This window comes from Streptomyces flavochromogenes (assembly GCF_000717595.1).
Taxonomy (GTDB): domain Bacteria; phylum Actinomycetota; class Actinomycetes; order Streptomycetales; family Streptomycetaceae; genus Streptomyces; species Streptomyces flavochromogenes.
In genome coordinates this window covers 168300-222012 of record NZ_JNZO01000027.1, presented here as the reverse complement: position 1 = coordinate 222012, position 53713 = coordinate 168300, and the positions used below count along the sequence as shown (strand labels likewise).

The following is a 53713-nucleotide window of genomic DNA, read 5'->3' as shown; positions in this document are numbered from 1 at the left end:
GCTAGGCAGCCGCAACTTCTCGGTGCAATAAGATCTTTGCTCTCGGTGCAATCGTCGGATGGAGGCGCGGGGGCCGCATGGAGGAGTACCGGAGGATCGCCGACCGGGTCGAGGCCGCCGTACGGGCCGGGCGGCTGCGCCCCGGTGACCGGCTGCCGCCGCAGCGCGTCTTCGCCCGCCGGCACGCCATCGCGAACTCGACGGCGATCCGCGTGTACGGCGAGCTCGCCCGGCGCGGCCTCGTCGTCGGGGAGGTCGGGCGCGGCACCTTCGTCCGGGCCGCACCCCCGCTCCCGGGACCCGCGCTCGCCGAGGCGACCGGCGCCGCGCCCGTCGACCTCCAGCTCAACTACCCCGTCGCCGAAGGGCAGTCGGAACTGATGGCCCGGGCCCTCGCGTCCCTCGCCCGGTCCGACGTCCTGGCCGAGGCCGTCTCCCGGCCGGCCGCCGCCACCGGCACCCCGGAAGCCCGTGACGCGGCGGCGGCCGTGCTCGCCCGGCCCGGCTGGGCGCCCGACCCCGAGAGCGTGCTCTTCGCCGGGAACGGCCGGCAGGCCATCGCCGCAGCCCTCTCCGCCCTCGTCGCGCCCGGCGGCCGCCTGGGCGTCGAAGCCCTCACGTATCCCCTGGTCAAAGCGGTCGCCGAGACGCTCGGCATTCGGCTCGTACCGCTCGCCCTCGACGAGGAGGGGGTACGGCCCGAGGCGCTCGCGGCGGCCCACCGGGCGGCGCCGCTGGCCGCCGTCTACCTCCAGCCCACCCTGCACAACCCGCTCTCCTCGACCGCGGGGGAGGGACGCCGGGCCGAACTGGCCGAACTGCTGCGGAACATGGACCTGACGGCGGTCGAGGACACCACCTGGGCCTTCCTCGTGCCGGACGCGCCCGCGCCGCTCGCCGCGCACGCCCCCGAGCGGGTCCTCCTCGTCGACAGCCTCTCCAAGCGCCTCGCCCCCGGTCTGACCGTCGGCTATCTCGTCGTCCCGGGACCGTTCCGGGCGGCGGTGGCGGCGGCCCTGCGCTCCGGCGCCTGGACGGCGGGCGGGCTCGCCCTCGCGGCCGCCACCCGGTGGACGGCGGACGGGACGGTCGCCGAGGTGGTCGCGGCCAAGCGGGCGGACACGCGGGCCCGGCACGCCCTGGTCCGACGACGGCTTGCCGGGCAGGTCGTCCGGACCTCGCCGTCCGCGTACTACTGCTGGTGGGAACTGCCCGCGCCCTGGCGGGCGGAGACCTTCACGGCGGCGGCCGCGGCACGCGCGGGCGTGGCGGTCACCCCGGGCGGCGCCTTCGCGGTGGGCGGCCGGGACGGTACGGGGACGGCGCCGGACGCGATCCGGATCGGGCTCGCGTCGCCGCCGCGAGCGGTCCTCGACGGGGCGCTGGGGCGACTGGCGGCGCTGGCGGCGGAGGGGGCCTGAGCGGTCCTGGTCGGGCCCTGGGCCGGAGCGGGTCGGGGTGGGCGACTCGGCCATCGCCGGCGCCGGCCTGCTGCTCCTCTGAGGGCTCGCCTACGGCGGGGTCTCGGTCGCGCTCCAGTCCTGGTTCATGGCCGCCGCCCCCGACGACGTCGAGACGGCCACCGGCCTCAACGTCAGCGTCTTCTGCCTCGCGATCGCGAGGCGGCGCCCTCCTCGGCGGGCTCCTGGCCGACGCGTTCTCCCTCGGTACGGTGCTCCTCGCGGGCGCCGCAGTCACCCTGGCCGCGTTCCCCGTGGCCGCGCTCTCCGGAAGGAACGATCACTCATGACCGCCGTCCAGCCCTCCACCACCGCTCGTACCTCCGCCGACCAGCGGGTCATCACCAACCCCGACACCCTCCACGACCCGACCCCCTTCGGCTACAGCCACGCCGTGTCCGCGCCCGGCGAGCTCGTCTTCATCGGCGGCCAGTACGCCTCCGACGCGTCCGGCTCGCCCGTCCCCGGCGACTTCGCCGCCCAGGTCGAGCTCTCCCTCACCCACCTGCGGCTCGCCCTCGAAGGCGTCGGCCTCGGCCTGGAGAACGTCGTCCGCCTGGGCTCGTACATCGTCGACCACGACATGGCCAAGCTGGAGGCCCTCGGCAAGGGGCTGCACGCCCACTTCGGCGAGCGGCTCCCGGCCCAGACCCTCAGCGGCGTCGCGGCCCTCGCCCTGCCCGGCATGCTCTTCGAGATCGACGCGGTCGCCGTGCGCCCGGCCCCCTGAGCCGGCCGCCCGGCCCGCCGCCTGATCCACTTGCGGGGTGCCCGGCGCGGGTGTGCCCTTGAGGGTGCGGGACGCAGCAGGGGGGCGAGAGACAAGGAGCTCCTGCCATGGCCGCACACGCAGCGATACCCGTCGGGCGGCAGTTCAGCACCCACGGCTGGGGAGTACCGGGCACCCTCGGCGTCCTGTACGGCCTCTGGGCGCCCACCATCGCGCGCGACGGCGGCCCCCTCACCCTGGGGCAGCTGTGGCTCGGACTCATCTCGGCCATCGTCCTCGCCGCGGGGATCCACCTGCTCCGGCGCCACGGCCACGTCCTCCCCCGCGAGGTGCGGGCCGCCGCCTGGGGCGCCTTCTCGGGCATCGCCGTGGGCTTCCTCTTCAGCCTGTCCGATGCCAGCATCCTGTCGTCGACCGGGCTCGGACTCGCCTTCGGCGCGGTCACCGCCACCGCCGCGTACTACCTCTTCTACACCCACGAGGACGCCGCCGGGCGGCCTGCGCCGTACTGACGCCCGCCGCCCCGACGCTCCTCGCCGCGGCGGCGCCGGTGGTAGGCGACCGCCACGGCGGCGAGCAGCACCGGCCAGGCCAGGAGCGGCGCGTAGCAGACGACCAGCAGGGCGTCCTGCGCCGGTGTGGCGGGGATGCCGGGCCCCAGGTCCGCGTACGAGGCGTACGCGCCCCAGGCGGCGATCGCGCACAGCCCCGCCACCCCGGCCAGGGCCGCGCCGGTCGCGGCGGCCGGGTTCACCCGCCGCCCGCCGAGGAACGGCATCCAGCGCGGGAAGACCTCGCCCCAGGAGCGGACGAGCCCCAGGGTGAGAAAGGCGAGCAGCTCGGACACGACGCTGAGGGAGACGACGTACACGGACTCCCCCGCGCTCATGCCGGCACCCCAGTCGGCGTCCTGCGTGACCGGCAGCCCGGCGACGAGCGCGAGCCTCCACAGCCCTGACGGGAGGGTGACGAGCGGGACGGCATGGGCGGCGAGGACGGCCCAACGGGGCACGTCGGGAAGGGCCTTGATTCTCATCATGGGATCAGCGTCCCGCCGGACCCGGCCCCCCGCCGTCGCCCCGAAGACCGTTCCGCCTCCGCCGGGCGGGGGAGACGCGATCCTCCGGGAGACGGGGTCCACCGGGGGCCGACCGCGCCCGTCTCGCGGGAGACCGGCGGACCGGGAGACCGGCGGACCGGGAGACCGGCGGACCGGGACGCCGGCCGCGGAAGACCCGCCTCCGCCGCTCTGGCGATCCGGCGGTGGCCGACGGAGACTGGGAGGAGCGCTCTCTTTCGCGCGCGTCTGCTCCGCGCCCTCTTCTCCCGGAGGATTCACGGTATGACCGACCTCGCCATCGAGACCGAGGGCCTGGTCAAGGTCTTCGGCAGCAACCGCGCCGTCGACGGCATCGACCTCCGCGTGCCCGCCGGGACCGTGTACGGGGTCCTCGGGCCGAACGGCGCCGGCAAGACCACCGCCGTCAAGATGCTCGCCACCCTGCTCCGTCCCGACGGCGGCCGGGCCCGCGTCTTCGGCAAGGACGTCGTCGAGGACGCCGACACCGTACGGGGCCGGGTGAGCCTCACCGGGCAGTACGCCTCCGTCGACGAGGACCTGACCGGCACCGAGAACCTCGTCCTGCTCGGCCGGCTCCTCGGCCACACCCGGCCCGCCGCTCGCGAGCGCTCCGCGCAGCTGCTCGCCGCGTTCGGGCTCGCGGAGGCCGCCGACAAGCAGGTCAAGCACTACTCGGGAGGCATGCGGCGCCGTATCGACATCGCCGCGTCCATCCTCAACACCCCCGACCTGCTGTTCCTCGACGAGCCGACCACCGGCCTCGACCCGCGCAGCCGCAACCAGGTCTGGGACATCGTCCGCGCGGTGGTCGCCCAGGGCACCACCGTCCTGCTGACCACCCAGTACCTGGACGAGGCCGACCAGCTGGCCTCACGGATCGCCGTCATCGACCACGGCAAGGTGATCGCGGAGGGGACGAAGGGCGAGCTGAAGGCCTCCGTCGGCTCCGGTTCCGTGCACGTACGCCTCCGGGACCCCGAGCAGCGGCCCGAGGCCGAGCGGATCATCGTGGGCGCCCTGAACGCCACCGTCCAGCTGGACGCCGACCCGGTCGCGCTCACCGCCACCGTCGACGGCCACGGCACGGACCTCGGCGCCGCCGAGCAGGCCGCGCGGGCACTGGCGGAGCTGACGCGGGCCGGGATCACCGTCGACAACTTCGCGCTGGGCCAGCCCAGCCTCGACGAGGTCTTCCTGGCGCTGACGGACAGGAAAGGAACGACGGCATGACCGTCACCACCGGCAAGGACACGCAGACGACCGACACGCTGGACTTCGTCGCCCCGAAGGCCGACGAACTCGCGGCGCTGCTCGTGGGTCACTCCCGCCCGCCGCGCCCCAGCGCGCTCTCCGCCTCGATGACCTTCGGCTGGCGGGCCATGCTGAAGATCAAGCACGTGCCGGAGCAGCTGTTCGACGTGACGGCTTTCCCGATCATGATGGTGCTGATGTACACGTACCTCTTCGGAGGTGCGCTGGCCGGCTCCGTCTCGTCGTACATCCAGTTCCTGCTGCCCGGCATCCTCGTGATGAGCGTCGTGATGATCACGATGTACACGGGGATCTCGGTCAACACCGACATCGAGAAGGGCGTCTTCGACCGCTTCCGCACCCTGCCGATCTGGCGGCCGGCGCCGATGGTCGGCTATCTCCTCGGCGACGTCGTCCGCTATCTGATCGCCTCGGCCGTGATGCTGACCGTGGGCATGCTCATCGGCTACCGGCCGGACGGCGGGATCGTGGGCGTGCTGCTCGGGGTCGCGCTGCTCGTGGTCTTCTCGTTCGCGTTCTCATGGATCTGGACCATGTTCGGTCTGCTGCTGCGCAGCGAGAAGTCCGTCATGGGCGTCTCGATGATGGTGATCTTCCCGCTGACGTTCCTGTCGAACGTCTTCGTCGACCCGAAGACGATGCCGGGCTGGCTCCAGGCCTTCGTCAACAACAGCCCGGTGACCCATCTGGCGACGGCGGTGCGGGATCTGATGGCGGGCAACTGGCCGGCCGCGGACATCGCCTGGACGCTGGGCTGGTCGGCGGTGCTCGTGGTCGTCTTCGGGGCGGTCACCATGCGGCTCTACAACCGCAAGTGATCATGCGTTCCGCGGGGCGGTCTGCTGGACCGCCCAGCGGTTGCCGTCGGGGTCGGCGAAGTAGACGAAGGAGCCCCAGGGCTGGTCGTCGATGCCGCTGACCTCGACCCCGCGGGCCTTCAGCTCGCGGTGCGCCTCCTCGATGTCCGTGACCACGACCTGCATGTTGTCGAGGGAGCCCGGGGCCATCTCGGTGATGCCCTTGCCGAAGGCGATCGAGCAGGCCGAGCCGGGCGGGGTCATCTGGACGAAGCGGATGTCCTCGCTGACCGGGATGTCGTGGTCGGCGTGGAACCCCACCCGCTCGTAGAAGGCCTTGGCCCGGTCGATGTCGGTGACGGGCACGCCGATCAGTTCCAGCTTGATGTCCATGAGGGCATCATGCGCCGGGCGGCGGCCCGCCGCACGGCGTGCGCCGCCTCGCGGTTGACCTTCCCCCGCGGGGAGGGCCCAGCATCGGGCGTGCCGGGCGGAAGGCCCGGCACAGGGAGGAGAATCGAGCCGTGCGCGACGAAGAGCCCATGCCTGTGCCCGTGTCAGGGCCGATGCTGACCATCGGGGAATTCGCACGTGCCTCCCGGCTCTCCGCCAAGGTGCTGCGCCGCTACGACGAGCTCGGCCTGCTGCCGCCCGCCCGCGTCGACCCGTTCACCGGCTACCGCTACTACGCCGTGGAGCAGCTCGAACGGGCCCGGCTGATCGCCTGGCTGCGGCGGATCGGCATGCCGCTCGCCGAGGTCGGACGGGTCTGCGCGCTGTACGCGTCGGACGCGGCGGGCGCTGCCCGTGCGATCCGCGGCTACTGGGCGCGGGTCGAGTCGGAGACCGCGGCGCGGCGAGACCTGGCGACCTCCCTGGTGGACCGGCTGAAGGGACCCGACGAGATGACCGACGAGATGACCGACGAGATGACCGGCGAGACGACCGGCGAGACGACCCGCGAGGTGGGCTCAGCGAAGGCCGTGACGATCGCCGGGGCGGCCGGCCGGCCCTCCTTCGTCCTGCGGACCGCCGTGCGTCTGGACCGCGGCCTGGTCCGCGCCTCCCAGCAGGACGCGGCCCACGCGGGCCGGCACCTGCTGGCCGTCGCCGACGGGTACGGCCCCGAGGGCGAGCGGGCCGCGCTGGCCGCCGTCGGAGCACTGGAGGCCGTACAGGCACCGGCCCCCTCGGCACGCGCCGGGGACGTGCTCAACGCCCTTGAGGACGCGGTGCGCACGGCCGACGGCGCGGTCTCCGGACTGACCGATTCGGGCACGACCCTGACCGCGGCCGTGTGGACGGGCGGCCGCCTGGCCCTCGCTCACGTGGGCGACTCGCGGGCGTACCTGCTGCGGGACGGCGCGCTCGTACGCCTCACCCGCGACCACACCGTCGTCCAGGCCCTCGTCGACGCGGGCGAACTGGACCCGGCCGAGGCGGCGGACCGCCCCGACCGGGCGCTGCTCCTGAAGGCCCTGGACGGCGGGGACGTGCCGCCCGAGCCGGAGCTCGGAGTGCACGAGACGCGGCCCGGCGACCGCTATCTGCTGTGCACGGACGGGCTTTCGGCGGTCGCGCCGGCCGAGGACGTGCGCCGCGCGCTCGCCGCGGGCGTCGGTCCGGACGAGGCGGCGGAGGCCCTGGTCGCGCTGGCGCGGGACCTGGGCGGGCCGGACAACGTGGCGTGCGTGGTGGCGGACGTGGTGCCCGCCTGAGGACGCCCCGTCAGTCCCCCGTGCCCCGTACGACCACCACCGGGCACGGGGCGTGCTGGGTCACCCTGCTGGAGACGGAGCCCAGGACCGCCGCCTTGAAGCCGGTGTGGCCGCGGTCGCCGACGACCAGCAGGGACGCGCCCGCGGCCTGGTCGATCAGGGCCTGGGCCGGGTTGCCGCTGACGACCGTACGGGTCACGCCGGCGGCGACGGCCGGGTCGAGGACCTTGGCCAGGGACTCGTCCAGGGACTGCTCGGCGAGGTGCTGGGGGTCGAAGTCCGGCGGTACTCCGGGTGCCGCCGCCCAGGACGCCGGGTACTCCCATCCGATGACCGCCTGGAGGGAGTCCCCGGTGAGGGCGGCCTGCCCGGCCGCCCACCGCAGCGCTTTCAGGGACGGTTCCGAGCCGTCCACGCCCACCACGATCCTGCCGGCCATCGCCGACCTCCGTTCGTTGTCGGGAACCCTCCCCCACAACGTAACAAAAGGATCAATCCAGGCGCAGATCGGCCAACTGCTTCTCGAACGGGACGACCTCGTCGTCTTCGAGCCGCCGGGACGGCCGGCCGGCGACCGTGTCCGCGAACTCGTTCCCGGCCCGGGTGATCCGGGTGGGCAGCCCCTCCCCCCATCCCGTCGGGGAGGCCTCGTCGCCGCCGGTGCCCCAGTCCTCCGACGCCGCGTAGACGGCGGTCGGGACGACGAGGGCCCGCAGATAGGCGAAGAGCGGCCGCAGGGCGTGGTCCAGGACGAGCGAGTGCCGGGCGGTGCCGCCGGTCGCCCCGATGAGGACCGGGGTGCCGGCCAGCGCGGCCGGGTCGATCAGGTCGAAGAACGACTTGAACAGACCGCTGTACGAGGCGGTGAAGACCGGGGTCACGGCGATGACCCCGTCGGCGCCGGTCACCGCGTCGATCGCCTCCTGGAGCCGCCCGGAGGGAAAGCCGGTCACGAAGTTGTTCGCGATGTCCACGGCGAGGTCGCGCAGTTCGACGACCTGGACGTCGACGGCGTACTCCTGCTCGGCCAGTCGGTACCGCGCGGCCTGGAGGAGCCGGTCGGTGAGCAGCCGGGTGGAGGAGGGGGAGCCGAGGCCGGCGGAGACCGCGACCAGCTTCAGGGTCTGCATGGCTTACGACTCCTTCTCGGTACGGGTCTTGAGGACGGCGGGGTGGAGCGGCGCCGACTCCGGGACGCCGGTCGGGCGCAGGCCGGCGAACTCCTTGCGCAGCACCGGCACGACCTCCTCGCCGAGGATGTCGAGCTGCTCCAGGACGGTCTTGAGCGGCAGTCCCGCGTGGTCGACCAGGAACAGCTGGCGCTGGTAGTCGCCCACGTAGTCGCGGAAGGACAGGGTGCGCTCGATGACCTCCTGCGGCGAGCCGACGGTCAGCGGGGTCTCCCGGGAGAACTCCTCCAGGGAGGGGCCGTGGCCGTAGACCGGCGCGTTGTCGAAGTACGGGCGGAACTCCCGTACCGCGTCCTGCGAGTTCTTGCGCAGGAACACCTGGCCGCCGAGGCCGACGATCGCCTGCTCGGGGGTGCCGTGGCCGTAGTGGGCGTACCGCTGGCGGTAGAGGCGGACCATCTTCTCGGTGTGCTGCTTGGGCCAGAAGATGTGGTTCGCGAAGAACCCGTCGCCGTAGTAGGCGGCCTGCTCGGCGATCTCGGGGGAGCGGATGGAGCCGTGCCAGACGAACGGCGGGACGCCGTCGAGCGGGCGCGGGGTGGACGTGAAGCCCTGGAGGGCGCTGCGGAACTTGCCCTCCCAGTCGACCACGTCCTCCCTCCACAGCTTGTGGAGGAGCGCGTAGTGCTCGATGGCGAGCGGGATGCCCTGCCGGATGTCCTGGCCGAACCACGGGTAGACCGGGCCGGTGTTGCCGCGGCCCATCATCAGGTCCACGCGGCCGTCGGCGAGGTGCTGGAGCGTCGCGTAGTCCTCGGCGATCTTCACCGGGTCGTTGGTGGTGATCAGCGTGGTGGAGGTGGAGAGGATCAGGTTCTCCGTGCGGGCGGCGATGTGCCCGAGGAGGGTGGTGGGGGAGGACGGCACGAACGGCGGGTTGTGGTGTTCACCGGTCGCGAAGACGTCCAGCCCGACCTCCTCGGCCTTGAGCGCGATGGCGACGGTGTTCTTGATCCGCTCGTGCTCGGTGGGGGTGCGGCCGGTGGTGGGGTCGGTCGTCACGTCGCCGACGGTGAAGATCCCGAACTGCATCGTGCTCACCTCTCGCGTTCCTGGTGCCTGGCGGCTAATGGTTGAAGCTTAAACTACTCCGCTCAACGGTGCCACCCCGCCGTCTATTCCGGCCCGTACCCTGGAGCGCATGACCGATCTGGAGCGCTGGAAGGAACGCGGAGTGATGCTCCGCGTCTTCGTCTACGTCTTCGCGACGCACGCGTTCGCCGGCTTCGTCTGGATCCTGTTCTACGTGGGGCAGAACGCCCGGAAGTAGGCGCCGCCCGAGCGGACCGGGCGAGGGCCCGAGCGCGTCCCGGGCAGAGCCCGAGTGGGGCCCGCCACGTACCGCCGGAAAACGGCCCTCACGTAGAGTCGCCGACGTGAACGGTGCGATAGCGGTCGTCGGAATCGGCGCGGACGGCTGGGACGGGCTCCCCGAGAGCTCCCGCCGTGTCCTGCGGACCGCCGAGGTCCTGATCGGCGCCCCCCGCCAGCTCGCCCTCCTCCCCGGCGACGACTGCACCGGCGAGCGCCTCACCTGGCCCTCTCCGCTCCGCCCCGCCGTCCCCGGACTGCTCGCCGCCCACGAGGGCCGGGCGATCGCCGTCCTCGCCAGCGGCGACCCCTCCTTCCACGGCATCGGCCGCACCCTCGCCGAGACCGTCGGCGCCGACCGGCTCCGGATCCACCCGCACCCGTCCTCCGTCTCGTACGCCGCCGCCCGCCTCGGCTGGCCCCTGGAGACCGTCGAGACCGTCTCCCTCGTCGCCCGGCCCCTCGCCGCCCTGTCCGCCGCGCTCCACCCCGGGCGCCGGCTTCTCGTCCTCGGCGAGGGCCCCGAGACTCCCGCGCGGGTCGCGGCCCTGCTCCGGGAGACCGGCTGGGGCGGCACCCGCATCCGGGTCCTGGAGCAGCTCGGCGGGGACCGGGAGCGGGTCCTCGACGGGACCGCCGCCGACTGGCCGTACGAGCGGACCGACGCGCTGCACGTCCTCGCCCTCGACTGCGTACGCGACCCGGACACGCTCCGGCTCGGCGCCGTGCCGGGGCTCCCGGACGAGGCGTACGAACACGACGGCCAGCTCACCAAGCGCTTCGTGCGCGCCGCCACGCTCGCCGCCCTCGCGCCCGCGCCCGGCGAACTCCTCTGGGACATCGGCGGCGGCTCCGGCTCCATCGGCATCGAATGGATGCGGACCCACCGCTCCTGCCGGGCCATCGCGGTCGAGAAGTCGGAGGAACGGGCGGCGCGGATGACACGGAACGCCGACCGCCTCGGCGTCCCCGGCCTGCGGGTGGTGACGGCCCCGGCCCCCCAGGGTCTCGCCGGTCTCCCCGCCCCCGACGCCATCTTCATCGGCGGCGGCCTCACCGCCCCCGGCCTCCTCGACGCCTGCTGGGACGCGCTGCCCACCGGCGGCCGGCTCGTCGCGAACACCGTGACGCTGGAGTCCGAGGCGCTGCTCGCCGACCGCTACCGCCGCCACGGCGGCGAACTGGTCCGGCTCGCCGTGGCCGCCGCCGTCCCCGTGGGCGGCTTCACCGGCTGGCGCCAGGCGATGCCGGTCACGCAGTGGTCCGTAACGAAAGGTTCTGAAGAGCGATGACCGTCTACTTCATCGGCGCGGGTCCCGGCGCGGCCGACCTGATCACCGTGCGCGGCGCGCGGACGCTCGCGAAGTGCGGGGTCTGCCTGTACGCGGGCTCCCTCGTCCCGACCGAGCTGCTCGCCGAATGCCCGCCGGAGGCGCGGCTCGTCGACACGGCGCGGATGGACCTGGACCAGATCGTCGCCGAGATCGCCGCGGCCCACGAAGCCGGGCAGGACGTGGCCCGGCTGCACTCGGGCGACCCGTCGGTGTTCAGCGCGATGGCCGAGCAGATGCGACGCCTGGACGCGGCCGGCATCCCGTACGAGGTCGTCCCCGGCGTCCCGGCCTTCGCCGCCGCCGCTGCCGCGCTGAAGCGGGAACTCACGGTCCCGACGGTCGGCCAGACGGTCGTCCTCACCCGCGTCGCACAGCAGGCCACGCCGATGCCGGAGGGCGAGGACCTGGCGACCCTGGGCCGCAGTGGCGCGCTGCTCGTCCTCCACCTGGCCGCGCGGTACGTGGACCGGGTCGTCGCCGAACTCGTCCCCCACTACGGCCTGGACTGCCCGGCGGCGGTCGTGGCGATGGCCAGCCGCCCCGACGAGATCGTGCTGCGGGGCACGCTCGAGGACATCGCGCCCCAGCTGAAGGAGGCCGGCATCACGAAGACGGCCGTCATCCTGGTCGGCCGCACGCTGGGCGCCTCGGAGTTCCGCGACAGCCACCTGTACGACCCGGCACGCGACCGCCACGCCTGCTGACGCCGGCGGCACGCACACGCGCCGGGGCCCCGGGGAGTCCGATCCCCGGGGCCCCGGCGCGTGGACGTCCGGCGACCGACGGCCGGGCGGTCAGGCGTTGGGCCGCTTGCCGTGGTTCGCGTTCTTCTTCTTGCGGGCGCGCCTCTTGTTGCCTCGCTTGGCCATGGGGCTCCCTCTCGGTCAGGGTGGTAGGTGCTGGTAAGCCTAGGTTCGTGACCCGGGGGCCGCATGTCGGCCGTCAGCGGCATGCGGTCTCATGGAGACGTGACTGTCTACGACGTGGCCCGGGCGCTGCCGGGTATCGAGGAACTGCGCGACCACAGCCGAGGGCTCGCGATGGTGGAGGCCGTGCTGAGCCCCGAGTGGGAGAGCCGGTACTACTCCTTCGACGCGCACTGGTCGGAGACCGAGCAGCTGGCCTCGATGAAGAACGGTTCGGGTGACGAGTACACGATCGTCCTCTCCCCGGCAGGGGTGTTCGCGCGCGCCTTCGACCACGAGTCGCCGATGAGCCCGTTCGGGCCGCTCGCGGACGGGCTGACGTGGCCCGGGGTCATCGACGGGGTCCCGGAGGCGTTCCGGGAGTACCTGACGGAGCCCGCGTTCACGGACGAGGACGGAGTCCACGTGACCACCGCCTGCCTCTGGCGCGAGCCGGCGGACACGGCCTGGCACACGGGCCCGGTGGACTTCACGGACCTGGAGGACCGCGAGGACCCGGACGGTTCCGCGCGCCTCTTCCAGCACCTCACGGACCGTTCGGCGCAGGCGTACGTGGAGTTCGCCGAGGACTACTACGAGCGGTCGGTCGACGTCGAGGCGGTCCGGCACGTCCTCGCCCTGCGTCCGCTGACGGCGGAGATCGTCGCCGCGCTCAACCCGGAGGTGACGCTCGCGGACCTCGCCGAGGACGTACGCGAGATCGGCTACCCGACGGTCTGACGGGCCCGGCAGCGGAGGCCCCGGACACGGCGGCGCGCCCGGTCCTGCCACCCGGCGACCGGTGGTTACGCGCCCCCGGTCCTGCCGTCGGCGACCGGTGGCTGCGCGCGCCCGGTCCCGCCACCGGCGACCGGTGGTTAGGCGCCCGGTCCTGCCGCCGCCGACCGTTGGTTACGCGCCCGGGCCCGCCACCGCCGACCGTCCCACCACCGTCCCCGCCCGGTCGATGCAGATCACGTCCACCGCCACCGGGGCGCCCCGGAGCACCGCGAGGGCCTCGTCGCGGGCCCGGCTGGCCACCAGGTCGCCCAGGGGGACGTGCGCGGCCTCGCAGAGGCGGAGCGCGGCGAGACCCGTGTTGGCGTCCGTGATCTCCGCGGCGAGGGCCTCGGACGCGCCGCCCGTACGGGCCAGCTCCGCCAGGAAGCCCTTGTCGACCTGGGAGCGCGCCGAGTGGAGGTCCAGATGGCCGGCGGCCAGCTTGGAGAGCTTCGCGAAGCCGCCGCAGACCGTGAGGCGGTCGACGGGGTGGCGGCGAACGTACTTGAGGACCGCGCCCGCGAAGTCGCCCATGTCGAGGAGCGCGATCTCCGGCAGGTCGTAGAGGCCGGCGACGGTCCGCTCCGACGTCGAGCCCGTGCAGCCCGCCACGTGGGTCAGACCGCCCGCGCGGGCCACGTCCACGCCGCGGCGGATCGAGTCGATCCACGCCGAGCACGAGTACGGGACCACGATCCCCGTCGTGCCGAGGATCGACAGGCCTCCCAGGATGCCGATCCGGGGGTTCCAGGTGGAGCGGGCGATCTCGGCGCCGTTGTCGACGGAGACGGTGATCTCGACGTCGCCGCTCCCGCCGTGCCGGGCCGCGACCTCCGCCACGTGCTCCCGCATCAGCTGCCGCGGCACCGGGTTGATCGCCGGCTCGCCGACCTCCAGGGGCAGGCCGGGCAGGGTGACCGTGCCGACGCCCTCACCGGCCCGGAAGACGACGCCCGAACCGGCCGGCAGGAGCCGTACCGTCGAGCGGATCACGGCGCCGTGCGTGACGTCCGGGTCGTCGCCCGCGTCCTTGGTCACGGCGGCCATGGCCGTACCGGCGTCGAGGGACTCCGCCGTGAGAGCGAAGGACGGCGTCTGGCCCTTGGGCAGCGTGATGGTCACCGGGTCCGGGAAATCGCCGGTCAGGAGCGCCGTGTACGCGGCCGTCGTCGCCGCCGTCGCGCAGGCACCCGTCGTCCACCCCGGGCGGAGACCCGTGTGCTTGAGTTGGGCCTCACGCCCGCCGCCTGAAGTCACGAAGAGGCTCCTGTGCACATACTCATTCTCGGGGGGACCACCGAGGCCCGCGCCCTCGCGGGACTGCTGCACGCGAAGGCCCGGGTCACCAGCTCCCTCGCGGGGCGGGTGGCGAGCCCCCGGCTGCCCGAGGGCGAGGTGCGGATCGGCGGGTTCGGCGGCGTCGACGGGCTCGTGGAGTGGATCGGCGGGCACGCCGTGGACGCGGTCATCGACGCCACGCATCCCTTCGCCGAGCGGATCAGCTTCAACGCGGCCCGGGCGGCCGCCACCGCCCATGTTCCCCTGCTGGCGCTGCGCCGCCCCGGCTGGGTCCCCGGGGAGGGCGACGACTGGCGGTCCGTGGCGTCCCTGGAGGCGGCGGCCGGGGCCCTCGACGGCCTCGGCGACCGGGTCTTCCTGACGACCGGCCGGATGGGCCTCGCGGCCTTCGCGGACCGCCCGGAGTGGTTCCTGGTCCGCTCGGTGGACGCTCCGGAGGCCCCGATGCCGGCCCGCACGGAGATCCTCCTCGACCGCGGGCCGTTCACGCCGGACGGCGAGCGGGAGATCCTGGCCCGCCACCGGATCGACGTCCTGGTGACGAAGGACAGCGGTGGCGCGGCGACCGCCCCGAAACTGACCGCGGCCCGCGAGGCGGGCCTCCCGGTCGTCGTGGTCCGCCGCCCTCCGGTCCCGGAGGGCGTACCGGTGGCGGCGACCCCCGGGGAGGCCGCCGCCTGGGCGCTGCGGTAGGAGTGCCTCAGAGCCAGGAGGCCCAGATTCCGTACGCCTCCGAGCGGACGGACTGTTCGGCGCCCGACGGGTCGGTGAAGACCACCCGGTAGTAGTGGAGGCTCAGCAGGTCATCGCCCACCGCCGGGTCGCTGTAGTAGACCGGCGTGCTGCCGACGGCGCCCGTGCTGAGGGTGGTGTAGGCGCCTGCGCTGGGGTCCCAGCGCTCCACGCGGTACCGGGTGGCGGTCCCGCACGGGACGGAGGACCCGTCGGCGCACCCCAGGTAGATGCCGGGGTACGTGGACTGGCGGATGCCGGTGCCGGTCCAGCCCGGCGGCCGGGTGTCCGGCAGGGCGACGGTGATCTCCGCCGGGTTGAGGTCGTCGAGCCGGGGGTCCGGGTCCCAGGAGTCCATGGCGGCGACCCGGTAGACGTGCTCGCGGCCGTCGGGGACCGTCGGGCAGAGGATCTCGGTCCGGGGCATGGAATCGCCCCACCAGCAGTTCCGCTCCCAGGAGGTCTCACCGGTGGCGGGGTCGGTGGTTCCCTGCCAGACCGCGTAGCCCTCGACGTCGTCGTCGGCGGGCGGGGTCCAGGTGAGGCGGACGCCGAACGGGATCCGCTCGGCGGCCAGGTCCAGGACCGGGGCCGGGCGCTCGGTGTCCGGGGTGGTCTCCGTGGCGGCGGGCCCGGGCTGGGACGCGTGCCCGTACCGGTCGATCGTCACGATCCGGTACTCGTACGTCGTCCTGGACTTGCCCTGGACGTCCCAGCAGCGGCCGTCGATCATCTTGCGGCCGGCGTAGGAGGGAGCCGTGTCGTCGGCCCACGTCCAGCTCACGTCGGGGCCCGTCAGCGGCCGGTCGTCCGAGGTGAACGGCTTGCATCCGTCGACGGTGCTGGTCTCACCCGTCGCGGTGTCGGTGCGGACGATCCGGTAGGCGGGAAGGGGGTTCTCGTCGACGGTCCACGGATCGGCGGCGAGCCACCAGATCATCACGCCTTCGTCGAACCTGTTCGCCGTCGTCCGGAACGGGGGGATGGACTCGGCCCGGTCGGCCATCGACAGCGTGGTCTCCACGGGGGCGGCGGCGTTGCCCTTCGCGTCGACGGCCCGCACGGCGTACCGGTAGGTGTCGGCCACCGCGGCCGTCTGGCGCGGCACGACGTCGGTCGCCGTCGTGGTGTCGCCCGTGGGCAGGGCGTTCAGGTGCCCGCCGGTGGCGGGGTCGTACTGGACGACCTGGTACGAGGCGGCGCCGGCCACGGGGGACCACGTGAGGTGGGGGACGCCCGACCGGTGGTCGACGCGGACGTCGGTGACGGGCGCGGGCGGCGTCAGATCCGCGGTGGTGAGGCTGGTGGCGGGCGAGTACGGGGACCAGTTGCCGGCGGCGTCGCGGGCCCGGCCGCGGTAGGTGGCACTGCTGCCGTCGGCGGGCTGCCCGGTGTCGCAGAAAGAGCCCCTGGCGCCGGAGTGGACCGTGGTCCAGGCGCCGGTCACCGGGTTGTGGCGCTGGGCCTCGTACCACGCGATGTCGGCCGAGTTCGCCGCAGTGGTGACGAGTTGGGGGGCCGCGTAGGGGAGGTTGTCCGGGCAGGCGTCCAGCATGACGTGCGGGGCGACCGGCGGGGTCCTGTCGACGGTGGCGACGGTGAGGTCGGCGCTGCCCGGGGACTCGTTGCCGGCCTTGTCGACGGCGCGGAGTTCGTAGAGGAAGCGCTGGCCGGTGGCGGGCGGGTTCTCGCCGTACGCGGTGCCGGTGACGAGCGCGGTGCCGCCGGCCCTCGTCCAGGCCGCCGAGGTGCTCGGCCGACGGTAGACGCGGTAGCCGGCGTGGTCCATCTCCTTGTTGGCCGCCCACTTCAGGGTGGCCTTGTTCAGGGAGCGGTCGTACGCGACGGTGGCGCCGGCCGGTGCCAGCGGCCGGACCTTGTCGACGGAGGCCGAGGTGTTGGGCGCGTAGCCGAACTTGACGTTGGCGGCGCCCGTCCAGGTCGCGTAGGACACGTGGATGGTGTGGCGGCCGGCCGGGACGGTCACGGCGACGGTCTTCTTCTGGGTGGTGGAGACGTTCTTCCACAGGTCGATCCTGCGGACGCCGTCGAGGTGGACGCGGATGCCGTCCTGCGCCTCGGCGGTGAACGTGAAGGGGCCACCGGAGCCGAAGTCGCGGGTGACGGACCAGCGGACGGAGAAGTTGTCCCGGGGCAGCGTGACGCCGGCCGGGTCGCCGGTGCCGTAGTTCTCGGCGATGACGTTGTCGCAGGTGGTCAGCCTGGGCGTGCCGGTGAGCGTGGTGTTGGCGTAGTACTCCGCCTTCCACACCGGGGAGGCGCAGGTGACGGCGGCGGCAGCAGGGGTGGCGGTCAGGAGGCCGCCGGATGCGGCGAGCGCGGCCGTCGTGACCAGGGCGCTCAGCCGGTTGCGAGTCGTCACAGAGAGAGGGCCCTTTCCGGACCTGTGGGAAGCAGGTGATGTGGTGCGGGACTCGTGGGGGAGCCGGGCGGTGCGGGTGGGGCCGCGTCACCGCCGGATCCGGACTCTACCGGCCGGTTCCGGAGCTGGACCAGCGGGTTCCGCCCGCCGGACGACGCGGGGACACTGCGCGACTTCACCGGCGGGCTGCGCGCCTCGCACCAGGGCGAACCGACCCATCTCACGGTCGTCGGGCGCAGTTACGGCTCCATGATGGTGGGCACCGCCGACTCCGGTGGGAAGGGACTCGGCGCCGACGACATGATCGTGGTCGGCAGCCCCGGGCTGGTCAGAGCCTGGAGAACCAGGGCCGCATCATCGCCGTCGTCGGCACCCCCTGCCTCCTGCCGCCCGACGCCGAGCAGCAGGAGTTCTGACCTCGTCCGCCCGCCCGGGCGTCAGCCGTAGCGGCGCGGGGTCCAGGCGATCGTCCGGCCGTCGGCCCGCTCGACCGCCCGCGTCTGCGACGAGCCGATCAGGAGCAGGGTCCGCATGTCGACCTCGGAGGGCTCCAGGGTCTTGAGCGTCACCACCCGCACCGACTGCTCCGGGCCGCCGACGTCGCGGGCGACGACCACCGGGGTCTCGGGCGACCGGAGTTCGAGCAGGAGGTCGCGGGCCGCGGCGACCTGGTGCGTACGGGACTTCGACCCCGGGTTGTAGAGGGCGAGGACCAGGTCGGCGGAGGCCGCGGCGCGCAGCCGGGTCTCGATGACGTCCCAGGGCTTGAGCCGGTCGGAGAGCGAGATCGTCGCGTAGTCGTGGCCGAGCGGGGCGCCCGCGGCGGCGGCGGCCGCGTTGGCGGCGGTCACGCCCGGGAGGACCCGTACGGGCACGTCCGCGTACTCCGGCTCGCAGGCGACCTCCAGGACGGCCGTGGCCATCGCGAAGACGCCCGGGTCGCCGCCGGAGACGACCGCGACCTTGTGGCCGCGGCGGGCCAGGTCGAGGGCGAACTCGGCGCGCTCGGACTCCACCTTGTTGTCGGAGCCGTGCCGGATCTGCCCGGGGCGCAGCGCCGGCACCCGGTCCAGGTAGGTGGTGTAGCCGACGAGGACGTCGGCGTTGACGAGCGCGCCGCGCGACTCGGGGGTGAGCCAGGGCGCGCCGGCCGGGCCGGTGCCGACGACGACGACCTCGCCCCGCTCCCGTACGGCCGGTTCGCGGTCGACCCGGGAGGGGAGGACGGCGACGGAGAAGTAGGGGACCGACTCGGGGTCGATCTCGGACAGCGTGCCCGTCCGCTCGCCCGCCATGAACGCCCGCTCCACGTACCGGGCGTCGTCGAGCCGGCCGGCCCGCTCCAGCGCCCGCTTCACGGTGGGGAAGGTGCGGCCGAGCTTCATCACGACCGCCGAGTCGGTGCCCGCGAGACGGGCCGTCAGCTCGTCCTCCGGCAGGGTGCCGGGGATGATCGTGAGGACCTCCTCGGCCTCGCACAACGGCTCGCCGAGCCGGGCGGCGGCGGCGGACACCGAGGTGACACCGGGGATGACGGTCGTGTCGTAGCGGTCCGCGAGCCGCTTGTGCATGTGCTGGTACGAGCCGTAGAACAGCGGGTCGCCCTCGGCGAGGACGGCGACGGTGCGGCCGGCGTCGAGGTGCGCGGCGAGACGGGCCGCGGCCTCCTCGTAGAAGTCGTTCAAGGCACCCCGGTAGCCGCCCGGGTGGTCCGTGGTCTCCACCGTGAGCGGGTACATCAGCCGCTCCTCGATGTGGTCGTCACGGAGGTGCTCGGCGGCGATCGAGCGCGCGATGGACCGGCCGTGGCGGGCCGAGTGGTACGCGATCACGTCGGCGGCGGCGATGGCCTTCACGGCGGCCACCGTCATCAGGTTCGGGTCGCCGGGGCCGAGCCCCACGCCGTACAGCTTGCCGGTCACTTCTGAATCTCCGCTTCGTGGGCGATCGCGTTGATCGCGGCGGCCGTCATGGCGCTGCCGCCGCGGCGGCCCCGTACGACGAGGTAGTCGAGGCCCAGGTCCTGGGCGGCCAGGGCGTCCTTGGACTCGGCGGCGCCGATGAAGCCGACCGGTATGCCGAGGACGGCGGCGGGCCTCCCGGCCCCTTCCGCGACCATCTGCAGGAGGTGGAAGAGGGCGGTCGGCGCGTTGCCGATGGCGACGACCGAGCCTTCGAGACGGTCCCGCCACAGTTCGAGGGCAGCGGCGGAGCGGGTGGTGCCGAGTTCGGCGGCGAGGCCCGGCACCGACGGGTCCGAGAGGGTGCAGATCACCTCGTTGTCGGCGGGCAGCCGGCGCCGGGTGACACCGCTCGCGACCATCTGCGCGTCACAGAGGATCGGCGCTCCGGCGCGGAGGGCGGCGCGTGCGTTCGTGACGACCCGCGGCGACCAGGCGATGTCGCGTACGAGGTCGGTCATGCCGCAGGCGTGGATCATCCGGACCGCCACCTGGGCGACGTCGGCGGGCAGGCCCGCCAGATCCGCCTCGGCGCGGATCGTGGCAAAGGACTGGCGGTAGATCTCCGCCCCGTCCTTCTCGTAGTCGAACATCCTGTTGCTCTCGCTCATCTCGTCGTGCGGGCCGCGGTCACGGCTTCGGGCAGGGCGGTACGGGGGGTGGGGACGCCGTCCACCAGGTAGGCGCCGCCGGCGGTGGCGAGGACGTCGGTCCAGGCGCCGTGCGGGTGGCCGCAGCGGCGCTCGCACCCGGAGAAGTGCACGGGAAGAAGGGGGGCCTGCATGTGCCCGGGGCCTCCGGGGCCTCCGGGGCCTCCGGGGCCTCCGGGGCCTCCGGGGTGGTCGTGGGCGGGGCCCGGGGCCGCGTCCACCGGGGCGGCGTCGGCGCGGACGTCGGCCAGGGACTTCGCACAGCCGGGCCGCCCGGTGCAGGCGGTGACACCGGCCCAGGGGGAGTCGCGGCGGGTGATGAGCCCGGCCGCGTCGAGGGCGGGCAGCCGGTCGGCGCCGGCCCCGGCCACGACGACCCCGCGCCAGGGCGTGAGCCGCACTTCCCCGGCGGGGAGCAGCGCCCGGAGCTGGGCGGCGGTGAGGCGGCCGAGCGGGGCGAGGACGGAGAGGGCGCTGGGCCCGAGGACGCCGGGGGAGAGGGGAGGGCCCTGGGGGAGTTCCGGCGCGGGTACGGGCCGGGCCGTCACCCCCGACTCCGCCACGTCCACCGCGTAACCCTCCGGGAGTTCACGGACCCGCCAGGCCCCGGTCCCGGCCCTCCGCGCCGCGGCCAGGAACCCGCCCGCCACCGCCAGGGCCGCGCCGGGCGCGTCGGAGCTCGCGAGCCGGACGGCTCGCCCGCCGACGTGCAGCTCTGCCTCTCCGCCCCTCACTGCGACCAAGGTCACATCCCCGCCGAGGCCGGCGACATCACCGCGCCCGTCGTCGAGGACGAAGAGGAACCGGCCGGAAAGCGCCGCCGCCCAGGGCGCTGAGCGCAGATGGGAGTCGAGCTCGCGGGCCCACAACTGCACGTCGGCGGCGCCGAGTCCGTCGAGGCCCGAGGCCGGGGAGGCGACGATGTTGCGGACGCGTTCGTGGGTGGGGGAGGGCAGCATGCCCGCCTCGTCGAGAAGCGCCGCCAGCTGGGCGCCGCAGTCGTCGGCGAGACCGCGCAGCTCGGCGTTGCCGCGCGAGGTGATGCTGAGCCGTCCGTCGCCCAGGGCCTCCGCCGCATCGGCCAGGGCCTCGACCTGACGAGACGTCAAACGGCCTCCGGGCAGGCGGAGTCGGGCGAGACGGCCGTCGTCGGCGGAGTGCAGGCGCAGCGCCCCGGGGCACGCGTCGCCACGGTCCCGTATGCGAGGTTCGCCCGGGTCGGGCGTCGGGGGCGGGGTGGGCGGCATGGCGGCGAGCATACCGACGGGCCACCGGGCGGCCACCGGGCGCGATCCGGCCGCCACGGCGGCCGGTCCTCGGCCGGCAGCGGCGCCGATCCTCGGCCGGAGGCCGCCCGGTCCTCGGCCGCAAGCGGGGCAATTCGCGGCCGGATGCGGGTCGGTCCTCGGCTGGAGGCGGGAGAATTCGCGGCCGGATGCGGGTCGGTTCTCGGTCGGAAGCAGGGCGATTCGTGCCCGGACGAGGGGTCGGTTCTCGGCCGGAAGCGGGACAATCCGCAGCCCACAAGCGGGTCGGTTCTCGGCCGGACGCGGGGTCGGTCCTCCGCCGGAAGCCGGACGATCCGCATCCGCAAGCGGGCCCGGCACACGATCCCGCCCGCAGTGTGATCCGGCCGACTCCGTCTCCCGACCCGGCCCGCCGACCGCACGATCTACTATGCAGACGGCATGGGGTCCCAGGACCCCGGGGAGGAAGCCCGGTGAGAATCCGGCGCGGTCCCGCCACTGTGAGCCGGCCCGGGCTGTGCGTCTGCACGCGCCCGGCAAGGTGAGTCAGGAACTCCCGCCGTCCATACGACCACCCGGGGCGCGGACAACCCCGAGGAAGGCCTGCGCTCGCCATGCTTCTGCTGCTGTCGCACTCCGACACCGACCTGCTCAGCGCCCGCGCGGCCGGCGGCCCGGTGGAGTACCGCTTCGCCAACCCCGCCCGTCTCCCCCTGGCCGACCTGACCGGCCTCCTGGCCGAGGCCGAGCTCGTCGTCGTACGGCTCCTCGGCGGCCTCCGCTCCTGGGAGGAGGGCCTCGACGCGGTCCGCGCCGCCGGAAAGCCGGTGGTGGTCCTCAGCGGCGAACAGGCCCCCGACGCCCAGCTGATGGAGGCGTCCACCGTCCCCGTCGGCGTCGCCACCGAGGCGCACGCCTACCTGGCGCACGGCGGCCCCGCGAACCTGGAGCAGCTGGCCCGCTTCCTCTCCGACACCGTCCTGCTCACCGGGCACGGCTTCGAGTCCCCGGCGGCCGCCCCCACCTGGGGCCCGCTGGAGCGCGCCGCCCGCACGACGACCGGCCCGACCGTCGCCGTGCTCTACTACCGCGCCCACCACATGAGCGGGAACACCGCCTTCGTCGACGCGCTCTGCGGGGCGATCGAGGACGCCGGCGCCCAGGCCCTCCCGCTGTACGTGGCCTCCCTGCGCGCCCCCGAGCCGGAGCTCCTCGACCGGCTCCGCACCGCCGACGCGATCGTCACCACCGTCCTCGCGGCGGGCGGCACCAAGCCCGCCGAGGCGCAGGCCGGCGGCGACGAGGAGGCCTGGGACGCCGGCGCGCTGGCCGCGCTCGACGTGCCGATCCTGCAGGCCCTCTGCCTGACCGGTTCGCGTGCCGCCTGGGAGGAGAACGACGAGGGTCTCTCCCCGCTGGACGCAGCCAGCCAGGTCGCCGTCCCGGAGTTCGACGGCCGGCTCATCACCGTGCCGTTCTCCTTCAAGGAGATCGACGAGGACGGGCTGCCCGCGTACGTCGCCGACGCCGAGCGCGCGGCCCGCGTCGCCGGGATCGCCGTACGGCACGCCCGGCTCCGGCACATCCCGAACGCCGAGAAGAAGCTGGCGCTCGTCCTCTCCGCGTACCCGACGAAGCACTCCCGCATCGGCAACGCCGTCGGCCTCGACACCCCCGCCTCCGCCGTCTCGCTGCTGCGCCGCCTCCGCGAGGAGGGGTACGACTTCGGGCCCGTCGAGGACCTCCCCGGCCTCGTCTCCGGAGACGGCGACGAGCTGATCTACGCCCTCATCGAGGCCGGGGGCCACGACCAGGACTGGCTGACGGAGGAACAGCTCGCCAGGAACCCGGTCCGCATCCCGGCCGCCGACTACAAGCGCTGGTACGCGACGCTCCCCGAGGAGCTGCGGACCCATGTCGAGGAGCACTGGGGCCCGGCGCCCGGCGAGATGTTCCTGGACCGCTCGCGCAACCCCGAGGGGGACATCGTCCTCGCGGCCCTGCGCCGCGGGAACCTGCTGATCCTCATCCAGCCGCCGCGCGGCTTCGGCGAGAACCCGATCGCGATCTACCACGACCCCGATCTCCCGCCGTCCCACCACTACCTGGCCGCCTACCGCTGGATCGCCGCCCGCGCCGAGGACGGCGGCTTCGGTGCCGACGCCATGGTGCACCTGGGCAAGCACGGCAACCTGGAGTGGCTGCCCGGCAAGAACGCCGGTCTGTCCGCCGCCTGTGGCCCCGACGCGGCCCTCGGCGACATCCCGCTGATCTACCCGTTCCTGGTCAACGACCCGGGCGAGGGCACCCAGGCCAAGCGCCGTGTGCACGCCACGCTCGTCGACCACCTGGTGCCGCCGATGGCCCGCGCCGACTCCTACGGCGACATCGCGCGCCTGGAGCAACTGCTCGACGAGTACGCGCAGATCTCCTCCATGGACCCGGCGAAGCTGCCCGCGATCCGCGCCCAGATCTGGACGCTGATCCAGGCCGCCAAGCTCGACCACGACCTGGGTCTGGAACAGCGCCCCGAGGACGACGGCTTCGACGACTTCCTGCTGCACGTCGACGGCTGGCTGTGCGAGGTCAAGGACGCCCAGATCCGCGACGGTCTGCACGTCCTCGGCGGCGCCCCGGAGGGCGAGGGCCGGGTGAACCTGGTCCTCTCCATCCTGCGGGCCCGCCAGATCTGGGGCGGCACGCAGGCCCTGCCCGGTCTGCGCGAGGCCCTCGGTCTCGACGAGTCGGCCGCGACCCGCACCACCGCCGACGAGGCGGAGGCGAAGGCCCGCGAGCTGGTCGAGGCGATGGAGGCGGCGGACTGGTCCGTGGACGCGATCCCGGCGGTCGCCTCCGCGTACGGCTCCGACGTGCACGCCGTGCTCCGGTTCGCCTGCGAGCAGGTAGTGCCCCGCCTGGCCGCCACCACCGACGAACTCACCCACGCCGTGCACGCCCTGAACGGCGGTTTCGTCCCGGCCGGCCCGTCCGGTTCGCCGCTGCGCGGCCTGGTCAACGTCCTGCCGACCGGCCGGAACTTCTACTCGGTCGACCCGAAGGCCGTGCCGTCCCGGCTCGCCTGGGAGACCGGGCAGGCGCTCGCCGACTCGCTCCTGGAGCGCTACCGCACCGACAACGGCGAGTGGCCGACGTCCGTGGGCCTCTCCCTGTGGGGCACCAGCGCGATGCGCACCGCCGGCGACGACGTCGCCGAGGCGCTCGCCCTGGTGGGCGTCCGCCCGCTGTGGGACGAGGCCTCGCGCCGGGTGAACGGCCTGGAGCCGATCCCGCTCGCCGAGCTGGGCCGCCCGCGCGTCGATGTCACCCTGCGCATCTCGGGCTTCTTCCGTGACGCGTTCCCGCACGTCATCGGTCTCCTCGACGACGCCGTGCGACTGGTCGCCGGCCTGGAGGGCGAGTCCGCCGAGGACAACTACGTCCGGGCGCACGCGCAGGCCGACCTCGCCGAGCACGGGGACGAGCGGCGCGCCACGACCCGTATCTTCGGCTCCCGGCCGGGCACCTACGGCGCGGGCATCCTCCAGCTGATCGACTCCCGCGACTGGCGCACCGACGCGGACCTCGCCGAGGTGTACACGGTGTGGGGCGGGTACGCGTACGGGCGCGGGCTCGAAGGCCGCCCGGCGCGCGCCGAGATGGAGACGGCGTACAAGCGGATCGCGGTGGCCGCGAAGAACACCGACACCCGTGAGCACGACATCGCCGACTCCGACGACTACTTCCAGTACCACGGCGGCATGGTGGCGACCGTCCGCGCGCTCAAGGGCACGGCCCCCGAGGCGTACATCGGCGACTCGACCCGTCCCGAGACCGTCCGCACCCGGACGCTCGTCGAGGAGACCTCCCGAGTCTTCCGCGCCCGCGTGGTCAACCCGCGCTGGATCGAGGCGATGCGCCGCCACGGCTACAAGGGCGCGTTCGAGCTCGCGGCGACCGTCGACTACCTCTTCGGGTACGACGCCACGACCGGCGTCGTCGCGGACTGGATGTACGACAAGCTGACGCAGGAGTACGTCCTCGACCCGGAGAACCAGGCCTTCCTCAAGGAGGCCAACCCCTGGGCTCTGCACGGCATCGCGGAGCGGCTGCTGGAGGCCGAGTCGCGCGGCATGTGGGAGAAGCCGGACCCGGAGACCCTGGCCGCGCTGCGCCAGGTGTTCCTGGAGACCGAGGGCGACCTCGAAGGTTCCTCCGACGAGGGCTAGGTCCTCACCGGGGCAGGGGCCGGCGCCAGTTCCAGGCGGCGGCCCCGGAAGCCCTCCCTGAGGCGGCGGTCGTGGGTGACCACGACCAGCGTGCCCGGGTAGTGCGCGAGCGCGGCCTCGATCTCCTCCACGAGCGCCGGGGCCAGATGGTTGGTCGGCTCGTCGAGGAGGAGCAGATCGGCCGGTTCGGTGACGAGGCGTGCCAGTTCGAGTTTCCGGCGCTGTCCTGTCGACAGACACCGGACCGGGGTGTTCAGGTCCCCGGCGGAGAAGAGACCGAGGGCGAGCAGTTCGTCCGCGCGGTCCGCTCCGAAGGCCTCGCCCACCGTACGGGGGTCGGTGGGCGAGGCCGTCTCCTGACGGAGCGTCCCCACCCGGGCCGGCGCCTTCACCGCGCCGGCATCCGGGGTGAGCTCGCCCGCGAGCACCTTCAGGAGGGTGCTCTTCCCGGCGCCGTTCGGTCCTGTGACCAGGAGTCGCTCGCCCGCGTCGAGGTGCAGGGCGTCGAGCCGGAGCCGGCCGTCCACGCGGACGCCGGCGAGGTCGACGGGCGCGCCCTCCCCGCTGAGCTCCGCGCGGAACCGCAGCGGCTCCGGCGGCGCCGGCACCGGTTCGGTGGTCAGCCGGGCGAGCCGTTCGCGGGCGGCCCGGATCCGGCTCATCGCCCCGTGCGCCCGTGACCGGGCCCGGAAGGCGCCCGCCCCGCTGAACGAGGCCGGTGCCTTGCGCGGGATGGCCGAGAAGCGGTCGATGTTCGTGTCGGCGAGCGCCCTGTACCGGGCGAGTTCGGCCTTCCACTCCTCGTACTCCCGCTGTCTGCGGGCCCGTTCGGCGGCGTGTCCGGCGAGGTAGCCGCCGTAGCCGTTGCCGTAGCGGCGGACGGTGTGGCGGTCCTCGTCGACCTCCAGGACGGCGGTGGCGATCCGGTCGAGGAAGACCCGGTCGTGGGAGACGGCGACGACCGTGCCCCGGTGGGCGCGCAGACGCTCCTCCAGCCAGGCCACGGCCTCGTCGTCGAGGTCGTTGGTCGGCTCGTCGAGCAGCAGCAGCTCGGGTTCGGCGGCGAGGACGGCGGCGAGGGCGAGCCGGGATCGCTGTCCGCCCGAGAGGGTGCCCAGGGGGCGGGCCCGGTCGAGCGGGCCGGGTTCGCCCAGCCGTCGGAGCGTGGTCTCGACCCGCCGGTCGGCCCCGGCGCCGCCCCGCGCCTCGTAGGCGGCGAGCAGCTCGGCGTACCCGGCGAGGTCACCGGTGTCGGCGAGCTCGGCCTCGGCCGTCCGGATCGCCCGCTCCAGCTCCCGTACGTCCGCGAGCACATGGTCGACGGCGTCGCCGACGGTCGCGGTCGGAGGGAGGTCCAGGGTCTGGGCGAGGTGACCGAGGCCACCGGGGGACTCGACGGTCAGCGTGCCGTTGTCGGCGGTCTCCAGCCCGGCGAGGAGCCGGAGGAGGGTGGACTTCCCTGAGCCGTTGTCGCCGACGACGCCCAGGCGTTCACCGGGGCGGACGGTGAGGGAGATCCGGTCGAGCACCGTCCGCTGCCGGCCGTGACGGTCGTCGTAGCGCTTGCTGACGTCGGTGAGTCGGACATGGAACAAGGGCGATCTCCTGTACGTCGGCGACAGATCGGAGGAGTCTCAAGACAATCTCAAGACGAGACGTCTCGTCTTGGATTCCCGACGATACTTCAGGCGCGACGCCTCCGCAAGACGTTCCGTCTCGTCGAGCTCAGGTCGAGGCCGAGCGCAGCACCAGCGCGGCTATCGCGAGCAGGGTGATGACCACGACCGGTGCCACCGCGTAGTCCTTCGCCCGCAGGTGGGTGATCAGGGCGCCGATGAAGTAGAGCGCGACGCCGATCGCCGCCGCCCCGCCGAGTGCCGGCACGGCGAGCCCCGCGAGCAGGCCGAGCGCGCCCGCCGCCTTCAGGCTCGCCAGGCGCGGCAGCCAGGAATCCGGCACGTCGAGCTTGGTCATGCTGCCGACGATCTGCGGGTTCCGGGTGAAGGTCAGGAAGGCCGAGGCCGAGAGCGCGAGGGCGAGTAGCGCGGCGACGACGGCATATCCGATGAACATGGATGTACTCCAATGATCCGAGAGCTGCAATCATTGAACTGTATCAACGATTTCTGCGGCTCCACAATAGGTCCGCTGCTACGGTGGAGGGCATGGCAGCTCTCCCGACCGACCGCCTCGGCTTCCTCCTCTCCTTCCGCGGTGAGCTCACCGGCGCCCGCATCCGCGCCGCCCTGGGCGTCGCCGGGCTGCACCCGAGGAACGCGATGACGCTGATGCAGCTCGCCCCCGGGTCGATGAGCCAGCGCGAGCTGGCCGCCGCCATGGAGGTCGACCCCAGCCAACTGGTCGCGATCCTCAATGAACTGGAGTCGGAGGGGCTCGCCGAGCGGCGCCGCGACCCGGCCGACCGGCGCCGGCACATCGTGGAGATCACCGAGGCGGGCGCGGCCGCCCTCGACCGGGTCGACGCGGCCGTGAGCGCGGCCGAGCGCGAGCTCTTCGGCGACCTCACCGAAGCGGAACAGGTCCTGTTGCGCGGCCTGTTGGACCGGGTCGTCGTGGACGCGGGCGAGCACGACTGCGACGCCGGGTAAGGACACCGGGCGGAAAGAATTCCCGGAGGGTGCGCGCGACCGATGAGTTCCGGCGGGGCCCGGGGTCTACCCCCATGAACGGCCCACCACCGAGGAGATGACCATGGTCGAGACCGACACCCGCGTCCTGGACACCGCCGGCGCGACCCTGCGCTACGACGTACGTCCCGGCACCGGGACCGACGAGCGCCCCCTGCTGCTGATCGGCTCCCCGATGGACGCCACCGGCTTCACCACCCTCGCCTCCCACTTCGCCGACCGGACCGTCGTCACGTACGACCCGCGCGGGGTGTCCCGCAGCGAGCGCACCGACGGCGCGACGGAGACGCTCCCCGAGGAGCACGCCGACGACCTGGCCCGGCTGATCGAGGCGCTCGGTGCAGGCCCCGTGGACGTCTTCGCGAGCAGCGGCGGCGCGGTCAACGCCCTCGCGCTGGTCGCCCGGCGCGGCGACCTGGTGCACACCCTGGTCGCGCACGAGCCCCCGACCGCCCAGGTCGTCCCGGACCGCGAGGCGGTCCTCGAGGTCTGCGCGGACGTCCACGCCACCTATCTGCGGGACGGCTGGGGGCCCGCGATGGCCAAGTTCCTGGCGCTGACCGCCCGCAAGGGCGAGTTCCCGGCCGACTGGGCCGAGGAGCCCGCCCCCTCCCCGGCCGCGTTCGGCCTGCCGGCCGAGGACGACGGCTCGCGCGGCGACCCACTGCTCGGCCAGAACATGCGCGGCTGCACCTCCTACGTCCCCGACTTCACCGCCCTGCGCACCGCGCCGACCCGGATCGTCGTCGCGGCCGGCAAGGAGTCCGAGGGCACCTTCGCCGCCCGCGCGGCGGTCGCCGTCGCCGAGGGCGTCGGCACCCCGCTCGCCGTCTTCCCGAGCCACCACGGCGGCTTCCTGGGTGGCGAGTTCGGCCAGCAGGGCGCTCCGGCGGAGTTCGCGGAGGCACTGCGCGCGGTCCTCGACGACGCCCGCTGACCCTCCGCGTCGCGGCACCCATCCGTTGCGTCATTTCTTCCTCGCGGCGGCGGCCTTCACGGCTGCCGCCGCGTCGGCGTCTCCGAGCCCGAGCCCGACCGCGTTCCGCGGCGGCGCGGCCACGGCGGGGGCCTCGCGAGCCGTGGGCAGGGTCCGCATCCGGAAAGGGAGACGAGTTGTTCTAGCGAAGTGCGAACAACTTGTTCTATCCTGATGCGAACAAGGGAGGGTTTCTCATGAACCGAGCCAGGCCGTCCACACCCGCCGCACCCGGCGGGCCCGCCACACCCGCGACACCCGTGACACCGCCGACTCCGGCGGCCACACGCCGCCTTCGCGCGCTCGCCGCGTTCCCGTTCGTCCTCACCCTCGTCGGCCACCTGACACTGCTCGCCGTCTGGGACGACCGGATCCCCGACACCCTCGCCACCCACTTCTCCGGGGGCGACGGCGGCCGTGCCGACGGCTTCACCGGCCGCACCGCGTTCACCGTCATCAGCGTCGCCCTGCTCGTCGGACTCGGCACCGGCTGGACCGCCCTCGTCCGCCGCACCGCGCTCTGGGGCGCATGGGCGACGGCCGGCTTCGCCGGAACACTGCTCGTCCTCCTCGTACGGGGCAACCTGGACGCCGTCGACCCGGCCCGGGTCGTCTCCCCGCTCACCGACCTGGCACTCGGCGCGACGGCCGCCGCCCTGTGCGCCCTCGCGGGCTGGGCGCTGACCCGCCTCGTACCGGCAGGGGAAGGAACGGACGCACCCCGGGGCGCGTCCGACGCGCCCCGGCTCACGCTCGGCGCGAGCGAGGTCGCCGGCTGGACCCGCGCCACCACCTCCCGGCCGCTGACCGTCCTCGCGACCCTCGCCCTCGTCGCCGTCCCGGTCGGCCTCGTCCTCGCGCCCTGGCCCGGAGCCCTGCTCGCGCTGCTCGGCCTGGTCGTCGGCGTACCGGGGCTGGCCCTCGCCCGGGTCCGGGTCACCGTCGACCGGCGCGGCGTCACCGTCCGGCCCTCCTTCGTCTCCCGGCCACGCGTGCGCGTACCGCTCGACGAGGTCGCCGGCGCGAGCGTCCGGGAGCTGGACACCGCCGCCGTGCTCGCCGACTACGGCGGCTGGGGCTACCGGGTCCGCGCCGGCCGTACGGGCGTGGTGCTGCACTCCGGCGAGGCCCTCGTCGTACGGCGGGACAGCGGTCGTGAGTTCGCGGTCACCGTGCCCGACGCGCGCACCGCCGCCGCCCTCCTCAACACGCTCGCCGAACGGCATGGGAAGGTCTGACCGTGCTCTTCCGTGTCGACCCGGCCTCCGCCGTGCCCCTCGGCGACCAGATCGCCGCCTGTGTCCGGGGCGCCCTCGACGACGGCTCCGCCGCGCCCGGCGAGCGCCTCCCGGCCGCCCGGGAGCTCGCCGACTCCCTGGGCGTCAATGTCCACACCGTCCTCCGCGGCTATCAGCGGCTCCGCGAGGAGGGCCTGATCGAACTCCGCCGGGGCCGCGGCGCCCTCATCGTCCCCGGCGCCACCGCCCCCGACCGCGCCCGCCTGGTCTCCCGGCTCCGCGAGGCGGCGGCGGACGCCCGCGAACTGGGCCTGACGGACGAGGAGTTCGTGGAACTGGCGCGGACGAGCCTGGCCTAGGTCACGGCGACGCGCGGGCGAGTCCGGGGTAGGTCACGGCGACGCGCGGGCGAGTCCGGGGCAGGTCACGGCCCCTGGTGCGGACCGGCCGGTTCAGCTCAGCCCAGCTCCCGTACCGGCGCACCCGCCAGAAACGCCTCGACGTCCTCCACCGCCTGCCCGAAGTACCGCCCGTAGTTCCCCTCCGTCACATAGCCGAGGTGCGGCAGCGCGAGCACGTTCGGCAGGGACCGCAGCGGATCGTCCGCGGGCAGCGGCTCCGTCTCGAAGACATCGAGCCCGGCCCCCGCGATCCACCCCTCGCGCAGCGCCCGCAGCAGCGCATCGCCGTCGACGAGCCCCGCCCGGGAGGTGTTGACGAGGTACGCGTGCGGGCGCATCGCCCGTAGCTCGGGTTCCCCGACCAGGCCGCGGGTCCGGTCCGAGAGCACCATGTGGAGCGAGACGAAGTCGCTGTCCGTGAACAGCTGCCGCTTGTCCTCCGCGCGCCGTACGCCGTGCTCGGCGGCCCGCTCCTCCGTCAGGTTCGGGCTCCACGCGCGCACGTCCATCCCGAAGGCGAGGCCGATCCGGGCCACCCGGGCGCCGATCTTGCCGAGACCGACGAGACCGAGGGTCCGGCCCGCCAGGTCGGCGCCGACGGTGGACTGCCAGGGCCCGCCCTCGCGCAGCGCCCGGGCCTCTGCCGGTACATGCCGGGCGAGGCCGAGGAGGAGCGCCCAGGTGAGTTCGGTGGGCGGCTCGGAACTGCTGGCCGTGCCGCAGACGGTGACCCCGCGCGAGCGTGCGGCGGCGACGTCGACGGAGGCGTTGCGCATCCCGGAGGTGATCAGGAGCCGGAGGCGGGGGAGCCGGTCCAGGAGCCCGGCGTCGACGGGAGTCCTCTCCCGCATGACGACGAGGATCTCGCAGTCCTCGACGGCGGTGACGAGCGCGTCCCGGTCGGTGAGGTGCTCGCGCAGGACGCGTACGTCGACGCGGTCGGCGAGCGGGGTCCAGTCGGCGGAGGTCAGGGCGGCGCCCTGGTAGTCGTCGAGTACGGCGCAGCGCAGCTTCATGACGGCATGATCGCGCACGGCCAGGGGCCGGTGGGGGGCTGCCCCCACCGGCCTCGGGCCGGGGCGGTCCGGAGCCCGATCGGGTCGGGCTCCCGCGGGTCACCGGCGGACGGTGTCGTCGGTCTTGAGGTCGTTCAGGGCGTCCTCGAAGTCGTCGAGCTCGTCCGGGCAGTAGACCCGGAGCACGATCCGCTCGACCTCGACGGCCTTGGTGTCGGTGATGACGGGACGCATCCCGGGGCCGGTGGCGCCGTTCCCCTGCTGGATCTTCCACAGAGCGGTCTTCAGGGCGTTGCCGGGGTCCTCGCAGACCGGACCGCCGTCGGTGCCCAGCACCTGTTCCACGGTGTCGGTGTCGGGGGACGGGTATCCCGCCCTCACCAGCTCCTCCTGGAGCCGGTTGGCCTTGGACGCGGACTCGTTGCTCGTCGCCACGGTCTCGTACCGGAGGAGGCCGGTGATGACGAGGCCGACGAGGATCACGATCGCGCCCCAGTAGATCCATTTGTGCTCGGAGGCGAACTGCGTGGGGCTCATGCCTGCTCTCCCTCGCTCGGAGTGCCGGCGGCGGCCGTCTTCCAGCTCGGCTTGCGGAACTTCAGGAAGGCCCACGGGATGATCAGGCCCAGGATGACGAGGCCGCCGCCGACGATGGCGATGTACGACCAGACGCTGCCGCTGCCGAACTGCGAGCTCGGGATGAAGCCGATGCACAGGGCGGCGAGCGAGGCGAGCAGACCGACGACGCACAGGACGCCCAGGGCGGGTGCGCGGTAGCCGCGGGGGTGGTCGGGCTGGGTCTTCCGCAGCCGCATCGCCGCCGCGAACATCAGCAGGTAGACGATGAGGTACACCTGCGTGGTGATGACCGAGAAGATCCAGTAGACGCTGGAGACGTTCGGGATCAGCGCGTACCCGAGGGCGATGAGGGTGGTGACGACGCCCTGGGTGACCAGGATGTTCTGCTGGATGCCGTTCTTGTTCAGCTTCTGCAGGTACGGCGGAAGGTAGCCCTCCTGGCGGGAGATCTCCAGCAGGCCCTTCGAGGGCCCGGCGAGCCAGGTGAGCATGCCGGCGAGGGAGGCCGACACCAGGGCGACGGCGGCGATCGGGGTGAGCCAGCCGATGTGGAAGTAGGCGAAGAAGGCGTCGAACGCCTGCATCACGCCCGCCGTGAGGCTGAGCTGGTCGGCGGGTACGACCCAGCTGATGGCGAGCGCCGGCAGGATGAAGATCAACAGCACCAGGCCCATCGCCAGGAACATCGACTTGGGGTACTCCCTCGGCGGGTCCTTGAGCGAGGAGACGTGCACGGCGTTCATCTCCATGCCGGAGTACGACAGGAAGTTGTTGACGATCAGGACGAGGCTGGCGAGGCCCGTCCACTGCGGGAAGAGGTTCGCGGCGGTCATCGGGGCGGCCGAGGGGTTGCCCTGGCCGAGGAAGACCATGCCGAGGACCACCAGCAGGGTGCCGGGGATCAGGGTCCCGATGATCAGACCCCAGCTGGCGAGTCCGGCCAGTGCCTTCGTGCCGCGGGAGGAGATCCACACGCCCGTCCAGTAGAGGACCACGATGACGATCGCGGTGTACGGGCCGCTGGAGGCGAGTGCCGGGTCGATGATGAAGGCGATGGTGGACGCGACGAACCCGAGCAGGCTCGGATAGTAGAAGATCGTCATCGCGAACTGGCACCACACGGCCAGGAATCCGAGCGGCTTCGACAGCCCCTCCGACACCCACCGGTACACGCCGCCGTTCCAGCCGGAGGCGAGCTCGGCGGAGACCAGGGCGGTCGGCAGCAGGAACACGATCGCCGGGACGAGGTAGAGGAACACGCAGGCCAGGCCGTAGACGGCCATGGTGGGCGCGGCCCGCAGACTCGCCACCGACGCGGTGGTCATCAGGGCGAGCGTCACCCAGGTGAGGGTGGTGGGCGCGGGCCGCGTCGCCGCCCGCGGTTTCGGTACGTCGGCCGGTGTGTCGATGCTGCTCATGGGGCCCTCCCTGGGTCGCGCGATGAGCTCAAGCTCGATCGTGCGGGGGCCTTCCACAAGCGGAGTGCGTCCGGACGGGGGACCCGGTGCACGGGCGCACCGGGGCCGCGCCGCGTCCGGCGCAAGGGCGACCCCGAACTCCTCCGGGTCGACGTCCCCGCCTTCCTCACGGCCGCCGAGGGCGCGTTCCCCGCCCGGACCCGCACCCTCCAGAACGTCCGCCACACGGTGGTCTTCGCCGGTTCGGCCCTGGCCCTGACGGCCGCGCGCTGGTCTGACCTCCGGCGGCGGGAAGCTGGTCCGCCCCGGGCCGCGGGTGGCCGGCCACGGCCTCAGACGGTGGGCGTACGGGTGAAGGAGCGCCGGTACGACCGGGGCGGGACGCCACGGCGCCGGACGAACTGGGCGCGGAGCACCGCCGCGCTCCCGAAGCCGACCGCGTGGGCGATCTCCTCGACCGGCAGATCCGTGGTCTCCAGGAGCTCCTCGGCCCGGCTCAGCCGCAGGGAGAGCAGCCACGCGTGCGGGGTGGTGCCCGTGGAGGCGGCGAAACGGCGCGCGAAGGAGCGGCGGCTCATCAGCGCCCTGCGGGCCAGCTCCGCGACGGGAAGCGGCTCGTGGAGATGCTCCCGGGCCCAGGCGAGGACGTCGGTGAGCCGATCGTCCCGGCTGTCCTCGGGTACGGGCGTGGCGAGGTACTGGGCCTGGCCGCCGTCCCGGTGGGAAGGGAGCACCAGGTCCCGTGCGATGGCGTTGGCCGTGGTGGCCCCGTACTCCCTGCGCAGCAGGTGGAGGCAGAGGTCGAAGCCGGCGGCGGCGCCCGCGCCCGTGACGACGGTGCCCTGGTCGACGTAGAGGGCGTCGGGTTCGACGGTGACGTCCGGGTGGCGTTCGGCCAGGAGTCCGGCGAACCGCCAGTGCGTGGTGGCCCGCCGCCCGTCGAGCAGCCCGGCCGCGGCGAGCGCGAACGCCCCGACGCAGTGGGCCGCGACGAGCGCCCCGCGCGCGTGGGCGGCGGTCAGCGCGTCGAGCACGGCGGGCCCCGGGGGCGTACGGAACTCGGCCCAGGGCAGGGCGATCACCAGATCGGCGGTGGCCAGCCGGTCCAGACCGTGCTCGACCACGAGGGGCAGCCCCACGTCGGTGCGGACGTTTCCCGGCCGGTCGGTGCAGAGCGCGAAGTCGAAGAGCGGAAGACCCCCGCCGCGCGCGTCGAACACCTCGGAGACGATGCCCGCGCCGAGCATGCCGACGCCGTGCGGGGCGTAGGCGGCGACGGTGACGAAGGGCGGCATGGGCCGAGTCTGGCACGGGGCCCGGCCGCGGTACCGAGGACGATGGCACGATTCCCGCGATCGGTGGCAGTGCGGCCACTCGTGAAGATCCCTGCCGCGCAGAAGACTTGGGGGCATGACGAACCACGACGCACCGAGCGCCCGCACCGCCACCTACACGATCCTGACCACCGGATACACGCTCTCCACGGGCCCCGGGGTCGCCGCCACCGTCTCGTACGTGCGGGACGGCGACCGGCATGTGATCGTCGACCCCGGCATGGTGGCGAGCCGCGACCGGATCCTCGGCCCGCTCGCCGAACTCGGCCTGGGACCGGACGACATCACCGACGTGGTGCTCAGCCACCACCACCCCGACAACACCATGAACGTCGGCCTCTTCGGCCGGGCCCGGGTCCACGACCACAAGGCGATCTACGAGAACGACCAGTGGACCGACCGCGACGCGGAGGGCCACGAGCTGGCCCCGTCGCTGCGGCTGATCCGTACCCCCGGCCACAGCCCGGAGGACATCACTCTCCTCGCCGGCACCGACACCGGCGTCGTCGCCTTCGTGGGCGACCTGTGGTGGCGGCCGAACGGCCCGGTGGAGGACCCGGTGGCCCCCGACCACACGGTTCTCAAGGACTCCCGCCTGCGCGTCCTGGCCACGGCCGACGTGATCGTCCCGGGCCACGGCCCGGCGTTCCCGGCCGACGACACGGCGCCGCTGTAGCGGGCAGGCGGGCGGCGGTCGCAGCTACAGCCCGGCTGCGGCCGGGCACGCCCCGGCCGCGGTCCGACACCGGCCCGGGAGCGCCCCGGCCGAGGTCCGACCGCGGTGCCGACGCGGTACGGCCATGGGGCCCGGGTGCCGCCTAGAATGGACTTCCATGTCGAAGCCTGACGAGCTGCTCGTTGACATTGCCGCCACGGTGGAGTCCGGGCAGAGCAATCAGATGTCCATGACGGTGGTCGTGGGGGGTGTGGTCCTCACCGGTCGACTGGCCCCGGAAGCCCTGTGGCGCCAGCGAGTGTCCGAAGTCCTGACGGACTCCGCCCGCCTGGGAGAGTTCTCCGCCGTCTTCAGCCCCTCCGAACGCGCGGACGGGCCACCCACCCACCTGCACTTCCACCTCGCCCGGATCCTCCAGGGCACGGTGGGCATCCCGGAGACCGGCGGCATGTACCGTGTCGCCCTCGAGGACGTCAGCGCCTGGACGGTGGGCGACTTCAGCTACTTCGACCACTGACCGATCAGAAGGTCGTCTCGGAGGGCGAGGCCTGCTCCTCGGCCGTGACCGTGAGGCAGGTGAAGCCGAGCTTCGTCATGGCCCGCACGACCTCGCCGACGCTGAAGTCGCGGCGGTCCTGGCGGGTGACGACCTCGCCGACCTGCTTCACGGGGTACTGGCGTCGCCCGATGACGACGACGTCACCGATGGCGGGCTCGGGCTTGACGCCCTTCATGGATTCGATCACGCCGGCTTTGGTCAGCTCGAACGGGAAGCGGGCGATGACACAGCGCATGGTGACTCCTGCGGAGAAGTGGTCCAGAAGGGGGCCGGCCAGGAAATTCCCGCAGCCGATGAGGGGTACTGAAGGGTACGAAGCGGTTCTACGAGGTACTGCACGGTACTGAGGTTCTCTGGGTTGCAAAGAGCTGAGGCCCGCACCCCAAAGGTGCGGGCCTCAGCTCGTCAGCTTGTGCTACGCGTCGGCGCCGGGTGTCAGGCGGGGACGATGTTCTCGGCGGTCGGGCCCTTCTGGCCCTGCGCGATGTCGAAGCTCACCTTCTGGCCTTCCTGCAGCTCACGGAAGCCGGAGGCGGCGATGTTCGAGTAGTGGGCGAAGACGTCGGGGCCGCCGCCGTCCTGCTCGATGAAGCCGAAGCCCTTTTCCGAGTTGAACCACTTCACGGTGCCAGTCGCCATACCAAATTCTCCTTCGGGGCAGTGCTCGGAGCGCACACAGTGTGTGCTCCGTGTCGCCGCGATGATCGCCCCGTCCGGAAAAAAGCCCGGAAATGAAAAAGGGTGCCCAGCGCCGGAAAAACCGGAAGGGCACTCGTACGTTCGGGACCCACAACTGCAACTGATATCGACAGTAGCACGATGGGGCGGAGCGTGCGGGGTGAAGATTTCCCCCTGTCGCATCCCGTGTGTTTACATGACAAATTTTCACCGCGCGTAGCTGCGAATTCTCACGGGGCGATCTCGGAAATGGGCCCGCGTGGAGCGCGGGCCGCGGGGCGTCCGGGGAGGCGTCGAGGGTGTGGCCCAGGTCACACCGTCCGGTCGATGACCGGCTGTCCCCGGGCCGGTCGTACAGGTGACGACAGAGCGACCGACTCCCCCGCCCGAGGAGGGCCCGTCATGACCGCCACGCTCAACACCCCTGCCCGCGCCGCCCGTTCCACCCCCGGAGCAAACGCCCGGCGCCTGCTGCTCGGCGGGATCGTCGGGGGCCCGCTGTTCCTCGCCGTGGGCCTGGCCCAGGGGCTGACGCGGGACGGCTTCTCCTTCGGCCGCAACGCGATCAGCCAGCTCGCCCTGGGCGACGCGGGATGGGTCCAGACGGCGAACTTCCTGCTGGCCGCCGTCCTGATCGGCGCCGGCGCGATCGGCCTGCGCCGCGCGCTGGCCGGCGGCCCGGGCGCCACCTGGGTCCCGGTGCTGACCGGCGTCTTCGGCGCCTCGTTCGCGGCCGCCGCGGTGTTCCCCGCCGACGCCGGCGCCGGATTCCCCGCGGGCGCCCCCGAGACGCCCGCGCTCAGCACGCACGGCGCCGTCCACATGCTCACCGGCATGGCCGGCTACCTCGCCCTGTGCGCGGCCTTCCTGGTCCTGGCCCGCACGTTCAGCGCCCGCGGCGACCGTGTCCGGGCGCTGACCTCCCGTATCGCCCCGGCCCTGGTACTCGCCGGCTTCGCGGCCTCCGCCGTCACGGTGACGGCGTTCACGGCCGGTGCGGCCCTGGGCCTGTGCTGGCTGGCGGCGGCCGCGTACCGCCTGCGCGCCACCTCGACGCCCAGCCGCTGACCGGACGCGCCGGGCAGTCTCCACCGGCCGCGCCGGAGGTGTCAGCCGGCGGCCCGCGCGATGAGTGCGGCGATCCGGGTCTCGTCGGCGACGGTGAGCTCGGTCAGGGCGTAGCTGGTCGCCCACAGGGTGCCCTCGTCGAGCTGAGCGAGGTCGCTGAAGCCGAGCGTGGCGTAGCGGCTCTTGAACTTCTGCGCGCTCTGGAAGAAGCAGACGACCTTGCCGTCCTTGGCGTAGGCGGGCATCCCGTACCAGGTCTTCGACGCAAGGCCGGGCGCGTGCTCCTTGACGATCGCGTGGATCTTCTCGGCGAGGACCCGGTCGGTGTCCGTCATCTCGGCGATCTTCGCCAGGACGTCGGCCTCCCCGTCGGGCTTGGCCGAGCGCGAGCCGCGCCGGGCGGTGCTCTTGAGCTCCGAGGCGCGCTCCTTCATCGCGTCGCGCTCTTCCTCGGTGAAGCCGTCGTACTTCGCGCCGCTCTTGCCCTCGGCGGTGGTGCCGGTGCTGGTGCTCTTGGCGGACGACCGCGTGTTCGACATGACGGGTTCCTCTCACAAGGCTGGCTGGGGATACGGGTACGAGGGAGGGGTGTACGGGGGTGGGTCCAGGGGGTACGGGTCAGGACGCGGCGGCCACGGACGCGGGCTCCCAGGTGAACCCGTCCGGGTCGGTGAAGGCGCCGGTGCCCTCGCCTCCGAGCACGATCCGGTGGGATCCCTCGCCGTCCACGGCCACGCCGACGTCCTTCGCGAGGGCGCGGCGCCCGTACAGGGCGAGCTTGACCGGGCTGCCCTCGGCGGCGGCGAACTCGACGTACTTGCGGCCGAAGCTCTTCCCGACGGTGAGGCCGTGCTCGACGTAGAACGCCTTGCTGGCGGCGACGTCCGCGGCTCCGACCAGGACGACGAAGGATTCGACGCGGCCGGTGGCCGGTCCGGCGTCCTTCTTGTTCGAGGTCGCGACCTTCCAGATGGTCCCGTCCGGGGCCTGGAAGACGCCGCCGTAGCCCCAGAAGGACTTCGAGGCGGGCTTGAGCGAGGTGGCGCCGGCGGCGAGGGCCGCGTCGACGAAGTGCCGGACGTCGGCCGGCCGGTCCACCGTGAGGGAGAGCGAGAAGCCGCGGAAGCCGGTGCTCGGCGCGTCGGAGGCCCGCAGGCGCACATGCGCGCCGAGACCGGAGGCGGTGTAGAAGCGGTCGGCGGCCGGGAGGTCGGCCACCTCGAGGGTGATGGAGGCGATGGCGTTCATGAGAATCACGCTAGTTGGGGGGTGACCACCGGTGCTTCTCGATTCCTGACCGGTCGGGTGACCTGCTTCGCGACGCACGAGGGCAGCCCCGCCTCGCCGTCGGCGACCTGGCGCTTGTACACGCTGGGCGCCACGCCGACGAGCTCGGTGAACCGGGTGCTGAAGGTGCCGAGTGAGGAGCAGCCGACCGTGAAGCAGACGTCGGTGACACTGAGCTCGCCGCGCTGGAGCAGCGCCATGGCGCGCTCGATGCGTCGCGTCATGAGGTACGAGTACGGGGCCTCGCCGTACGCCTGCTTGAACTGGCGGCTGAGGTGCCCGGCCGACATGTTCACCCCGCGGGCGAGCGCCTCGACGTCCAGCGGCTGGGCGTACTCGCGGTCGATCCGGTCGCGAACGCGGCGCAACCGCGCCAGATCACTCAGGCGCTGCGCCTCGGTCAGTGCGCTCATCCACGCAGGATGACACATGAGGGGAATCCTTTCAGCGCAGTTGCTGGACGCGGACGAGGTTGCCCGCGGGATCGCGGAAGGCGCAGTCCCGCACGCCGTACGGCTGGTCGGTCGGCTCCTGGACCACCTCGACGTCCCCGGCCTGCACCTTCTCGAAGGTGGCGTCGAGGTCGGGGGTGGCGAGCAGGATCCAGCCGTAGGTGCCCTTGGCCATCATCTCGGCGATGGTCCGCCGCTCGGCCTCGGTGACCCCGGGGTCGGCGCCGGGCGGCGCGAGGAGGATCGACGTACCGGGCTGTCCGACGGGTCCGACGGTGATCCAGCGGGTCCTGCCCTGGCCGACGTCGCTGCGCACCTCGAAGCCGAGGGCGTCGCGGTAGAAGGCGAGGGAGGCGTCGGGGTCCTCGTGCGGGAGGACGGTGGTGTGAATGGTGATGTCCATGCCCACAAGCTAGTTGTGCGCGTGCGCCCCCGCTTCTCGATTCCTGACGAATGTGGCCGTAAGGCCTTCGTGAGCCGGTCGCTCCGGTACGGGCAGCCGAAGGCGGTCCGTGCGGTGAGGGGGCTCAGCCTGCTTCCCCGACAGGTCCTTCCCCGATCGGAGTCTCCCGGATGAAGGCACGCAGCTCCGCGCAGAGGGCGCCGGGGTTGTCCAGCTGGACGAGCGTGCCCGCCCCGGGGATCTCCACATAGCGCCCCCGCGGCAGCAGTTCGGCGAGTCGACGCCCCGTGGCGGCGGGCATCATGCGGTCCTCGGCTCCCCAGGCGACCAGCGCCGGCCGGTCGAACTCCCGCAGTTTCTCGGCCGCCTTGAGATACGTGTCCTTCTCGGTGCTGCGGCAGAACACGGCGAGGTCCCGGCGGATCGCGCTCCGGGTGAGCAGGGGCCGGTACCAGCGGCGGACCAGCGCGTACGGGATCGGCCGCTTCGCCATCCCGCCCAGCGAGGTCCTCATCCGGACGAGGAAGGGGACCCGGAAGGACTGCAGCAGCAGGAAGAGGCCGCCCGGTACGCGGCTCGCCGCGTGCAGGGTTCTGCCCTGGATGCCGGGCGGGTAGTTGTCCAGCGCCTCGCACGAGGTGAGCACCAGGCGGCCGACGCGCTCGTCGCGCACGCCCACGAGGAGCTGCGCCGTGCCGGCGTCGTTCTGGACGAGGGTGACGTCGTGCAGGTCGAGGCGTTCCAGGAACTCGGCCAGGATCGCGGCGACTCCGTGCGCCGACAGGTCCGCTTCCGGCCGCATCGGCCTGCGGTGGCTGCCGATCGGCAGCACGGGCACCAGGACGCGGAAGTCCCCGCGCAGCTCCTCGACGACCGCGTCCCAGACCGACTCGTCGAAGCCGAGTCCGTGGACGAGCACCACGACGTCCTTGCCCGCGCCGCCGCCCCCGTCCTCGCCCGTGTCGGTGTAGTCGATGACGCCTGCGCTCAGCTCGATCTCGGACAACGGACGACCCCCGGCTCGATACGGAGACCGGCTCACTAGATAGACCGATCTAGTGAGAGACTAGCGAGTGTGAGGACCACGGGCGACACCAGGCAGCGCATCGTCACCGCCGCGACCGAGCTTTTCCGGCGCCAGGGCTACGCGGCCAGCGGCATGAAACAGATCGTCGCGGCGGCGGACGCCCCGTACGGCTCGGCGTACCACTTCTTTCCCGGGGGCAAGGCACAGCTCGGCGAGGAGGTGGTCCGAACGTCGGGCGCGGCCTACCTGGAACTGATCGCCGGACTCTTCCCGACCTCCAGCGTCCCCGAGGACGTGGACATGGCCGCCGTCACCGGCGACGCGTTCATCGCCGCGGCGGAGACCCTGCGCGAGCTCGACTTCGCGGACCCGTGCCCGATCGCCACCGTCGCGCTGGAGGTGGCCAGTACCCATGAACCGCTGCGGGTCGCCACGGCCGAGGTGTTCGCGAGCTGGACGGACGGACTCGCCGCCTTCTACCGGGCCGGAGGGATCGCCGAGCCCGTCGCGCACGAGACCGCGAGCTCGGTGATCGCCCTGCTGGAGGGCGCGTTCATGCTGGGCCGCGCCGCACGCAGCACCGATCCGGTGACGGCCGCGGCGCGTGCGGCCGCGGCCATCGTGCGTGCGGCCCTTTCTCAGGAGGGGGAGTTCGCGTAGGCGGCCTCCGCCGCCGGGCGTGCCCGCTGGAGAACGACCCGCCCCAGATCCAGCAGGCTGAGGCCGAACATCAGTACACCCAGGGGAACATGAACGCCCATCACGTGCTGGACACCCATCACCACCTGAATGCTCCCGAGGAGCAGGAAACCGGTCGCGTAGAGGGCCGGCCGGGCCGGGCCGCCGCCCGGCCGCCACGCCAGGATCGCGGCGAGCAGGTACAGCATCGACATCGCGTACGTGCCCTTGGACCCGAGGTCGTGCAGGGTCGATCCGACCTGTGAGGTCAGCGCCGTTCCGGCCGTGACGGCCTGGAAGAGGATGCTCGCCGTCTGCAGGCCGATCGAGACGCGCACGAACCCCGCGAACCGGCCGCCGCGCCGCCCCGCCACCGCCGATGCCGTGTCCGTCGTCGTCATCGACGCCGTCTCCGCTGTCGTCCGCGTGACCATGATGATCCCGTCCTTCCGCTGCCGGTCGCTCTCTCGACAGTCCGACGACGCAGCCCGCGAGAATGTGAGGCGCTGCACCGGAGTCACGGAGTGATGCGCGTCTCACCGATCACGGCGAGCGCGGATCGAACGAAGGGGGACACGACCACCATGAACGGCAGCCGTACGGAACCGGAACGCGGGCCCGCGCCCGCGGCCGCCCGACCCGAGGGCGAGTACCGGCAGTTGATCAATGTCGCCTACCGGCTGCTCGGGTCCCTGGCCGAGGCGGAGGACGCCGTTCAGGAGGCCTTCGCCCGCTGGTACGCGATGTCGGGCCCGCAGCAGGAGGCCGTCGAGGCGCCCGGAGCCTGGCTGACGACGGTGGTCGGCCGTATCTGCCTGGACGTCCTCGGCTCGGCGCGGGCGCGGCGCGAGCGCTACGTGGGCGAGTGGATCCCGGAGCCGCTGCCCGAGACGACGGAGTGGCTGAACGGCCGGCCGGGCGACGGCGGGACCGACCCCGCCGAACGGATCGCCCTCGACGAGTCGGTCGACATGGCCTTCCTCGTCGTCCTCGAATCCATGACCCCGGCCGAGCGGGTCGCGTTCATCCTGCACGACGTCTTCCGTTACCCCTTCACCGAGTTGGCCACGATCGTCGGCCGCACACCCGCCGCATGCCGGCAGCTGGCCTCGTCGGCCCGGCGGCGCGTCCGGGCGGCCCGGGCGCCGGAGCCGCCGACCGGCCTGCAGGCGCGTGTCATCAAGGACTTCAAGCAGGCGTGGGAGGCCCAGGACATCGCGGCCCTCGTCGACCTGCTCAACCCCGACGCCACGGTGGTCGTCGACGGCGGCGGCCTGGTCGGCGCGGCGCTCCGCCCGATCACCGGTGCCGCGGAGATCGCCCGCTACATCGTCGCGATCGGCGACATGGCCCCCGGCATGACGCTCCAGGTCACCTCGGTCAACGGCCGCCCCGGTCTGGTGGCCCGCCGCGGCGGCACGACCGTGACGGTGGCGGCGTTCGCCCTCGCGGACGACCGGATCACGCACATCTGGGCGGTCCGCAACCCGGAGAAGCTCCAGCCCTGGACGGAATGAGGCGGGTGGGCGCGGCCCCGTCCCTCAGCGGACGAGCGAGCGGGCCGTCGGCGTCAGGCGGAGAAGAAGAGGAGCCGCCGACTGCGCCCGCTCGACGGCCGGCCGGATCTCGTCCCGTACGAGGGGGTGGTCCGTCGTGCCGGCGAGGTGGCGACGGTGCGCCTGCTCGTCCGGGTACGAGGTGACGACGGCGACCACGTTCTCTCCGGTGCGGACGGGGAGCCGGGGGAACGTGTTGTCGGCCGGCTCGGTGACGAGTACGGCGAGGGGCGTGGGCCCCGTCTCCCGCAATACGGGGACGAGCCGGTCGTGGATCAGCGCGGGGCCGTCCGCGTCGCCCGGCGGGAAGTGCCACAGGGCGACGGCCACGAACCGGTTCGGCGTGGGTGCCCGGCCAGGTGCGGAGGCGCGGTCCGGCGAGGCGGCCCGGTCCGAAGCGGAGGCTCTGCCCGGTGCGGCGGCCCCATCCGGTGCGGCGGTGCCGGCCGGCAGGGGCCGCAGCAGCAGGACGTCGTCGGAATCGGCCATGGTGGCGTTGGCCCGGGGGCCGTGCGTGGCCCAGACCGGCCCGCCGTAGAAGGCGGAGAGGGCCTCACGCCGGGTCTCCATGTCCGCGAAGCCGCGCAACCAGACGAAGCGGTCGGGATCGTCGAGGTCCCGGAACTGGCCGAGGACGATCATCCCGGTCGCCTCCTGGGCCTCGACGAACTCGCGGTCGAACAGCTCGATGAGCTCGTCCCGCCGGCCGGGGAGCAGGGTGTACCGGCGAAGCTCGATCACGGCGGGCCGGCTGACGGGGGCGGTACGGGGAGTGCGGGGCACGACGGACTCCTGGGTGGGGGTTCCTCGGCGGACGGGGCCGACGCTAGAGCCGAGGCGTGCCACCGCCTGTCAGTGTTTTCGCCGCGTGTTGCCGGCGTCCGGAGCAGAATCCCCGTATGTCCGCGGACCGGTTGCTGTCGATGATGTTGCTGCTCCAGACCCGGGGCCGGATGCCGGCTCGACGTCTCGCCGCCGAGCTGGGGGTCTCCGTACGGACCGCGTACCGCGATCTCGACCGGCTGCAGGCCGCCGGGGTCCCGGTCTACGCCGAGCAGGGCCGTACCGGCGGCTATCGACTGCTCGACGGCTACCGCACGCACCTCACCGGGCTGAGCGAGAGCGAGGCCAGGGTGCTGTTCCTCGCGGGGCTGCCCGCGCCCGCCGCCGACCTGGGGCTCGCGGCGGAAGTGGCGGCGGCGAGACTGAAGTTGCTCGCGGCCCTCCCGGCCGCCCTGCGGGAGGAGGCGACGCGCACCGACGCGGTGTTCCACCTGGACGCTCCGGGCTGGTACCGGGAGGCCGAGGAGACCCCGCATCTGCCGCTCCTGGTGGACGCGGTGTTCGGCCGGCGCGCGGTGGACGTGCGCTACCGCCGCTGGCGCGAACCACAGGAGGTGGACCGGCGGCTGCACCCCTACGGCCTGGTCCTCAAGTCGGGCACCTGGTACCTGGTGGCCGGGGTCGACGGCAGGGCCACCACCTTCCGGATCGCCCGGATCCTGGACGCGGCGGTGAGGGACGAACGTTTCGACCGGCCGGAGGACTTCGCCCTGGACGCGTACTGGTCGTCGTACCTCGACGACTTCGCGGCACGACGCCACACGGGCACTGCCACGATCCGGCTGTCCCCGAGGGGGCGGGAGCGGCTGGCCGACAACGTTCCGCCCGAGGTGGCGCGGGCCTGCGAGGCCACCGCGATCGAGGTGGCGGGCGGCGACGGATGGATCGAGGCCGTCATCCCGACGGAGAGCACCGGGCACGCCTGCGGGGAGCTGCTGCGACTCGGCACGGACGTCGAGGTCGTCGCGCCGGAGGAACTGCGCCGGGCGATGGCGGACACGGTCCGTGCGCTCGCCCGGACCTACGGCGCCGACGGACCGGGCTTCCGGACGCCCGTACGGCCCTGAACGGCGCACCGCCCTTTCACCCTGTGCCCAGGCGGTGCGCCGCCGGCCGTGTCGCGCGCCGCCTCACCGGGTGGCGAGACGGGGCGCGGCCGGCTGGGTGGTCGCCGTGAGGCGGCGACGACGGCTCGGCATCATCATCGTCGGGTGGGAGATGCTCCATGCCGCGCCCGCGCAGATGAACTCCTTGATACGGGCGCCGGCCCGGCCCGTGACGACCTTGGACGTGACCTCGTCCTCGTGGGTCACCTTCTGGAAGATGGCGTCGCGGCGCCCGAGGCTGATGCACTGCGCGGCGTAGCCGATCGAGTTCTCGGGAACCTTGCGGCCGGTCAGACGCGCGGCGAGCGAGTCGGCGGCCTGCCACGCCATGGGGCTCGCCGTGGCGCAGGACATCCGCAGCGGCCTGCCGCCCGGACCTTCGGCGAGCGCGGCGTCACCGACGGCGTACACGTCGGGGTGGGAGACCGAGCGCATGGTGGCGTCGACGACGATCCGTCCGGTGTCGGACACCTCCAGGGTCGTGGCGGCGGCGATCGGGTGGACGGCGAAGCCCGCGGTCCACACGGTCAACTGGGCCGGGATCTCCTGCCCTTCACCGGTGACGACACGGTGCGCCTCGACGCGGGCGATGTCGGCGCCCTCGTGGACCGTGATGCCGAGCCGGTCGAAGACGGTCCGCAGGTGGCGCCGGGCCTTGTCGCTGAGCCAGCCGCCGACACCGCCGCGGGCGGCGAGGGCGACCTTCAGGTCAGGGCGGGCCTCGGCGATCTCGGTGGCCGCCTCGATGCCGGTGAGGCCGCCGCCGACGATCAGCACGGTCCCGCCCGGCTCCAGCTCGCCGAGGCGCGCCCGCAGGCGCAGCGCGTCCCGCTTCCCGGCGACGCCGTGGGCGTGCTCGGCGACACCGGGGACGTCGAGGGAGCCGGCGGTGCTGCCCAGGGCGTACACGAGGGTGTCGTAGCCGAGGGTCTCGGCGCCGTGCTCGCCGTCGAGTTCGACGGTCCTGCGGTCCGTGTCGACGGCGGTCACCCACGCGGGCCGGAGCTCCACGCCCGTTCCCGCGAACACGTCGCGCAGCGGGCGGCTCGGCAGATCCTGTCCGCTGGCGAGCTGGTGCAGACGGACCCGCTCGACGAACTCGGACTCGGCGTTGACGAGGGTGATCTCGACGTCGTCTCGGTGCAGTCGCTTGGCGAGGCGACCGGCGGCGATCGCTCCGGCGTATCCGGCTCCGAGGACAACGATGCGGTGCTTCATGGCTGGCTCCCTATCCGGTTGGACTCACCTCCTGAACCGGACAGCCACGCGATCCCTGACAGGAATCGAATGTGACGTGGGTCACCACATCTCCCTGAGCGGCTGATGGGGGCCGGAGGCCGCCCACTGGCGGGCGATGCGCCCCAGCTTGTCGGGGTTGACCTGGAGACGGACCGCGACGACACCGTCCGACGTCGCGTCGAGACAGATGACCCCGGCGATCCGCTCACCGACCGAGACCAGCACGGCGGGAGCGCCGTTGACGACGGCGGCGTGGAGCTCGGGGTCGCCGCCGACGAGGGTCCGCTTGTGGGCGCTCGGCCGGAACAGCCCCCGCAGGTAGCGCGCGATGCCGAGCGCGCCGATGACCGGGGACCTGCGGGCCGGAACCTTGGCGCCGCCGTCGGCCACGCCGACCGCGTCGTCGGTGAGGAGCCGGATCAGCGGCTCGGTGTCGCCGCTGAGGGCCGCGGCGAGAAACTCCTCGACGACCTTCCGCGCGGCGATCGTGTCGATCTCGGTACGGGCCCGGTCGGTGGCGAGGTGCTGCTTCGCGCGCCGGTGGATCTGCTGGCAGTTCGACTCGGTGAGGTCGAGGATCTCCGCGATCTCACGGTGCGCGTACCCGAAGGCCTCGCGCAGCACGTACACCGCGCGCTCGTTGGGCGAGAGCCGTTCCATCAGGGTGAGCATCGCGAGGGAGACCGACTCGCGCTGCTCGGCGGTGTCGGCCGGCCCGAGCATCCGGTCGCCGGCGAGCACCGGCTCCGGCAGCCACTGTCCGACGTAGGTCTCCCGCCGGACCCGTGCGGAGGTGAGCTGGTTGAGGCAGAGATTGGTGAGCACCTTCGTCAGCCACGCCTCGGGCGTCTCGATCCGCTCCCGGTCCGCCGCGTGCCACCGCAGATACGTCTCCTGCACGGCGTCCTCGGCATCACCCGCGGACCCGAGCATGCGATAGGCGATCGCCTCCAGGCGACCCCGGGAACCCTCGAACAGATCGGCCTCGTACATGCGGAGCGACATCCCCCCATGATCGGGCCCGCACACGGGCCGCGTCCAGGACGTCTCGCGAGGCACCCCTCCCCTCGGATCGCTGCTGCCGGTTCACCGGCTCCGCCACCACATCAGGCCGCACGTGACGACGGCCGAGCCCGTCGCGGTGGCAGCCCCACGGACGGCATGGAAGAGGACGGTGCGTCCCCAGAGGCGGGTGGTGTGCTGTCGCTTCCGCCGAGTCGTCTTCTCCATCGAGGCCCCTTCATCGGTCGCGCCCGGTGCTGCTCCGAGCTGTCGTCCCGAGTCTTCTGCGTGGTGGGGCAGAAGCCCCGAAGGAGCGGGAACACCGGGCGAATTCGTTCTACGCTGCCGGTCGGCGCGTTGCCCGTTGTGCCCGCTGCGGGCAGAGAGAGGGAGTGCTGTTGCGGTCTCAGGAGTCCCGCGAACTGTACGAGCGGTTGCGCGCTCTGGAGCGACGAGCGGCGGGCGTGCTCAGCCGGGCCGGCGACCGGTACTCACGGAGGAGGGTGAGCCAGGCACTCGCCAAGCCCCCGTACGGCAGAAGGATCGAGGGTCAGCGGATCAGCGCCTGGGTGCCCACCCGGGGTGAAAGAGATCCCCAGGTCCCCAGTGACGGGAGCAGCGACGACGTTCTGGCGCTGGTACGCCTGTGGAGCGCCTGGGCGGGCGAGAAACCCGATGAACGCTCCTGGCGGGACCTGTTGGAGAGGGCGCAGCCGATACGGGCACCCCGTGCGGCATCGACCGGCCCGGGGCGGCCTGTTCGTGAGTTCAGTGATCCGTTCGCCCTGGAGGTGCACGAGGCCATCGACGGAGGGTGCGCAGAGGCCGAGCTGCCGCTGCTGCCTCCCTATGTCGAACGGGAGCACGACCGGCGGCTCTCCGCAGTGGTGGAGGGTGTCACGCGGCAGGGCGCAGGGGAGCCGACCAGTGCCATCGCCGTCCTCGTCGGCAATTCCTCCACGGGGAAGACGAGGGCGTGTTGGGAGGCGCTCAACCTGCTTCCCTCGGACTGGCGGCTCGCGCATCCCCTCGTACCGAACCCCGCCGAGGCCCTGATCGCCCTGCTGGACGACGCCGCTCCCCGCACCGTCCTGTGGCTCGACGAGATCCACCGCTACGTGGGCGACGACCGGGGTGAGCAGGCAGCCGCCCGGCTGCACGAGGTGCTCAACGACCCGCGACGGAGCCCGCTGCTCGTCCTCGGTACGACCTGGCCCGACGAGTGGTGGGGCCTGGTCAGGCCGCGCGGGAAAGGTGACCTCAGGGACCCGCATGCGCGGGCACGTGCCCTGCTCGCCGGCAAGCACTGCCGCGTGCCGGATTCCTTCGAGGGACCGGACATGCCGGAGCTGCGACGCCTGGCCGCGACGGATCCCCGACTCCAAGAGGCCCTGGAGCGCGGTGAGGAAGGGCAGATCACCCAGTACCTCGCCGGTGGCCGCGCACTTGTCGGCCGGTACGAGACCGCCACGGCCCTGGAGAGGGCACTGATCGAGTCGGCCATGGACGCCCGCCGTCTCGGGCACGGCGTAGCTCTCCCCAAGGTGCTGCTGGAGGCGTCCGTCCGCTTCTACCTGACCGCTCATCAGGACGAGGCGGTTGAGGACGGGGACATCGAGCACGCTCTCGCGGAACTGAGCATCTCGTGGCGCGGTGTCCGCGGACCCCTCACGCCCGTCACCCTTCGCGTACCTGCCGCTCCCCGCATCACGACGGACAAGGTCAGACTCGCGGACTACCTGGATCAGCACGGCAGGGAGAAGCGAAACGGAAAGGCCCCACCGGGAGGCCTGTGGGACACCCTGGGCGACTACGCGGCACGAGAGTCCCTGATCGCCCTGGCCGAGTCGGCGTGGGAAAGAGGGCATCTGCGGATCGCGGTGCACCTGCTCAGGGCCGCGGCCGCGGCGGGGGTGGCGGGCGCCGCCACCGCGGCGTCCCGCATGCTGGAGGCAGAGGGAAGGTACGACGAGGCACTGCTGTGGTGTCTGCCTCTCGCCGAAGGGGGAGACCCCGAGGCCATGAGCCAGGTTGCCGGGATCATGGAGCAAACTCACCAGCCGGTCACGGCCATCGCCTGGCACAAGAGAGCTGCCGAGGCGGGGTGTTCCGGCAACTGGCTCTACGCCGGCATGCTTCTGCTGAAGGCCGAGGATCGCCGGGAAGCGGAGGCCTGCCTCAGGCGAGCGGCCGATGCGGGCGTCTACGGCGCGTTCGGAACGCTGGCCGACCTGCTGAAGTCGACGGCCCGTACGGAGGAGGCGCTCGCCTGTTACCGGCAGGAGGCCGAGGGCCGCGGCGGGTACGCCGTGATCGAGACGGTCTCCCTCATGCGGGAGCGGGGCGACAGCGGCGCCACCGTGCTGTCCTGGCTGCTGCCGCGGGTATGGGAAGAGGGCAACAGGAAGGCAGACGTGAGGCTTCCCTGGGCGTGGAGCGCGTTGCTCGACCACCTGGCCCAGGACGCGGCACTCCGATCCGGCTTGCGGGGTCTTCTCGTCCCGGGAGAAGAGGACCAGGAGGCTCGGAGCTGGATGGCCGCGGTGTTGGACGGGGCGGAGGAGATCGCCGGGGGAGGGCGCCGGGAGGGCGTGCGTGCTGCCGAGGCGCTGAGGAAGGAGGGCCGTCCGGAGGAAGCGCTCGCGTTGTACGAGCGGGAGGCAGCCGACGGCCGGAGAGGCGCGGCGGCGCACGTCGCCGCTCTGCACGAACAGCTGGGCAGGGTGTCGGAGGCTGTCACCTGGTACCAGCGGGCAGCCGAGGAAGGGGATCTGGGCGCCCTGCGAGAGACCGCTCGTCTGTTGACGGCGCTCATGGGCCCGGACGAGTCCTTCGTCCGGCTGAGATCATGCGCGGACCGCCATGCCGCGGACGGCTATCCGGATCAGCGCTCCGTCGTGGCCGAACTGCTCCATGACGCGGGGCGCACGGACGAGGCCCTGGACTGGCTCCGCCACGCTTCGCGGACCGGCGACCTGTATGCCTGGCGCCAGTACGCGGAGGTGCTGGAGAAGGCAGGCCGCACGTCTGCCGCGCAGCGGATGCGACGGTACGGGTGGGAGCCGGACGGTGAGATGTCGGCACCGTGGAGTGCGGCTCCTTAGGAGGTCCGGACAACGACGAAGCCCCGGGTCCCTGCCGCGTCGGCCGTCCCCGTCGGCTGCCCGTGCTCCTGTGTCATCCGAAGGTGGCCCAGTCGGATGGCACGGAATTGGCCTGTGTGAGGGGTCGACTGCCCACTACCGTAGGCGTAATGACAACAAGATCCACTTCGACCGGCGGGCCCGCGTCCGCGTCCGTGGCCTTGGCCGAGGCGCCGATGCGTCAGGCCCGTAACTCCGCCGCCTTCTGGATCGCGACCGGCCGAAGCCGGGGGCATGAGGTCGTCCGGCGCCGCGGATTCGTCGCGGTCGACGGCGGCGAGCGCGCCGGCCTGCGGGTCCTGATCCAGGAGTCCGACCTCGACCCGGGCGAACGGGCCGAGGTGGGCGAGCTGGTGCGCCGGGCCTCGGGCCCCGTGAACGCCGAGGATCCGTTCAGCTCGACCGACCTGAGCCACCTGGGCATGCGCAGCTGGCAGATGCCGGTCATGCTCCGCCCGCCCGGGCCCGTCGGCGAACCGGCGCTGGACGTGATCCGGGTGCGGCGGCCCGAGGACCTCCAGGCGGCCGAGCAGATCGTGATCGAGGGCTTCGAGCTGGCCGGCTTCGAGCCCTACCGCCCCGGCGAGCTGTTCCCGATGACGCTGCTCGGGCAGCCGGGCGTGGACGTGTTCGTCGCCTCGCACGACGGCGTGGCCGCGGGAGCCTGCGTCAGCGTCGTGGACGACGGCGCCGGCAGCCACTACTGGGTCGCCACGTCGTCGGCCTTCCGGTCGCGTGGCGTCGGCCGGGCCGTCATGCTCGGCGCCCTCGCCCATCTGACGGACCTGCCGGTCACTCTCACCGCTTCGAAGCTGGGCAGGCCGCTGTACGAGTCTCTGGGTTACTCCGTCGCGGCGCCCTCGACCTGGTGGGCCTCCGTTCCTGTGGCACCGTCGCGATAGAGCCTTCGGGACCGCCGGGGCGCAGCTGGGGGCAGTCCGGGACGGTGGTCCGTCCGGGGTGGGGTCGGGCCTGTGCCCCGGCCCGGCTCCACCGCGTCGGCCGCGACGAACCGGCGCTCGACGACGGCCCGAAGCCGCCGCGAGGCGACGCTCGGGGGCCGATGCGGCTGGACGGGTGTAGTTCGGCACCTGCCCCGGCGCCGTCCGCCCGGAGCGGCGCGGCGCCGGATTACATGGGCCTGCGCCTCGGCGCGGGGCGTGCCGGTGCCCTTCACGGCCCCGGACCCGACGACTGGAAGAGCACCATGGCAGAGCGCGACCCTCGCAACCGCACCGGCCGCAGCCCGCTCCTTCGCGGGCTCGCCGCTGCCGTACTCGCAGCCGGCATGCTGGTGGCCTCGACGGCGCCCGGATACGGGACCGGCACGACCGCTCCGGCGCCCGGCCCGCAGTTCACGCCGTTGACGGCGGCCGTGATGACGAAGCCGGCACCGTTCGACGCCACGGACGGCAAGACGCACCTCTCGTACGAACTGCTCACCACGAACGCACTCTCCAGCACCACGCCGGTGCGGCTCGATCGTGTCGATGTCCGAGACGCCCGCACCAAGCGGGTCATCGGCTCGCTGAGCGGACAGGCGCTGGCCGACGCAGCCAACCCGGTGGGCGACCCGCTGCCGGGTGCGGACGGGTACACCCCGGCGCCCCCCGGTCCGACGCCGACCGTCATCCCGGGCTCCCAGCAGTGGATCGTCTGGCTCGACCTGACCCTCGATCGCGGCCAGCGGGTGCCCGAGGCCCTCGAACACCGCCTGTCGGGCGCCGTCCTGACCCCCGGCGGCCCTTCCGCGTTCGAGGAGACGGTGCAGGTCACCCCGACCTCCCGCACCGCTCCGTTGAACCTCGACCCGCCGGTCCGCCCCGGCACCTGGTACTCCAGCGAGTCGTGCTGCGGCAACACCCACCACCGGCGCGGCCTCGGCCCGATCAACGGTCGCTTCTACGTGCCGCAGCGCTTCGCGATCGACTGGTACCGGGTCGGCGAGCAGGGACAGACCTGGGAGGGCGACCCCGCACAGCTCTCCAGCTACCTGAGCTACCGGCAGCCGGTGGTGGCCTCGGCCGGCGGCCGAGTGGTGGAGGTCCAGGACGGGATCCCGGACAACACGCCGCCTGTCACGCCGCCGGTCCCGCCGATCGACGAGACCGTCGGCAACCACGTCACCCTGGAGGTCGCGCCGGGCCGCTATCTGCTCTACGCCCACCTGAAGCCCGGCTCGCTCAAGGTCCGGGAGGGCGACCACGTCGAACCCGGCCGGGTCCTCGGCCTCATCGGCAACAGCGGCAACTCCACCACGCCGCACCTGCACTTCCAGGTGATGACCACGCCCGAGTTCTTCCCGACGGACAGCCCTCCGTTCACCTTCCGGAAGTTCCGCGTCCTCGGGCATGTCGTCCCCAGGCTCTGGGACGACAACCTGGGCCTGCAGCCGACCGGCGTCCTCCCGATCACACCCTCGCCGTACGACGGGCCTCACCGTGCGCGGTATCCCCTGGACCGCGAGGTGCTGAAGTTCTGACCGGATTCCGGTCGGGCCGACCGCCGGCGTGATCCGCGGGCGGCTCTCTGGACGACGAAGAAGGCCCAGGTCTCCGACCTGGGCCTTCTTGCACGAGCGGATGACGGGAATCGAACCCGCGCCATGAGCTCGGGAATCACCCGGTACGCGGACCTGCGCATGGCGCTCCCGACCTGGCAGAAACCTGCGCGGACGACCTCGTCCCGGATGCTTCGCAGGGCCCTCGCTGACCGCTGTGCGAGCGAAGTCGACGCCGACGGTGGGCGGACTCACCTCAAGCAGAGTCTGGTGGCGCGTCGGATGCGGCGGCGCGGCGGTATTCGGCGTTGATGCGCTGGGCCTCTTCGAGCTGGTCCTCAAGGACGATGATGCGGCAGGCGGCCTCGATCGGTGTGCCCTGGTCGACGAGTTCGCGGGCGCGTGCGGCGATGCGCAACTGGTAGCGGGAGTAGCGGCGGTGGCCGCCCTCCGAGCGCAGCGGGGTGATCAGGCGGGCCTCGCCGATGGCGCGCAGGAAGCCCTGTGTGGTGCCGAGCATCTCGGCGGCCCGGCCCATCGTGTAGGCGGGGTAGTCGTCGTCGTCGAGACGGCCGTACGAGTCGTCTGCTGTCATTTGCACCTCTCTGGGAAACGCGTTGAGGGGCCCTGGTGCCAGTACTGGCACCAGGGCCCCGAAGGAACTTCTACACCACCTGCCGGCCCTGATACTGCGCCGGCCTTCTGTGTCCGCGCGCCCGACCTGGTTGCTGTCGGGGCCGCGGGGATCGCGGTTGCTTGACCGGAGACCACCTCACTATCGATGTCCTGCGGTACCCGGGCTCAGACGTA

At 73.0% G+C, this 53713-nt stretch carries 55 protein-coding genes and 1 riboswitch; of the genes, 26 read left to right on the top strand and 29 right to left on the bottom strand.

The window, feature by feature from the left end; translation table 11 throughout:
• The first annotated feature begins 77 nt into the window (after positions 1-77).
• The 3 genes from IF00_RS0130915 (at position 78) to IF00_RS0130905 (ending at position 2702) form a co-directional block, all read left to right on the top strand.
• A complete protein-coding gene (locus tag IF00_RS0130915) occupies positions 78-1421 on the top strand; it encodes an aminotransferase-like domain-containing protein (protein WP_030323741.1) in 1344 nt (447 codons plus the stop codon).
• 325 nt (positions 1422-1746) lie between these two features.
• The gene (locus IF00_RS0130910; protein ID WP_051820688.1) at positions 1747-2190 is read left to right on the top strand and encodes a RidA family protein; all 444 of its coding nucleotides are present in this window, start codon (positions 1747-1749) and stop codon (positions 2188-2190) included.
• A gap of 107 nt (positions 2191-2297) precedes the next feature.
• A complete protein-coding gene (locus IF00_RS0130905; protein WP_030323738.1) occupies positions 2298-2702 on the top strand; it encodes a hypothetical protein in 405 nt (134 codons plus the stop codon).
• On the opposite strand, the gene IF00_RS0130900 is transcribed toward IF00_RS0130905, so the two are convergent.
• A complete protein-coding gene (locus IF00_RS0130900; protein ID WP_051820687.1) occupies positions 2660-3229 on the bottom strand; it encodes a hypothetical protein in 570 nt (189 codons plus the stop codon). The two genes, IF00_RS0130905 and IF00_RS0130900, sit on opposite strands and share 43 nt — an antisense overlap.
• A 303-nt stretch (positions 3230-3532) precedes the next feature.
• Here IF00_RS0130900 and IF00_RS0130895 point away from each other — a divergent pair, with 303 nt between their 5' ends.
• Both IF00_RS0130895 and IF00_RS0130890 read left to right on the top strand, forming a co-directional pair.
• Entirely contained in the window at positions 3533-4501 is a 969-nt protein-coding gene (locus tag IF00_RS0130895) for a daunorubicin resistance protein DrrA family ABC transporter ATP-binding protein (RefSeq protein ID WP_030323734.1), read from the top strand.
• A complete protein-coding gene (locus tag IF00_RS0130890) occupies positions 4498-5361 on the top strand; it encodes an ABC transporter permease (RefSeq protein ID WP_030323732.1) in 864 nt (287 codons plus the stop codon). The genes IF00_RS0130895 and IF00_RS0130890 overlap by 4 nt, the downstream gene beginning before the upstream one ends.
• On the opposite strand, the gene IF00_RS0130885 is transcribed toward IF00_RS0130890, so the two are convergent.
• On the bottom strand, positions 5362-5733 hold the full coding sequence (locus IF00_RS0130885) for a VOC family protein (RefSeq protein ID WP_030323730.1): 372 nt from the start codon (positions 5731-5733) through the stop codon (positions 5362-5364).
• Positions 5734-5906: 173 nt separating this feature from the next.
• On the opposite strand from IF00_RS0130885, the gene IF00_RS0130880 reads away from it, so the two are divergent.
• Positions 5907-7058 carry a MerR family transcriptional regulator gene (locus tag IF00_RS0130880; RefSeq protein ID WP_078944908.1) on the top strand — a complete coding sequence of 384 codons (1152 nt, stop codon included), beginning with the start codon at positions 5907-5909 and terminating at the stop codon, positions 7056-7058.
• A 10-nt stretch (positions 7059-7068) separates the two neighbouring features.
• On the opposite strand, the gene IF00_RS0130875 is transcribed toward IF00_RS0130880, so the two are convergent.
• Genes IF00_RS0130875 through IF00_RS0130865 form a run of 3 tightly spaced genes read right to left on the bottom strand, consistent with a single transcriptional unit; the run spans position 7069 to position 9280 of the window.
• Positions 7069-7497 (bottom strand): universal stress protein, encoded by a 429-nt coding sequence (locus IF00_RS0130875; protein WP_030323726.1) that lies wholly within the window; start codon positions 7495-7497, stop codon positions 7069-7071.
• Positions 7498-7549: 52 nt separating this feature from the next.
• Positions 7550-8188 carry an FMN reductase gene (locus IF00_RS0130870; protein ID WP_030323724.1) on the bottom strand — a complete coding sequence of 213 codons (639 nt, stop codon included), beginning with the start codon at positions 8186-8188 and terminating at the stop codon, positions 7550-7552.
• 3 nt (positions 8189-8191) lie between these two features.
• Entirely contained in the window at positions 8192-9280 is a 1089-nt protein-coding gene (locus tag IF00_RS0130865) for an LLM class flavin-dependent oxidoreductase (protein ID WP_030323723.1), read from the bottom strand.
• A gap of 109 nt (positions 9281-9389) precedes the next feature.
• On the opposite strand from IF00_RS0130865, the gene IF00_RS47180 reads away from it, so the two are divergent.
• The 3 genes from IF00_RS47180 to cobM all read left to right on the top strand — a co-directional run bounded on the left by IF00_RS47180 (position 9390) and on the right by cobM (position 11597).
• A complete protein-coding gene (locus tag IF00_RS47180; RefSeq protein ID WP_245234679.1) occupies positions 9390-9518 on the top strand; it encodes a DUF6126 family protein in 129 nt (42 codons plus the stop codon).
• A 106-nt stretch (positions 9519-9624) separates the two neighbouring features.
• Positions 9625-10851 carry a bifunctional cobalt-precorrin-7 (C(5))-methyltransferase/cobalt-precorrin-6B (C(15))-methyltransferase gene (locus IF00_RS0130855; RefSeq protein WP_030323722.1) on the top strand — a complete coding sequence of 409 codons (1227 nt, stop codon included), beginning with the start codon at positions 9625-9627 and terminating at the stop codon, positions 10849-10851.
• On the top strand, positions 10848-11597 hold the full coding sequence (gene cobM, locus IF00_RS0130850) for a precorrin-4 C(11)-methyltransferase (RefSeq protein ID WP_030323720.1): 750 nt from the start codon (positions 10848-10850) through the stop codon (positions 11595-11597). Before IF00_RS0130855 ends, cobM begins: the two co-directional genes overlap by 4 nt.
• Before the next feature lie 90 nt (positions 11598-11687).
• Here the strand turns inward: cobM and IF00_RS48110 are convergent, their stop codons facing one another.
• The gene (locus IF00_RS48110; protein WP_015034725.1) at positions 11688-11762 is read right to left on the bottom strand and encodes a 50S ribosomal protein bL37; all 75 of its coding nucleotides are present in this window, start codon (positions 11760-11762) and stop codon (positions 11688-11690) included.
• Positions 11763-11825: 63 nt separating this feature from the next.
• Between IF00_RS48110 and IF00_RS0130845 the strand changes: the two genes are divergently transcribed.
• On the top strand, positions 11826-12539 hold the full coding sequence (locus IF00_RS0130845) for a hypothetical protein (protein ID WP_078944907.1): 714 nt from the start codon (positions 11826-11828) through the stop codon (positions 12537-12539).
• Positions 12540-12710: 171 nt separating this feature from the next.
• Here IF00_RS0130845 and IF00_RS0130840 read toward each other — a convergent pair whose 3' ends face one another.
• Positions 12711-13835 (bottom strand): cobalt-precorrin-5B (C(1))-methyltransferase, encoded by a 1125-nt coding sequence (locus tag IF00_RS0130840; protein WP_051820697.1) that lies wholly within the window; start codon positions 13833-13835, stop codon positions 12711-12713.
• A gap of 12 nt (positions 13836-13847) precedes the next feature.
• Here IF00_RS0130840 and IF00_RS0130835 point away from each other — a divergent pair, with 12 nt between their 5' ends.
• Positions 13848-14570: a cobalt-precorrin-6A reductase gene (locus IF00_RS0130835; protein WP_030323715.1), complete on the top strand. Its 723-nt coding sequence runs from the start codon at positions 13848-13850 to the stop codon at positions 14568-14570.
• A gap of 7 nt (positions 14571-14577) precedes the next feature.
• Here the strand turns inward: IF00_RS0130835 and IF00_RS0130830 are convergent, their stop codons facing one another.
• Positions 14578-16992: a PA14 domain-containing protein gene (locus IF00_RS0130830; protein ID WP_030323713.1), complete on the bottom strand. Its 2415-nt coding sequence runs from the start codon at positions 16990-16992 to the stop codon at positions 14578-14580.
• Between the two features lie 54 nt (positions 16993-17046).
• Between IF00_RS0130830 and IF00_RS44155 the strand changes: the two genes are divergently transcribed.
• Positions 17047-17439 carry an alpha/beta hydrolase gene (locus IF00_RS44155; RefSeq protein WP_078944906.1) on the top strand — a complete coding sequence of 131 codons (393 nt, stop codon included), beginning with the start codon at positions 17047-17049 and terminating at the stop codon, positions 17437-17439.
• Here IF00_RS44155 and cobJ read toward each other — a convergent pair.
• Genes cobJ through IF00_RS0130815 form a run of 3 tightly spaced genes read right to left on the bottom strand, consistent with a single transcriptional unit; the run spans position 17430 to position 20862 of the window.
• Positions 17430-18914 (bottom strand): precorrin-3B C(17)-methyltransferase, encoded by a 1485-nt coding sequence (gene cobJ, locus IF00_RS0130825; RefSeq protein ID WP_030323712.1) that lies wholly within the window; start codon positions 18912-18914, stop codon positions 17430-17432. The two genes, IF00_RS44155 and cobJ, sit on opposite strands and share 10 nt — an antisense overlap.
• Positions 18911-19546, bottom strand: coding sequence for a precorrin-8X methylmutase (locus tag IF00_RS0130820; protein ID WP_030323710.1), 636 nt, complete (start codon positions 19544-19546; stop codon positions 18911-18913). The genes cobJ and IF00_RS0130820 overlap by 4 nt, the downstream gene beginning before the upstream one ends.
• Before the next feature lie 14 nt (positions 19547-19560).
• Positions 19561-20862, bottom strand: coding sequence for a cobalamin biosynthesis protein CobG (locus IF00_RS0130815; protein WP_030323708.1), 1302 nt, complete (start codon positions 20860-20862; stop codon positions 19561-19563).
• Between the two features lie 408 nt (positions 20863-21270).
• A riboswitch (cobalamin riboswitch) is annotated at positions 21271-21428 on the top strand.
• Positions 21429-21464: 36 nt separating this feature from the next.
• On the opposite strand from IF00_RS0130815, the gene cobN reads away from it, so the two are divergent.
• Complete coding sequence (gene cobN, locus IF00_RS0130810; protein WP_030323706.1) at positions 21465-25076, top strand: cobaltochelatase subunit CobN; 3612 nt, start codon at positions 21465-21467, stop codon at positions 25074-25076.
• On the opposite strand, the gene abc-f is transcribed toward cobN, so the two are convergent.
• Both abc-f and IF00_RS0130800 read right to left on the bottom strand, forming a co-directional pair.
• Positions 25073-26671 (bottom strand): ribosomal protection-like ABC-F family protein, encoded by a 1599-nt coding sequence (abc-f, locus tag IF00_RS0130805; protein WP_030323705.1) that lies wholly within the window; start codon positions 26669-26671, stop codon positions 25073-25075. The genes cobN and abc-f overlap by 4 nt on opposite strands.
• A gap of 130 nt (positions 26672-26801) precedes the next feature.
• Positions 26802-27149, bottom strand: a complete 348-nt coding sequence (locus tag IF00_RS0130800; protein WP_030323704.1) for a DoxX family protein — start codon at positions 27147-27149, stop codon at positions 26802-26804.
• 92 nt (positions 27150-27241) lie between these two features.
• On the opposite strand from IF00_RS0130800, the gene IF00_RS0130795 reads away from it, so the two are divergent.
• The 4 genes from IF00_RS0130795 (at position 27242) to IF00_RS0130775 (ending at position 30297) form a co-directional block, all read left to right on the top strand.
• Entirely contained in the window at positions 27242-27685 is a 444-nt protein-coding gene (locus IF00_RS0130795) for a MarR family winged helix-turn-helix transcriptional regulator (protein ID WP_030323701.1), read from the top strand.
• A 103-nt stretch (positions 27686-27788) separates the two neighbouring features.
• Positions 27789-28661 (top strand): alpha/beta fold hydrolase, encoded by an 873-nt coding sequence (locus IF00_RS0130790; protein WP_078944905.1) that lies wholly within the window; start codon positions 27789-27791, stop codon positions 28659-28661.
• 236 nt (positions 28662-28897) lie between these two features.
• Positions 28898-29938: a hypothetical protein gene (locus IF00_RS0130780; RefSeq protein ID WP_245234678.1), complete on the top strand. Its 1041-nt coding sequence runs from the start codon at positions 28898-28900 to the stop codon at positions 29936-29938.
• A gap of 2 nt (positions 29939-29940) precedes the next feature.
• Complete coding sequence (locus tag IF00_RS0130775) at positions 29941-30297, top strand: GntR family transcriptional regulator (protein WP_030323696.1); 357 nt, start codon at positions 29941-29943, stop codon at positions 30295-30297.
• Positions 30298-30395: 98 nt separating this feature from the next.
• Here the strand turns inward: IF00_RS0130775 and IF00_RS0130770 are convergent, their stop codons facing one another.
• The 4 genes from IF00_RS0130770 to IF00_RS0130755 form a co-directional block, all read right to left on the bottom strand.
• Positions 30396-31355: a D-2-hydroxyacid dehydrogenase family protein gene (locus tag IF00_RS0130770; protein ID WP_030323695.1), complete on the bottom strand. Its 960-nt coding sequence runs from the start codon at positions 31353-31355 to the stop codon at positions 30396-30398.
• A 99-nt stretch (positions 31356-31454) separates the two neighbouring features.
• Positions 31455-31892 carry a hypothetical protein gene (locus IF00_RS0130765; RefSeq protein WP_030323693.1) on the bottom strand — a complete coding sequence of 146 codons (438 nt, stop codon included), beginning with the start codon at positions 31890-31892 and terminating at the stop codon, positions 31455-31457.
• The gene (gene gadC, locus IF00_RS0130760; protein ID WP_030323691.1) at positions 31889-33352 is read right to left on the bottom strand and encodes a glutamate/gamma-aminobutyrate antiporter GadC; all 1464 of its coding nucleotides are present in this window, start codon (positions 33350-33352) and stop codon (positions 31889-31891) included. Before gadC ends, IF00_RS0130765 begins: the two co-directional genes overlap by 4 nt.
• A 332-nt stretch (positions 33353-33684) precedes the next feature.
• Positions 33685-34647 (bottom strand): GlxA family transcriptional regulator, encoded by a 963-nt coding sequence (locus IF00_RS0130755; RefSeq protein WP_030323689.1) that lies wholly within the window; start codon positions 34645-34647, stop codon positions 33685-33687.
• A gap of 115 nt (positions 34648-34762) precedes the next feature.
• Between IF00_RS0130755 and IF00_RS0130750 the strand changes: the two genes are divergently transcribed.
• Both IF00_RS0130750 and IF00_RS0130745 read left to right on the top strand, forming a co-directional pair.
• Positions 34763-35362, top strand: a complete 600-nt coding sequence (locus IF00_RS0130750; protein WP_030323687.1) for an MBL fold metallo-hydrolase — start codon at positions 34763-34765, stop codon at positions 35360-35362.
• A 157-nt stretch (positions 35363-35519) separates the two neighbouring features.
• Entirely contained in the window at positions 35520-35879 is a 360-nt protein-coding gene (locus tag IF00_RS0130745; protein ID WP_030323685.1) for a hypothetical protein, read from the top strand.
• Positions 35880-35883: 4 nt separating this feature from the next.
• Here IF00_RS0130745 and IF00_RS0130740 read toward each other — a convergent pair whose 3' ends face one another.
• Together IF00_RS0130740 and IF00_RS0130735 are read right to left on the bottom strand one after the other, a co-directional pair.
• Positions 35884-36156, bottom strand: a complete 273-nt coding sequence (locus IF00_RS0130740; RefSeq protein WP_030323683.1) for an SCO5918 family protein — start codon at positions 36154-36156, stop codon at positions 35884-35886.
• A 200-nt stretch (positions 36157-36356) separates the two neighbouring features.
• A complete protein-coding gene (locus tag IF00_RS0130735) occupies positions 36357-36560 on the bottom strand; it encodes a cold-shock protein (RefSeq protein WP_015034705.1) in 204 nt (67 codons plus the stop codon).
• Positions 36561-37001: 441 nt separating this feature from the next.
• Here IF00_RS0130735 and IF00_RS0130730 point away from each other — a divergent pair, with 441 nt between their 5' ends.
• The gene (locus IF00_RS0130730; protein ID WP_030323680.1) at positions 37002-37667 is read left to right on the top strand and encodes a DUF998 domain-containing protein; all 666 of its coding nucleotides are present in this window, start codon (positions 37002-37004) and stop codon (positions 37665-37667) included.
• Positions 37668-37708: 41 nt separating this feature from the next.
• On the opposite strand, the gene IF00_RS0130725 is transcribed toward IF00_RS0130730, so the two are convergent.
• The 5 genes from IF00_RS0130725 to IF00_RS0130705 all read right to left on the bottom strand — a co-directional run bounded on the left by IF00_RS0130725 (position 37709) and on the right by IF00_RS0130705 (position 40815).
• Positions 37709-38206, bottom strand: a complete 498-nt coding sequence (locus IF00_RS0130725) for an iron chaperone (RefSeq protein ID WP_030323677.1) — start codon at positions 38204-38206, stop codon at positions 37709-37711.
• A gap of 79 nt (positions 38207-38285) precedes the next feature.
• Positions 38286-38915, bottom strand: coding sequence for a VOC family protein (locus tag IF00_RS0130720; RefSeq protein WP_030323675.1), 630 nt, complete (start codon positions 38913-38915; stop codon positions 38286-38288).
• A gap of 5 nt (positions 38916-38920) precedes the next feature.
• Positions 38921-39367 (bottom strand): helix-turn-helix transcriptional regulator, encoded by a 447-nt coding sequence (locus IF00_RS0130715; protein WP_030323674.1) that lies wholly within the window; start codon positions 39365-39367, stop codon positions 38921-38923.
• A 31-nt stretch (positions 39368-39398) separates the two neighbouring features.
• The gene (locus tag IF00_RS0130710) at positions 39399-39809 is read right to left on the bottom strand and encodes a VOC family protein (protein WP_030323673.1); all 411 of its coding nucleotides are present in this window, start codon (positions 39807-39809) and stop codon (positions 39399-39401) included.
• Positions 39810-39933: 124 nt separating this feature from the next.
• The gene (locus IF00_RS0130705) at positions 39934-40815 is read right to left on the bottom strand and encodes an alpha/beta fold hydrolase (protein ID WP_030323672.1); all 882 of its coding nucleotides are present in this window, start codon (positions 40813-40815) and stop codon (positions 39934-39936) included.
• Positions 40816-40884: 69 nt separating this feature from the next.
• Here IF00_RS0130705 and IF00_RS0130700 point away from each other — a divergent pair, with 69 nt between their 5' ends.
• On the top strand, positions 40885-41496 hold the full coding sequence (locus IF00_RS0130700; RefSeq protein ID WP_030323670.1) for a TetR/AcrR family transcriptional regulator: 612 nt from the start codon (positions 40885-40887) through the stop codon (positions 41494-41496).
• On the opposite strand, the gene IF00_RS41665 is transcribed toward IF00_RS0130700, so the two are convergent.
• Positions 41475-41948, bottom strand: coding sequence for a hypothetical protein (locus IF00_RS41665; RefSeq protein ID WP_425338349.1), 474 nt, complete (start codon positions 41946-41948; stop codon positions 41475-41477). The two genes, IF00_RS0130700 and IF00_RS41665, sit on opposite strands and share 22 nt — an antisense overlap.
• A 150-nt stretch (positions 41949-42098) precedes the next feature.
• Here IF00_RS41665 and sigJ point away from each other — a divergent pair, with 150 nt between their 5' ends.
• Positions 42099-43031 carry an RNA polymerase sigma factor SigJ gene (gene sigJ, locus IF00_RS0130690; RefSeq protein ID WP_030323667.1) on the top strand — a complete coding sequence of 311 codons (933 nt, stop codon included), beginning with the start codon at positions 42099-42101 and terminating at the stop codon, positions 43029-43031.
• Positions 43032-43055: 24 nt separating this feature from the next.
• On the opposite strand, the gene IF00_RS0130685 is transcribed toward sigJ, so the two are convergent.
• A complete protein-coding gene (locus IF00_RS0130685; RefSeq protein ID WP_030323662.1) occupies positions 43056-43853 on the bottom strand; it encodes an NIPSNAP family protein in 798 nt (265 codons plus the stop codon).
• A 116-nt stretch (positions 43854-43969) separates the two neighbouring features.
• Here IF00_RS0130685 and IF00_RS0130680 point away from each other — a divergent pair, with 116 nt between their 5' ends.
• Positions 43970-44980, top strand: a complete 1011-nt coding sequence (locus tag IF00_RS0130680) for a helix-turn-helix transcriptional regulator (RefSeq protein WP_037639354.1) — start codon at positions 43970-43972, stop codon at positions 44978-44980.
• 63 nt (positions 44981-45043) lie between these two features.
• Here the strand turns inward: IF00_RS0130680 and IF00_RS0130675 are convergent, their stop codons facing one another.
• Positions 45044-46237: an NAD(P)/FAD-dependent oxidoreductase gene (locus tag IF00_RS0130675; RefSeq protein WP_030323658.1), complete on the bottom strand. Its 1194-nt coding sequence runs from the start codon at positions 46235-46237 to the stop codon at positions 45044-45046.
• Positions 46238-46318: 81 nt separating this feature from the next.
• Positions 46319-47263: an RNA polymerase sigma-70 factor gene (locus tag IF00_RS0130670; protein WP_030323656.1), complete on the bottom strand. Its 945-nt coding sequence runs from the start codon at positions 47261-47263 to the stop codon at positions 46319-46321.
• Between the two features lie 500 nt (positions 47264-47763).
• Between IF00_RS0130670 and IF00_RS42880 the strand changes: the two genes are divergently transcribed.
• The 3 genes from IF00_RS42880 to IF00_RS0130650 all read left to right on the top strand — a co-directional run bounded on the left by IF00_RS42880 (position 47764) and on the right by IF00_RS0130650 (position 52885).
• Positions 47764-50364 carry a tetratricopeptide repeat protein gene (locus IF00_RS42880; RefSeq protein WP_209439812.1) on the top strand — a complete coding sequence of 867 codons (2601 nt, stop codon included), beginning with the start codon at positions 47764-47766 and terminating at the stop codon, positions 50362-50364.
• A 149-nt stretch (positions 50365-50513) separates the two neighbouring features.
• Positions 50514-51305 (top strand): GNAT family N-acetyltransferase, encoded by a 792-nt coding sequence (locus IF00_RS0130655; protein WP_030323652.1) that lies wholly within the window; start codon positions 50514-50516, stop codon positions 51303-51305.
• A 305-nt stretch (positions 51306-51610) separates the two neighbouring features.
• The gene (locus tag IF00_RS0130650; protein WP_030323650.1) at positions 51611-52885 is read left to right on the top strand and encodes a M23 family metallopeptidase; all 1275 of its coding nucleotides are present in this window, start codon (positions 51611-51613) and stop codon (positions 52883-52885) included.
• A 274-nt stretch (positions 52886-53159) separates the two neighbouring features.
• On the opposite strand, the gene IF00_RS0130645 is transcribed toward IF00_RS0130650, so the two are convergent.
• Positions 53160-53498, bottom strand: a complete 339-nt coding sequence (locus IF00_RS0130645) for a MerR family transcriptional regulator (protein WP_030323649.1) — start codon at positions 53496-53498, stop codon at positions 53160-53162.
• Positions 53499-53713: the final 215 nt, after the last annotated feature.

Excerpts from the sequence above, each read along its gene's own strand:
- IF00_RS0130670 (WP_030323656.1), bottom strand. The coding sequence starts at position 47,263 with ATGTCGCTCCGCATGTACGAGGCCGATCTGTTCGAGGGTTCCCGGGGT.
- IF00_RS0130910 (WP_051820688.1), top strand. The coding sequence starts at position 1,747 with ATGACCGCCGTCCAGCCCTCCACCACCGCTCGTACCTCCGCCGACCAG.
- IF00_RS0130875 (WP_030323726.1), bottom strand. The coding sequence starts at position 7,497 with ATGGCCGGCAGGATCGTGGTGGGCGTGGACGGCTCGGAACCGTCCCTG.
- IF00_RS0130675 (WP_030323658.1), bottom strand. The coding sequence starts at position 46,237 with ATGAAGCACCGCATCGTTGTCCTCGGAGCCGGATACGCCGGAGCGATC.
- IF00_RS0130725 (WP_030323677.1), bottom strand. The coding sequence starts at position 38,206 with ATGTCGAACACGCGGTCGTCCGCCAAGAGCACCAGCACCGGCACCACC.
- IF00_RS0130780 (WP_245234678.1), top strand. The coding sequence starts at position 28,898 with ATGAACCGAGCCAGGCCGTCCACACCCGCCGCACCCGGCGGGCCCGCC.
- IF00_RS0130740 (WP_030323683.1), bottom strand. The coding sequence starts at position 36,156 with ATGCGCTGTGTCATCGCCCGCTTCCCGTTCGAGCTGACCAAAGCCGGC.
- IF00_RS0130800 (WP_030323704.1), bottom strand. The coding sequence starts at position 27,149 with ATGTTCATCGGATATGCCGTCGTCGCCGCGCTACTCGCCCTCGCGCTC.
- IF00_RS0130880 (WP_078944908.1), top strand. The coding sequence starts at position 5,907 with ATGCTGACCATCGGGGAATTCGCACGTGCCTCCCGGCTCTCCGCCAAG.
- IF00_RS0130905 (WP_030323738.1), top strand. The coding sequence starts at position 2,298 with ATGGCCGCACACGCAGCGATACCCGTCGGGCGGCAGTTCAGCACCCAC.
- IF00_RS0130765 (WP_030323693.1), bottom strand. The coding sequence starts at position 31,892 with ATGAGCCCCACGCAGTTCGCCTCCGAGCACAAATGGATCTACTGGGGC.
- cobN (WP_030323706.1), top strand. The coding sequence starts at position 21,465 with ATGCTTCTGCTGCTGTCGCACTCCGACACCGACCTGCTCAGCGCCCGC.
- IF00_RS0130715 (WP_030323674.1), bottom strand. The coding sequence starts at position 39,367 with ATGAGCGCACTGACCGAGGCGCAGCGCCTGAGTGATCTGGCGCGGTTG.
- IF00_RS0130750 (WP_030323687.1), top strand. The coding sequence starts at position 34,763 with ATGACGAACCACGACGCACCGAGCGCCCGCACCGCCACCTACACGATC.
- IF00_RS0130755 (WP_030323689.1), bottom strand. The coding sequence starts at position 34,647 with ATGCCGCCCTTCGTCACCGTCGCCGCCTACGCCCCGCACGGCGTCGGC.
- IF00_RS0130915 (WP_030323741.1), top strand. The coding sequence starts at position 78 with ATGGAGGAGTACCGGAGGATCGCCGACCGGGTCGAGGCCGCCGTACGG.
- IF00_RS0130870 (WP_030323724.1), bottom strand. The coding sequence starts at position 8,188 with ATGCAGACCCTGAAGCTGGTCGCGGTCTCCGCCGGCCTCGGCTCCCCC.
- IF00_RS0130720 (WP_030323675.1), bottom strand. The coding sequence starts at position 38,915 with ATGAACGCCATCGCCTCCATCACCCTCGAGGTGGCCGACCTCCCGGCC.
- IF00_RS0130845 (WP_078944907.1), top strand. The coding sequence starts at position 11,826 with ATGTCGGCCGTCAGCGGCATGCGGTCTCATGGAGACGTGACTGTCTAC.
- IF00_RS0130735 (WP_015034705.1), bottom strand. The coding sequence starts at position 36,560 with ATGGCGACTGGCACCGTGAAGTGGTTCAACTCGGAAAAGGGCTTCGGC.
- IF00_RS0130710 (WP_030323673.1), bottom strand. The coding sequence starts at position 39,809 with ATGGACATCACCATTCACACCACCGTCCTCCCGCACGAGGACCCCGAC.
- IF00_RS0130865 (WP_030323723.1), bottom strand. The coding sequence starts at position 9,280 with ATGCAGTTCGGGATCTTCACCGTCGGCGACGTGACGACCGACCCCACC.
- IF00_RS0130645 (WP_030323649.1), bottom strand. The coding sequence starts at position 53,498 with ATGACAGCAGACGACTCGTACGGCCGTCTCGACGACGACGACTACCCC.
- IF00_RS0130680 (WP_037639354.1), top strand. The coding sequence starts at position 43,970 with ATGTCCGCGGACCGGTTGCTGTCGATGATGTTGCTGCTCCAGACCCGG.
- IF00_RS0130730 (WP_030323680.1), top strand. The coding sequence starts at position 37,002 with ATGACCGCCACGCTCAACACCCCTGCCCGCGCCGCCCGTTCCACCCCC.
- IF00_RS0130770 (WP_030323695.1), bottom strand. The coding sequence starts at position 31,355 with ATGAAGCTGCGCTGCGCCGTACTCGACGACTACCAGGGCGCCGCCCTG.
- IF00_RS0130745 (WP_030323685.1), top strand. The coding sequence starts at position 35,520 with ATGTCGAAGCCTGACGAGCTGCTCGTTGACATTGCCGCCACGGTGGAG.
- IF00_RS47180 (WP_245234679.1), top strand. The coding sequence starts at position 9,390 with ATGACCGATCTGGAGCGCTGGAAGGAACGCGGAGTGATGCTCCGCGTC.
- IF00_RS0130890 (WP_030323732.1), top strand. The coding sequence starts at position 4,498 with ATGACCGTCACCACCGGCAAGGACACGCAGACGACCGACACGCTGGAC.
- IF00_RS0130815 (WP_030323708.1), bottom strand. The coding sequence starts at position 20,862 with ATGCTCGCCGCCATGCCGCCCACCCCGCCCCCGACGCCCGACCCGGGC.
- IF00_RS0130895 (WP_030323734.1), top strand. The coding sequence starts at position 3,533 with ATGACCGACCTCGCCATCGAGACCGAGGGCCTGGTCAAGGTCTTCGGC.
- IF00_RS0130900 (WP_051820687.1), bottom strand. The coding sequence starts at position 3,229 with ATGATGAGAATCAAGGCCCTTCCCGACGTGCCCCGTTGGGCCGTCCTC.
- IF00_RS0130655 (WP_030323652.1), top strand. The coding sequence starts at position 50,514 with ATGACAACAAGATCCACTTCGACCGGCGGGCCCGCGTCCGCGTCCGTG.
- IF00_RS0130820 (WP_030323710.1), bottom strand. The coding sequence starts at position 19,546 with ATGTTCGACTACGAGAAGGACGGGGCGGAGATCTACCGCCAGTCCTTT.
- IF00_RS0130790 (WP_078944905.1), top strand. The coding sequence starts at position 27,789 with ATGGTCGAGACCGACACCCGCGTCCTGGACACCGCCGGCGCGACCCTG.
- IF00_RS0130885 (WP_030323730.1), bottom strand. The coding sequence starts at position 5,733 with ATGGACATCAAGCTGGAACTGATCGGCGTGCCCGTCACCGACATCGAC.
- IF00_RS41665 (WP_425338349.1), bottom strand. The coding sequence starts at position 41,948 with ATGGTCACGCGGACGACAGCGGAGACGGCGTCGATGACGACGACGGAC.
- sigJ (WP_030323667.1), top strand. The coding sequence starts at position 42,099 with ATGAACGGCAGCCGTACGGAACCGGAACGCGGGCCCGCGCCCGCGGCC.
- gadC (WP_030323691.1), bottom strand. The coding sequence starts at position 33,352 with ATGAGCAGCATCGACACACCGGCCGACGTACCGAAACCGCGGGCGGCG.
- cobM (WP_030323720.1), top strand. The coding sequence starts at position 10,848 with ATGACCGTCTACTTCATCGGCGCGGGTCCCGGCGCGGCCGACCTGATC.
- IF00_RS0130795 (WP_030323701.1), top strand. The coding sequence starts at position 27,242 with ATGGCAGCTCTCCCGACCGACCGCCTCGGCTTCCTCCTCTCCTTCCGC.
- IF00_RS0130650 (WP_030323650.1), top strand. The coding sequence starts at position 51,611 with ATGGCAGAGCGCGACCCTCGCAACCGCACCGGCCGCAGCCCGCTCCTT.